The following is a 57,671-nucleotide window of genomic DNA, read 5'->3' as shown; positions in this document are numbered from 1 at the left end:
TCCTCGATCGCGAACGGCACGCCATCGGCGCTGTGGCGGCACGAGATCGCGATCACCTTGCCGGTTTTCCGTACTCCAAGGCGTTCACGGTCGGTGGCGTTTGCCGCCCGGCGCGAGCTTCGGATCAACTGATAGCCATAGCTGCGGCCGAGCGCGGTAATCTCCGCGCGAATGTCTGGAATCGTCAGGACTGCTGACAGGAATTTGGGACGGCGCACAAACGTACCGGCCCGCCGCCGCCGCTCGATGAGATCGGCTTGCGCCAGTTCTGACAGCGCCTTGCTGACAGTCATTCGCGAGCAGCCATAGCGCGTCATTAGTTGGTGCTCGAACGGGATGCGATGACCCGGCGGCCATTCGCCAGTCAGGATGCGGCGCTCGATGTCGAGCCGGATCTGCTTATACAGCGTCGGCTTGTCGGCGGTGTCGCGATCGATCGAGAGGCTCATGCTATGAGCCTTCGTACGGTCGAGTTGAATGCGTCGCGCGCTTTCTGGCGGAGCCGGTGGTGTCCACCCTCGACGACCTTGTTTCCGCCCGCCCACACACATGCGACGGCACCCGAGCCCGCTGCAAAAATCCAGCCGTCGAGGACGGTATCCCTGCTGCGCCCGCCGAGCGAGGGATGCGTGGTGTCGAGGGTCACGATATCAGCGCGTGCACCCGGCTGGAGTCCGACGATCGGCTGCGCGAGCGCCCGGGCGCCGCCGGCCATCGCAGCGTCGAATAGCGCCCGACCGGTCGAAATGCCGGGACCGCCGGACAACACATTGCGCTCCCGGTGCTTTAGCCGCTGGCCATATTCGAGCTGACGCAATTCGTCGGCCACGCCGACCAGGACATTGGAGTCTGTGCCGACGCCGAACCGGCCGCCGGCGTCGAGGAATTCACGCGTCGGAAAAATGCCGTCGCCGAGGCTTGCTTCGGTAATCGGGCAGAGGCCTGCGACGGCGCCGCTCCTGGCAAGCGCGGCGATCTCGGTCGCGGTGGTGTGGGTCGCATGGATCAGACACCAGCGCCGATCGACGGGCGCATGTTCGAGCAGCCACTCAACCGGCCGCCGGCCCGACCAGGCGATGCATTCCTCGACTTCCCTGATCTGTTCGGCCGCGTGGATATGAACCGGCCTGCCTTCGGCCAGCGGTATGATTGCCGTCAATTCGTCCGGCGTCACGGCGCGCAGGCTGTGTGGAGCGATACCGACATTGGCCCCGGGTAATTCGCGAACGGCCACCTCCGTCGCGGCAATCAGCTTGGCGAACTGGTCGATCGAGCAGATGAAGCGGCGCTGGCCGGCATGCGGTGCGGCGCCACCAAAGGAGCCGTGCGCGTAGAAACTCGGCAGCAGCGTGAGTCCGATGCCGGTGACCTCGGCGGCTCGCGCAATTCGCGTCGCCATTTCGGCAGGATTGGCATAGGGCGTGCCATCGTGGTCGTGATGGAGATAATGGAATTCCCCGACGCGCGTATAGCCCTGCTCGAGCATCTCGACGTAGAGCAGCGTTGCGACAGCTTCCGTGTCTTCGGGGGTCATTTCCAGCGCGAAACGATACATCGTCTCGCGCCACGTCCAGAACGTATCCGCCGTGTTGCCGCGTGTTTCGGCGAGGCCGGCCATGCCGCGCTGGAACGCGTGACTATGCAGGCTCGCTATTCCCGGGATGGCCAATTGATGGCGCTCATCGTCGGCTCCCGGCGCCGTGCCGGCCGTCACCTTCGTGATGGTTCCATCTGCAACAACCACCTGCACATCGTCAGCCCAGCCGGAGGGGAGTAGTGCTGATCCGAAATGCAGAGTGGACATGTTTCCAAACCGGGTGGACAGAACACTAACACGGGAATATGTATAGACATATTGATGCCCCCGTCAAGTTTCTGCCCTTGAGGGAAATGCTGCATGGCCGAGCGCTTTGATCGAATCTGGCATAATGCCCGGCTCGCCACCGTTCGGGGGGACCTGCCCGACCTCGGCGTGATCGAGCGTGGCGTGATTGCCGCGCGGGATGGCCGTATCGCCTTTGCAGGCAGCCATTCCGACTTTCCATCTGACGTCGACGCGGCTGAACGGATCGATTGCGGAGGGCGGTGGATCACGCCCGGACTGATTGATTGTCATACCCATCTGGTTTTCGGTGGAAACCGCGCCCACGAGTTCGAGCTGCGGCTGCAAGGAGCGAGCTACGAAGAGATCGCACGCGCCGGCGGCGGCATTGTCTCGACGGTCGCGGCGACGCGGGGCTCCAGTGAGGCTGAACTCGTCGCCGGCGCGCTGCTGCGGCTCGACGCCCTGATCGGCGAGGGCGTGACGACGGTCGAGATCAAGTCCGGCTATGGGCTCAACACGGAAACCGAGATGCGGCAGTTGTCAGCCGCGCGCGCGGTGGGCCGCAACCGGCCGGTTGGCATCCGGACGACGTTTCTTGGCGCGCATGCGCTGCCGCCAGAAGCCGATGGCGACAAGGATCGATACATCGACCTGGTTTGCCGCGAGATGCTTCCGGCGGTGGCTCAGGCCGGACTTGCAGACGCCGTTGATGCCTTCATGGAAGGCATTGCGTTCTCGGGAGAGCAAACGGCGCGTGTGTTCCGGGCTGCAAGGGCGCTTGGACTGCCGGTCAAATTGCACGCGGATCAGTTGTCGAATCTTGGCGGAGCGGCGCTTGCGTCGGAATTCTCTGCTTTGTCCGCCGATCATCTGGAGCACACGGACGAGGCCGGCGTCGCGGCCATGGCGCGGGCAAGTACGGTGGCCGTGCTTCTGCCGGGCGCGTTCTATTTCATTCGCGAGACGACGAAGCCGCCGGTCGAACTGTTCCGTGCCCACGGCGTGAACATGGCGCTCGCTACCGACTGCAATCCCGGCAGTTCGCCGCTGACGTCGCTTCTGCTGGCCATGAATATGGGCGCGACGCTGTTCCGGATGACCGTTGCCGAATGCCTCGCCGGCGTGACGCGGGAAGGCGCGCGAGCGCTGGGCATTCTCGGTGAGACCGGCACGCTCGAGGCCGGCAAATATTGCGATCTCGCGATCTGGGATATCGACCGGCCGGCCGAGCTGATTTACCGGATGGGCTTCAATCCGCTGCACCGCCGGGTGTGGAGGGGACAATGAGCGACCGGGACGCATCCATTGTCGTTTCGCCCGGGAGGGTCAGTCTCGACGATCTGGCGCAGGTGCTTGCCGGCGCTGCCGCCGTGCTCGACTCATCGTTCTGGCCGCGCGTCGAGGCAGCATCGGCCATTGTTGCGAAGGCCGCGGATGCGCAAGCGCCGGTCTACGGCATCAATACAGGGTTCGGAAAACTGGCGTCGAAACGCATTCCGCCGGATCAGACGACGCTGCTGCAGCGCAACCTCATTGTGTCGCATTGCTGCGGGGTGGGGCCGCCCACGCCCGAACCGATCGTTCGCCTGATGATGGCGCTCAAGATCGTCTCATTGGGGCGGGGCGCGTCGGGCGTGCGCCGCGAAATCATCGAACAACTCCAGGCCATGCTGGCGCGCGGCGTTTGTCCGCTGGTGCCGCAGCAGGGATCGGTGGGCGCGTCCGGTGATCTGGCGCCGCTTGCGCATATGACCGCCGTCATGATCGGCGAGGGGCAGGCGCTCGTCGACGGCAAAGCTGTGCCGGGTCGCGATGCGCTGGCCGCGGCCAATCTCGTGCCGATTGCCCTCGGGCCGAAGGAAGGCCTCGCCTTGATCAACGGTACGCAGTTCTCGACGGCCTATGCTATTTCCGGACTGCTGCGCGCCCATGGCCTGGCGTGCACGGCCCTAGTGACGGGCGCCTTGTCGGTCGACGCGGCAATGGCATCGACGGCGCCGTTCCGTCCGGAGATCCAGCAGTTGCGGGGGCATGACGGACAAATCGCGGCCGGGGTCGCCTTGATGGCGCTGCTCGAAGGCAGCGACATCCGCATGTCGCATCTCGAAGGCGACGAGCGCGTGCAGGATCCATATTGCCTGCGCTGTCAGCCGCAGGTGGCCGGCGCCGCGCTTGACCTGTTGACGCAAGCCGCCCGCACACTGACGATCGAGGCCAACGCCGTCACGGACAACCCGCTGGTGCTGGTTGAGAGCGGCGAGATCGTCTCGGGTGGAAATTTTCACGCCGAGCCGGTCGCATTTGCTGCCGACCAGATCGCATTGGCATTGTCCGAGATCGGCGCGATCAGCGAGCGGCGCATCGCCACACTGGTCGATCCCGCGCTGAACTTCGGCCTGCCGCCGTTCCTGACGCCTGATCCCGGCCTCAACTCCGGCTTCATGATTGCGGAGGTGACGGCGGCAGCCCTCTATGCCGAGAACAAGCAGCGCGCCGCGGCCTGCTCGATCGATTCGACCCCGACCAGCGCCAACCAGGAAGATCATGTGTCGATGGCGGCGCACGCGGCGCGCCGTTTGTCCGACATGGCGGACAACCTTGCCGCCATTCTCGGCATCGAGCTGCTTGTTGCGGCGCAAGGCATCGGATTGCGCGCGCCACATACGACCAGCCCTGCGCTTGCGGCGGTCATTGCGGTGTTGCGCGAGCAGGTGCCGGCGCTGGGTGGCGATCGCTACATGGCCGATGATCTTGCAAAGGCAACGGCGCTGGTCGCAGCCGGCACATTGCCGGCCGCCGCAATGTCGGTGCTCAAAAAGAGTCCGTTTCCAATATTTGCCGAGAGAGGTCATCTGTCATGAACCGCCGACTGGACAACGACCGTACGATCCGCGCGCCCCGCGGATCCGAGATCAGCGCGAAGAGCTGGTTGACGGAAGCGCCGCTCCGGATGCTGATGAACAATCTCGATCCTGATGTCGCCGAACGGCCGAGCGAACTTGTCGTCTATGGCGGCATCGGCCGCGCAGCTCGCGACTGGGACAGTTTTGACCGGATCGTTACCTCATTGCGCAAACTCGAGGCCGATCAGACGCTGGTGGTGCAGTCGGGCAAGCCGGTCGGAATTTTCCGCACCCATCCCGATGCGCCGCGCGTGCTGATCGCCAACTCGAACCTGGTGCCGCACTGGGCGACGCTAGATCATTTCAATGAACTCGACAGACTCGGGTTGATGATGTTCGGTCAGATGACGGCCGGATCGTGGATCTACATCGGCAGCCAGGGCATCGTGCAGGGCACCTACGAAACCTTTGTCGAGGTGGGCCGACGTCATTACGGCGGCAGCCTCGCGGGCAAATGGATCTTGACGGCAGGGCTCGGCGGCATGGGCGGCGCCCAGCCCCTTGCAGCGACGATGGCTGGAGCGTCGATGCTTGCGATCGAATGCCAACCGAGCCGTATCGAGATGCGGCTGCGCACCGGTTACCTCGATCGGCAGGGAGGCACGCTTGATGAGGCGCTCGCAATCATGGCGCAGGCGGCAGAGAGCAAGAAACCGGTCTCAGTCGGGCTGCTCGGCAATGCCGCCGATATTTTTCCCGAACTGGTGCGCCGTGGCGTAAAGCCGGACATCGTTACCGACCAGACCAGCGCGCACGATCCGATCAACGGTTACCTGCCGAAGGGATGGACGCTCGCGGAGTGGGAGTTACGACGCAACGCCGATCCGAAAGCGGTTGAAGCGGCGGCCAAGAGCTCCATGGTCGGCCACGTCCAGGCCATGCTGGATTTCCACGCGCAAGGCATTCCCACGCTCGACTATGGCAACAACATCCGCCAGATGGCGAAGGACATGGGATTGAAGAACGCGTTCGATTTCCCCGGCTTCGTTCCGGCCTACATCCGTCCGCTGTTCTGCCGCGGCGTCGGGCCATTCCGTTGGGCGGCGCTCTCAGGGGATCCCGAAGACATTTTCCGCACCGACGCCAAGGTCAAGGAGCTGATGCCCAACGACAAGCATCTTCACAACTGGCTCGACATGGCGAAGGCACGGATCAAGTTTCAGGGCCTGCCGGCGCGGATCTGCTGGGTGGGCCTTGGCGATCGCCACCGGCTGGGCCTGGCGTTCAATGAAATGGTGGCGCGCGGCGAACTGAAGGCGCCGGTCGTCATTGGCCGCGATCATCTCGACAGCGGCTCGGTGGCGAGCCCGAACCGCGAAACCGAAGCGATGCGCGACGGTTCGGACGCGGTGTCCGACTGGCCGCTCATCAATGCGTTGCTCAACTGCGCTAGTGGGGCCACGTGGGTCTCGCTGCATCACGGCGGCGGCGTCGGGATCGGCTATTCGCAGCACGCCGGCATGGTGATTGTCGCTGATGGAACCCCGGAGGCCGCGCGCCGCATCGAGCGGGTGCTCTGGAACGACCCGGCGACGGGGGTCATGCGTCACGCCGACGCGGGCTACGAATCTGCGATAGAATGCGCCCGTGCCAACGGGCTCGATCTGCCCGGTCTGGCGTCGTAGCGCACCGGAGACTTTGCGCCGCCGATGGTGCGTGCCGGGCTCGATGTTCCCTCAAGACAGCGAGAGCGATCATGGTGAAACCGTTTCCGTCAAAGACCCACATCGGCAACCACGTGCTGCATCCCGAAACGCTGATGCTGAACTACGGCTACGATCCGCAACTGTCGGAAGGAGCCGTCAAACCACCGGTCTTCCTGACCTCGACCTTCGTCTTCAGGACTGCCGAAGACGGGCAGGACTTCTTCGATTACGTTGCGGGCCGGCGCGAGCCGCCCGAGGGGATGGGCGCGGGCCTCGTCTATTCGCGTTTCAATCATCCCAACAGCGAGATCGTTGAGGATAGGCTCGCCGTCTACGAGCGCACAGAGTCCTGTGCGCTGTTCTCATCCGGCATGTCGGCGATTGCGACCACGATTCTCGCATTCGCACGGCCGGGCGACGTGATCCTGCATTCGCAGCCGCTCTATGGCGGCACCGAAACGCTGCTTGCGAAAACGCTTGCCGGCTTCTCGATCAGCGCGGTGGGCTTTGCCGACGGCATCGACGAAGCCGCTGTCGAGCTGGCGGGGCACGACGCCATGCGAAAGGGCCGGGTTGCGATGATTCTCATCGAAACCCCGGCAAATCCCACCAACGGCCTCGTCGATATCGCGATGGTCCGCCGCATCGCCGGCAACATCGGCAAGGCGCAGGGCCACGTGCCGATCGTCGCGTGTGACAATACGTTGCTCGGGCCGGTATTCCAGCGACCGATCGAACATGGCGCGGATCTCTCGCTGTACTCGCTGACCAAATATGTCGGCGGCCATTCCGACCTGATCGCCGGCGCTGCGCTCGGCTCAAAGACCCTCATGAAAGACATCAAGGCGTTGCGAGGCGCGATCGGCACCCAGCTGGATCCGCATTCCTGCTGGATGCTCGGCCGCTCGCTCGAAACGCTGAGCTTGCGCATGGAAAAGGCCAACCAGAATGCGCGGCTCGTGGCGGATTATTTGCGCGACCACGACAAGGTGGAGAGGGTTCACTACCTCGCTCATCACGAGGAAGTCTCCCAGGCCGGCCGTCTGTTCGCGAGACAATGCCTTGGTGCTGGCTCCACGTTTTCGTTCGATATTGTCGGCGGGCAGGCCGCCGCATTCAAATTCTTGAACTCGCTGCAAATCTTCAAGCTGGCGGTGAGCCTGGGCGGCACGGAGTCGCTTGCCAGCCTGCCGGCAAGCATGACACACTCCGGCGTTCCGGTTGAAATCCGTCAAAAGATAGGCGTTCTCGACTCCACGATCCGATTGTCGATCGGCATCGAGCATCCATCTGACCTAATCGCAGACATTGGGCAGGCTTTGAACGAGGCGTAGCTGCAGCCCGCTTGGGGCCACCGCTGCGTGATATTTCTTTCGATGACCAAATGTGGTTGCAGTTGCTGGACCAGGCAGCGCGAGTTCGTCGACGGTGTGCTGCATAGGTGCCCGGCAAAATAGCTGGGCATGTCTCCGCGGGCGCAATCAATGGCATGGAAATTGCTGAACATTTGGCTACAGTTCGTCGGCCAGCACGCGGAGGTTTTGGAATGCTTGAGGGAGCCGAAGTGCGGCTTGCCGTCGATATCGGAGGCACGTTCACGGATATCGTCCTGGATGTGGGTCAGGATCGCAGAACACGCAAGGTGCTGACGACGCCCACGCGACCGGAGCAAGCGGTGCTGGACGGGATGCGTCTCATTCTGGCCGATGCGCGCGCCCACATATGCGATATCGACGTCTTCATTCACGGCACGACGCTCGCGACCAACGCCATCATTGAGCGCCGCGGCGCGAAGACGGCGCTTGTCGCAACGCAAGGTTTCCGCGACGTGCTCGATATCGGTACCGAGAGCCGCTACGATCAATACGACCTTGCGATCGACAAGCCGAAACCGCTGGCGCCGCGCGCCCTGCGTTTCACGGTCCCCGAGCGCATCGACGCCCAGGGCGCCGTGAGGTTGCAGCTCGACGAAGCCGCCGTGCGTGCACTGGTGCCCGAACTGCGCGCGCAGAATGTGGAAAGCGTCGCTTTCGCCTTCCTCCATTCCTATGCCAATCCCGAGCATGAACGGCGCGCCGCCGCGATCCTGAAAGAGGAAATGCCGGGCATCTGGGTAACGCTGTCGTCGGCGGTGTGCCCTGAAATTCGCGAATACGAGCGGACCTCGACTGCGGTGGCCAATGCCTATGTGCAGCCGTTGATCGACGGTTATCTCGCGCGCATGGCCGAGGGGCTGCAGGCCGAGCAGTTTCGCGGCGCCATCTATCTCGTGACCTCGGGCGGCGGCGTCACTTCGATCGAGACGGCGCGGCGCTTTCCGGTGCGCCTGGTCGAGTCGGGGCCGGCGGGCGGCGCGATTTTTGCGGCGCAGATCGCGGCGCGCCTCGGCGAGAGCAGGGTGCTGTCCTTCGATATGGGGGGCACCACCGCGAAGATCTGTCTGATCGAAAAGTACCAGCCCGAAACCTCGCGTGTGTTCGAGGTCGATCGCGCCGCCCGCTTCCTGAAAGGGTCGGGCCTGCCGGTGCGTATTCCCGTGATCGAGATGGTCGAGATCGGCGCCGGCGGCGGCTCGATCGCACGGGTCGACGCCTTGAAGCGCGTCACGGTCGGCCCCGAGAGTGCATCATCCGAGCCGGGACCGGCCTGCTACGGCCGCGGCGGTCAACGCCCCGCCGTGACTGATGCGGACGTCGCGCTCGGCAAGATCGATCCGGACGCATTTGCAGGTGGGACGATCAAGCTTGACCCCGAACTGTCCAGACAGGCTTTATTGCGCGACATTGGCGAACCGCTGGGACTGTCGGCGGAAACGTCGGCCTACGCCGTGCATGAGGTCGTGTGCGAGAACATGGCGAGCGCCGCGCGCGTGCATGCGGTCGAGCGTGGCGCCGTCGTCGGCCAGCACACCCTGATCGCCTTCGGCGGCGCCGCGCCGCTGCATGCGGCCCGCGTCGCCGAGAAGATCGGCGTCTCGCGCGTGATCGTACCGTCCAATGCCGGCGTCGGCTCGGCTGTCGGATTTCTTGCCGCGCCCATCGCCTATGAGTTGGTGCGCAGCCGTCATGCCAGGCTCGATGCGTTCGATGTCACGGCTGTGTCCGAACTGCTGGATGAGATGGCGACCGAGGCGCGCGCCCTGGTCGAGCCCGGCGCCGCCGGTGCGCCCGTGCGCGAACGCCGCGCCGCCTTCATGCGGTACGTCGGGCAGGGACACGAGATCACGGTCGAGCTGCCGAACCGGCGGTTGACGGCAGCGGATCTCGAAGGCCTGCGCCAGGCCTTCGAGATGGATTATGCGGCGTTATTCGAGCGGTCGATTCCGGGGGCTGCGATCGAGGTGCTGAGCTGGTCGGTGCTCGCGACCACCGAGCCGCGCAATCCGTCGCGCGTTGCCGAGGTGACGCGCAAGCCGGCCGGAAAAGCCGCGGGCAGCCGCAAGTTTTTCGATGGCCGCGCGGGGGTGGTCGTCGAGATTCCGCTGTACCACCGCGACCAGATGGCGCCGGGAGCGACCATCGCAGGACCCGCTGTGATCGCGGAAGATGAGACCTCGACATTCGTCTCGACGAACTTCGACGCCCATATCGACGGTGCCGGCAGCATCGTCATGGAACGGAAGGCGGCATGACCATGAATGAGTCAAGCGGCGCGAGCCTGATCGATCTGCAGATCATGTGGCACCGGCTGATCGCCGTGGTCGAAGAGCAGGCACAGGTGCTGCTGCGCACGGCCTTCAGCCCGATCGTGCGCGAATGTGGCGACCTCTCAGCCGGTGTGTTCGACCTCAAGGGGCGCATGCTGGCGCAGGCGGTGACGGGTACGCCGGGCCACGTCAATTCCATGGCCGAGTCGGTCAAGCATTTCATCGCGCATTTCCCGATCGCGACGATGAAGCCGGGCGACGCCTACATCACCAACGATCCCTGGATGGGGACCGGCCACCTCAACGACTTCGTCGTCACCACGCCTTGCTTCAAGGACGGCAAGGCGGTCGCGCTGTTTTCCTGCACCAGCCATTTGATGGATATCGGCGGTATCGGCTTCGGGCCTGATGCCACCGACGTCTTCATGGAGGGGCTCTATATCCCGATGCTGAAGTTGATCGATCAGGGCGTCGTCAATGAAACGCTGATGGCGATGATCCGCAGCAACACGCGTCTGCCGATCGACACCGAGGGCGACACTTATTCGCTGGCCGGCTGCAACGATGTCGGCTGCCAGCGCCTTGTCGAGATGATGCGCGAATTCGAAATCTCTTCGCTCGATACGCTTGGCGATTTCATCTGTGACCGCTCGCGGGAGGCTGTGCTCGCCGAGATCGCCAAGCTGCCGAAGGGCGTCTGGCGCAACAGCATGGTCGTCGACGGCTATGATGCGCCGGTCACGCTCGCGGCGACGCTGACGATATCGGAGCGGGGCATTCACGTCGACTTCGACGGTACCACGGGCGCCTCGAAGTTCGGCATCAATGTGCCGCTTTCCTATACCACCGCCTACACCGTGTTCGGCCTCGGCTGCGTGGTCGCCTCGCAGATTCCGAACAATGCAGGGTCGCTCTCGTTGCTGACCGTCGCGGCACCCGAGGGCTCGATCCTCAATGCGCCGAAGCCGGCGCCGGTGGCGTCGCGCCATGTCATCGGCCAGATGCTGCCCGACGTGGTGTTCGGCTGCCTGCGTCAGATCATTCCCGAGCGGGTGCCGGCCGAAGGGACATCCTGCCTGTGGAATCTCAATGTGCGCGGACAGACGCGCAGCGGCGCCGGCGGCAATTACGGATTCTCGATGGCGGTGACGAGCAACGGCGGCACCGGCGCGCGTTTTGTCAAGGATGGTTTGTCGGCCACGGCCTATCCCAGCGGCGTACGCGGCACGCCGGTCGAGATCGCGGAGACGCAGACGCCGTTGATCTTCTGGCGCAAGGAGCTGCGTCCGGATTCGGGCGGCGCCGGCCGCACGCGTGGTGGTCTCGGCCAGATCATCGAAGTCGGCAGCGGCGTGGATGCTCCGTTCGACATTCTGGCAGCCTTCGACCGCATCGATCATCCGCCCCGCGGCCGTGATGGCGGCCGTGACGGCGAAGCCGGCTATGTCGGACTGAAGTCGGGACAGAAGCTGCGCGGCAAGGGTTTTCAGACCGTGCCGCCGGACGATCGGCTGGTGGTGATGACGCCCGGCGGCGCCGGGATCGGCGACCCCGGGGAGCGTGCGCCGGAAAGCGTGCGCGATGACATCGAAAGCGGCCTCGTGTCCAGCGAGAATGCGGTTGTGGTTTACGGTTTCGCGGGCTGACGCGTCCGGCGGCGGCGCAGCACTTCAATTTCAATATGACGGAGAGAACGGATGATTACGCGACGGACTTTCACAGCGGGAGCAGCGACGATGCTCGCCGCCGGCCATCTCTCGACGCGTGCCACGGCGGCAACGGCAAGCTGGGACCTGTCGACGGTGTGGCCCGACGGCAATTTCCACACCCATAACGCCAAGGCTTTCGCCGATGCGGTCAAGAAGCAGACCGACGGCGGCGTCAACATCACGGTGAAGGCCGGCGGCCAGCTCGGCTTCAAGGGGCCTGAACATCTGCGCGCCGTGCGCGATGGTCTGGTTCCGCTCGCCGACGTGCTCAATATCCAGCAGGTTGGCGACGAGCCCTTCATGGGCGTCGAAAGCATTCCGTTTCTCGCCGTCTCCATGGACGAGCTGAAGATCCTGCACAAATATGTGCGACCCGAATACGACAAAGTCGCCGAGCGCAACAATCAGAAGATCCTCTATATCGTGCCCTGGCCGACGCAGTATCTTCACCTCAAGGTGAAGGTGGCGGGCGTCGAGGGGCTGAAGAACATCAAGATTCGCGTGCCCGACAAAAACGCTGTCGACATGCTGAACGCGGTCGGCATGGCGCCGGTTATGATTCCCTGGGGCGAGACCATTCCGGCGCTGGCGTCGGGCGCGGTCGCCGGGGTTTCGACCTCGGCGGTATCCGGCGTCGACGGCAAGTTCTGGGAGTTCATGAAGTACATCTATCCGACCAACCATGTGTGGTCGTCGCAGATGGTGACCGTCAATCTCGATTCCTGGAAGGCTTTGAGCGCGGATCAGCAGAAGCTGGTCGCCGGCATCGCCGCGAAGATGGAGCCGGATTTCTGGGCCAATTCGCTCAAGGCCGACGTCGACAGCCTCAACCGCCTCAAAGAGGGCGGCATGGAGGTGGTGCCGGTGACGGATGCGATGATGACGGATATCCGCGCCCGGACCGCGCCGCTGCTGGAGGCGTTCCTCAAGCGCGTACCGGCGGCGGACAAGCCGGTGCGGGCCTATCTCGCCGAAATCAAGCGCTAGGAGCGTGGCCGTGGTGAGCGTGCTGCCTGCTCCGCCGGAAAGCCTCAACGCAGCGGCGCCGGCGCCGCTGCGCATCCTGCTCGACGCGATCGATCGCCTCGGCCGGCTCGACGGCTGGATCGGCGGCGGCTGCCTGCTGGCGCTGACGCTGCTGATGCTTGCCGAGGTCGCGACGCGCTTGCTGTCGAATTTCCTGCCGTTCTTTCCTCCGAGCATGTCGATCGCCTGGGAGTATTCCTCCTATCTGATGGCGGCCTCCTTCACCTTCGGCGCGGCCATGACGCTGCGTGTCGGCGGCCATATCCGTGTCGTGCTGCTCTTGAAGAACGTACCGGCGCCGGTCCGGCGTGCGCTGGAGATTCTCTCGGCGTTCGCCGGCTTTGTCTTCATGGCGTTCCTGACCTCGGCGATGGTCAAGTTCGCCTGGGGGTCCTTCACGCGCGGGCAGCTGTCGACGGCAAGCGACACGCCGCTGTGGTTTCCGCAAGCCGTTGTCACCTTCGGGATGCTGCTGCTGACGCTGCAATTTCTGGCGCGCGCCATCCAGGCGGCGCTCGGGCTGCCGCTCGAAGATCATCGCATGAAGGCTTCGCCCGTCGAATGACCACGCGCGCAACGAAGGCCAGCGCCGCCGCTCCCGCCGCCGGAAAGCGAGTTTCATGAGTATCGAAGTCGTCAGCCTGTTCGCCATTCTGTTCGCGCTGCTGGCGGGGGGCCTCTGGATCGGGTTGACCCTTGCACTCACCGCGACCTTGCTGCTTGCGATGTTCCGGTCGATCCCGCTCGACAAGCTGCTACCGCAATACGCTTGGAACATCCTGACCACGCAGGAGCTGCTGGCTCTGCCGCTGTTCATCCTGATGGGCGAGCTGTTGTTCCGTACCAAGTTGTCGCGATCGCTGTTTCAGGGGCTGGCGCCGTGGGCCGGACTGCTGCCGGGACGTCTTTTGCATGTGAACGTGATCGGCTGCACGATCTTCGCGGCGATCTCGGGTTCGTCGGCGGCGACGACGCAAGTGATTGGCCGCATGTCGCTCAACGAACTGCTGCGCCGGGGTTATTCCAGGGATATCGCGATTGGCTCGCTCGCAGGCGCCGGCACGCTGGGCTTTCTGATTCCACCCTCGAACATCATGATCATCTATGGCGTTCTCGGCGACGTCTCGATCCTGAAGCTGTTCACCGCCGGAGTCCTGCCGGGACTGCTGCTGGCAGGAACCTTCATGGGCTGGGTGATGCTGCACACCACCCTGAACCGGACGCTGGTGCCGGAGGCCGAGGCGAAGCTCGCGCTGGTCCCCTGGCGCGAACGCTTCGCCGCGCTGAAGGACCTTGCGCCGGCCTTGTTTCTGATCGCATGCGTGCTCGGCTCGATGTATGGCGGCCTTGCGACGCCGTCGGAGGCGGCAGCGGTCGGCGTGCTCGGCGCCGCGCTGGTTGCCTGGGGCCAGGGATCGTTGTCGCAGCAGGTGATGCGCGATGTGGTCATCGGGTCGGTGGTCACCTGCTCGATGATCGCGCTGATCGTGCTCGGCGCGTCGATCCTGGGGAACGCCGCGGCGTTCCTCGGCATTCCGCAATCCGTGGCCGCGTTTGTGAAAAGCCTTGGCCTGTCGCCCTTCATGCTGATCGTCGTGCTGATCGGCTTCTACCTTGTCCTCGGTTGTTTCCTCGACGGCTTTTCGATGATCGTGATGACGTTGCCGATCGTGCTGCCGATCGTGAAGGCCTCGGGCTTCGATGAGATCTGGTTCGGAATCTTCCTCGTGCTTGCCGTCGAGATGGCGCAGATCACGCCGCCCGTCGGCTTCAACCTGTTCGTTATCCAGGGCCTGACGGATGACGGGCTCGGCTATATCGCGCGGGTGACGTTACCCTACCTAACCATCATGGTCGGCTTCGTGCTGCTGCTGACGCTTTTTCCGGGCATCGTCACGATCCTGCCCAAACTTCTCTACGGATAACCGCCCCACGCCGCGGAAGACTGCCGCGACGGACCCCGATTGGCACACCGGCTTTCCAGGGTGAGCACGGCAGAAAGGTGTTCCGCGATTTTAGCCTTGCTTTGCATGGTGGTCTACTTTGGAAAACGCCCGTCTTGCGCTAGAGTTTGGCGATCAAGACAATCGCAGGTCCAGAATGCAGATCCGACCAGGCAACGATGATTTGTTGCTGATTATCGACGTGCAGAACGATTTCTGCCCTGGTGGTGCGCTTGCCGTCGCCGATGGCGATGCCGTGGTGCCAGTCATCAATCGCCTCGCCGAACGCTTCGATCATGTGGTGCTGACCCAGGACTGGCATCCGCCAGGCCACAGCTCTTTCGTCACATCGCATCCGGGAGCGAGCCCCTTCGAAAGTGTCGCTATGCCATATGGTCAGCAAACGCTTTGGCCTGATCATTGCGTCCAGGGCACCGCCGGGGCGGCGTTTCATCCGGAACTCGCGGTCGACCTGGCAGAGCTGATAATTCGGAAAGGCTTCCGTCCCGAAATCGATTCTTACTCTGCCTTTTTTGAAAACGATCGGCGCACGCCTACCGGTCTGGCGGGCTATTTGCGCGACCGCGGCTTGCGGCGAATCTTCCTCGCCGGGCTCGCCACCGATTTTTGCGTCCACTATTCCGCCGTGGATGCGCGCCGGCTCGGCTTCGACGCCGTGCTTGTTGAGGCCGGATGCAGGGCCATCGATCTTGCGGGCTCGCTCGACGCCGCCTGGGCAGGGATGGCTGCCATCGGCGTGCAGCGTGTCAATGATCTTTAGTGCGAGCCGTCGCTTAGGCGACCTCCCGGCTGGCTTCGATCCGGTTGAGCGCGCCGGCAACCCGGACGCGGACGCGCAGTGAATTGCCCGGCAGGTAAGCGATCGGCATATCCTCGATCTCGATCGTCTTCAGGCTGCCGGGATCGGCGCCCGCGTTGATAGCCTTGCGTTCGGCGATTTCCAACGCCGCCGCAATGGCCTCGTCGCGTGCGAGATCGCGGAAGACCTGATCGGCCTCGCCGCTGACGCGGGCAATCGCTGCACCGACCGCATTGGCGCAATCGCCGAAGGGGACCCGGATGATCTGCGACACGCCGGCCAGCTTTTCGGGCACCAGGAAGGCGCCGCCGCCTACCGCAATCAGGGGCGCGTCGCCGGCTTCGGTTTTCATGCGGTCGATATTTTCTTCGAGCTGCCGCGTGGCGTCGGTGAGCGCCGCGGCGATCATATCTTTCGAGATCGACGCGACGCGGGAGCGATCGCCTATATCGAGCAGCCCGGCTGCGACCGCGATATCGGTGGCGGTCAACTGTTCGCCACCGAAGACAAGCGCATCCTGCGTCAGACGGTAGCCGACGCTGAGCGGGCCCACCTTCGCCGACGCTGGATCGATATGGCTGCCGCCACCGAGACCGATCGACAGCAGGTCCGGCATGCGGAACAGCGTGCGCACGCCGCCGATCTCGACGACCGCATTGGCCTCGCGCGGAAATCCATGGCGCAATTGGCCGATATCGCTTGTTGTGCCGCCGACGTCCACGACCAGGGCGTCTTCCAGCCCGGACAGATGCGCCGCGCCGCGCATCGAGTTGGTCGCCCCGGAGGCAAAGCTCATCACGGGAAAGGCGATGGCGGTTTCAGCCTGCATCACCGTGCCGTCGTTCTGGGTGAGGAACAGGGGGGCGTCGATGCCACTTTCGGCGGTCGCCTTGCGGAAGGCGGCCACCGTTTCGACGGCGAGGTCGTGCAGCACCGCATTGAGAAGCGCCGCATTCTCGCGCTCAAGCAGGCCGATCCGTCCAAGATCATGCGACAAAGTCACGGCGACGTCCGGGCAGATCTCCTGCAGGATATCGCGTGCCGCAATTTCGCAGCTCGGATCAAGCGGCGAGAAGATCGACGAGACTGCCACCGAGCGAAGCCCGAGATCGCCGATGCGCCGTGCGGCCGCGCGCATGCCGGCGGTGTCGAAAGGTACGATCGGCCGGCCGTCATAGTCGTGGCCGCCTTCGAGCATGAAAATCTCGCCGCGCACACCTTCGGCGAGGTCCTGTGGCCAATCGCAGAATGGCGGCAGCGAAGCGCTGGCTGGCATGCCGATCCGGATGGCCGCGACTTTCATCAAATTCCGGCGTTGGACCACGGCATTGATGAAGTGCGTAGTTCCGATCACGACCGCGTCGACCGGCCCCCGCGCGGCGGGATCGGCGCGCAACGCCTTCAGGGCGTCGAGGATGCCGGATGTCACATCCTTCGTGGTGGGACGTTTGACAGCGAAAACCACCTTGTCGCCGTCCAGCAGCACGGCGTCGGTATTGGTGCCGCCGACGTCAATTCCAATGCGTCGCATCAATCTACACTCCAGCGCCAGGGCGCTCTTCGAAAACGGAACGGAAATCCAGGTCGTAGCCAAAGGCGCGGGGGCCGACGAATTCGAGGCCGCGCGGGCTCGTCAGGACGGCGGGAGCGGGCAGGGCCACCACGGTGACACGCTGGCCGTAGCGGACCGTCTCGGTGCCGACCGCATGGCCCGAGACGCTCTCGAGCACGCAGATCAGGTCTGGCGACATCGCAACAGCCTTACCTTCGCGCCAGGCGACGATCCACTCGTTCTGGAATGAAAGTTCCAGCCGCGAGCCGCGGTCGTCATCAATGCCCTCGATCGCGACAGAGCCGCGCAGAAAGCCTTCCGTCGTCCGGCGGGCGACATCGACCACCTTGCCAGTGAAGAGCCGCTTGCCGCCTTCGCTTTCGAGCAGGGCTGCGATCGGATCGGTGTGCAGGCGGTTGGCTTCGCGCACCAGCCGGCCGATCCGGATCGCGGCGGTGGTCGTGAAGTGAATGCCCCAATCCTTCACTTCCCGGCCGGTGCGGGGTGCCTTGCTGGTCGAAGCGATCGAGCCCATCTCGACGCAGATCTTGCGACTGGCCCGCTCCATCCATTTCCAGCTTGGCACTTTCGTGACAATCGCTTCGATGCCGCGGGGATCGTACAGCGTGCAGGGGTAGGGTCGCAGCCCGCCGATCGCCACCGAGGTCATCTGCGCCTCCGGGAAGGCGCGCCCCATGCAATCGGCGTCGACGACGGGTATATTGAGATGGGCGGCGGCCATCAGCGCCTGCGTGCCGTTGCCGCCACCGATCTCGACCGACATCACGGCGCGGAATTTGAACCTGCCGAATTCCTCCTGCATCTCAACTGCGCGGGCGATGTTGCGGCTGTCGGCGAGGCGCTCCTGGCCGATCAGCGGCGCCCCCATGTTGGAGACAACCGCGACACGATCGTCATCATCGAGATCCAGCGGCGACATCAATTGCACGCGATAGCCTTCCGCGTAGAGCCGGCGCAGGTTGAGCAGGCCCAGATAGGGGCTGCCGCCGCCGCCGGTGCCGAGAATCCAGGCGCCGACGGCGAGGGATTCGATATCCTCAAGCGTGATCTCGGTGAGAACCGGCTCATTCATGCGACCAGCTCCTCGACGGCACGTGCGGCGGCGGCGATGGCGAGGATGACCGGCCCGCCATAGCTCTGGCGTACACGCGCCTTGTCGGCCCGCGTGTAGCTCATGCAATCCATCACGACGAGATCCGGCGACAGGGCCGCCATTTTCCGAGCGGCCTCATCGACGGCCCCGGCATCGGAACCAGGCCGCAACGTCACGCCGACAACTTCGACGTCCGGTCGCTGCCATTTTCCGGCGATCAGCGCCGTCTGTTCCGGCAGCGGCGAGAAGATTCCGAGACGTCCCTTCGGAAAGACCGCCTCGACCATATGGTGCAGCACGGCCGAGGGCAGGATCACCAGACCATCCGGCGCAAGACTTGGAAATTTGCCGGTGCAGGCGAGCATGGCGACCTTGACGCCCTCGCGCGCGAAATTCTCGATCTGGATCGCCGCTCGCGCCTCGACCGCCTTCTTGCTGATGGTGACGCTGTCGCCATCCGGCAGCAGGGTGAACAAGGCGTCGTGGCCGTCGCTCGGCGGAATCGCGTCTATCTCGGCGCGCGTCATGCCGTCGAGCGCGCCGCGCAGATCGATCTCCAGCCCGGGTGATAGCACCGCTGCGATTTCGTCCACGACGGAAGGCCGCGGGCTCTGGCCGATGACGACCACGCCCATGCGTTGTTGTTGCATGATATCAATCCCTCAAGATCACGATGTCGGACGGTTTCCAGCGCAGGGCCACGGCAGCGCCGGCTTGAAACAGCTCAAGTGAGCCATTGTTGGGTTGTTGCGCGAGTACGCGCCTGCCGCCGGCCGTCTCGATGCGGTAAAGCACCGAGCCACCCTGGAAATTAGCGCTCTCGACGACACCATCGAGGCCATGTCCGGTTCGCGCGGACGGGGTGGCCAGACTGATCTTTTCCGGCCGAAGCGCGATTGAAACCGCACCGGTCGCCTCTGGCGGGGCGGCAAGCTCGATCGACAGACCCTTGTCGACCTGCAAGACGGAACCGCCCCCTCCATCGCGGATCACTTCGCCGCGGAACAAGTTGGTGTCACCGATGAAATCAGCGACGAAGCGCGTGCTTGGCCGGTCGTAGATATCGGACGGTGCGCCGATCTGCTCGACCTTGCCGGCATTCATCACGGCGATCCGGTCAGACATCGCGAGCGCTTCTTCCTGGTCGTGGGTGACGAAGACCATGGTCAGGCCGAGTTTGCGCTGCAACTGCTTCAGCTCGAATTGCATCGCTTGCCGCAGCTTCTTGTCGAGCGCGCCGAGCGGTTCGTCGCAAAGCAATACCCGCGGCTCGATCACGATGGCGCGGGCCAAAGCGACGCGCTGCTGCTGGCCCCCGGAGAGCTGGCCGGGGCGGCGGTCCTCGTATCCGACGAGCTCTACCTGTGCCAACGCATCCGCGACCTTGCGGGCAATCGTGGTGCGCTCCATGCCGCGCATGCGCAAGCCGAAGGCAACGTTTTCGCCGACCGTGCGATGCGGAAACAGCGCATAGTTCTGGAATACCATCCCCATGTCGCGCTTGTGTGCAGGCACATGCGTGACATCGACCCCACCGACCTCGATGACACCTTCGGTCGGCGTCTCGAAGCCGGCGATCATTCGGAGAGTCGTCGTCTTGCCGCAGCCGGAGGGCCCGAGCAGCGAGAAGAATTCTCCCTCTCGAATGCTCATATCGACGGCATCGACGGCGCGCGTGTTGCCGTCATAGGTCTTGGTGACGCCTACAATGTCGATACGGGTGCTCATGCGCGGAAGATGCGGTTGACGCGGGAATCGATCTCGTCCTTGCGCGCGTTGTACCATTTCCAGTCGGGCTGGATCAGCTTGGCTACCTTCTCCGGCGTGGTCAGAAGTTTTTCGTTGTACTTGTCGTCGAGCTTCACCTTGCTGTTGGCAGGCGAATACCAGACCGACTCCGCCAGCGTTTTCTGCACGTTCGGGCGCAGCATGTAGTTCACATAGGCGTTGGCGAGTTCGCGAACCTTGGTGCCCGGCGTGAGCGTGAGGACTTGTTCAAGCGAGAGAACGCCCTCGGACGGCGCGACGAAGGTGGTCGGCTGGTTCTGGCCGTCATAGCGCAGGATGCCGGAATCATGGATCACCGCAAGCCCCACTTCGCCTGAAAGGATCATCTTTTCCATCGTGCCGGTGAAGTCGACCAGCTTGATCGGCTTCAGCTTTTCCATCGCCGCATAGGCGGCGTCGAGATCGGTCATCCCCTTGCCAAAGAGCGCACCGGTCATCATCAGGAAGGCTTGGCCGAGGCTGTTCACCGGAATGACATAGCCGCCGCGCACGCCGTCGTAGGCGCGGTCCCAGAGGTCCTTCCAGGATGAGACCTTGCCGTAGCCCTTGTCGGTGCGCATGCCGAGGCCGATGGCGCTGGTGAAGATGCAGACGCCGACCATCTTGTCGCTGACCGCGTAAGGATAGACGTCGGCGATATTCGGCACCTGCTTGGCGTCGATCTTGGGTTCGACGATCCCCATCTCCAGCGCAGCCCATTGCTCGTTGGAATTGGTGTGCAGCACGTCATAGACCGGCGCTGAACGTGGGCTGGCCTGGAGCTTGGGCAGGTATGGAAAGGCCGAGTCCGTCTCGACCTTGCACTTGAACTCCTTCTCAAAGGCGGGGATCAGCTCGCTCGACATGGTTTGTCCCCATTTGCCACCCCATCCGGTGATGCGCAGCGTCGCCGCATCGGCGCGGGCGATGTGGGGAGCGGCGATCACGCCGATGCCGGCGGCGGCGCTGGTGGCGAGGAACTGACGTCGGTTCAGCGGCAGGCGGGTCATGGTCATGGGACGATCCTTTCTCAGAAGATGAAAGTCATAGCTTTGCGTAGGACCTGAGCCCGACCGTGCGATCGAGCCCGAAGACGACGAGCACGGCGAGCAGAATCGAGACCACCGAGGCGGCGCCGATCGTTCCGTCCAGATCGAACTTCAGATAGTTGAACAACGTGATCGGCAGCGTTTCGCGGCCCGGGGAGACCAGGAAAAGCGATACCGGAAACTGATCGAAGGAGACGATGAAGGCGAACACGGCTCCCGCCATGACGCCGGGCTTGGTCAGCGGCAGCGTCACCTCGAAATAGGTGCGCAAGGGACCGGCGCCGAGGTTGCGCGCAGCTTCTTCTAGGCGGGTATCGAAGTTCTGCAGAACCGCCAGCGTGGTGCGCACCACATAGGGAATCGATACCAGCGTATGGCCGAGCACCAGTCCCCAGAGCGGGCGGCCGACATCCAGCAGGACGTAGGACTGGAACAGCGCAAGGCCGGTCAGGATCGCCGGCAGCATGAGCGGAGACAACATGATCGCGGTGATGACGCGCGAGCCGGGAAGTCCGCCGCGCGCCAAGGCGAGGGCGGCGCTGGCGCCGAACAGGGTCGCGGCGATGGTTGTCATCGCAGCGACCTCAAGGCTCAACCACAAAGCATTCATGAAGTCGCGCGAAGCGAAGAATTTTTCGAACCAGCGCAACGAAACGCCAACCGGCGGAAACTGGATATAGGGGGTCGGATTGAGGGCGAATACGAAGACGATGGCGATCGGTGCCAGCAGGAAAACCACCACCGCGACATTGAGGGCCAGGTAGCAGAAGCGGCCGAGGCGAAGGGTAAGGCGAGGGGTGGACGGTGCGGTGATCATCGGCGGCCTCACTGCAGATCGCGCTGGCCGGAGACCAGCCCGAGGATGCGGTTATAGGCAATGACCAGAACCAGCGAGATGGTCAGTAGCACCATGCCAAGCGCCGCGGCAAAGCCGACATTGAAGCTCGAGGAGATCTGCTGGTAGATCAGCATGGGAAGCGTCATGATCTGGAAGCCGCCCATCAGGATCGGGGTGACATAGGCGCTGATGGCCAGCGCAAAGACCAGGAGCGAGCCGGCCAGGATGCCCGGCAGGCTCAGGGGCAGCGTCACTTCGAGGAAAGCGCGGAGCGGCGAGGCGCCAAGATTTTGCGCCGCATGCTCCAGCCGCTCGTCGATCCGCCCGATGACGCCGACCAGGGTCAGAACCATGTAGGGCACGTAGATATGCGTCAGGCCCAGCACGATGCTGAATTCGTTGTACATCAGCGGCAGCGGTTTCGAGATCAGGCCGAGGCCGATCAAGGCCTGGTTGATCGCGCCTTTGTCCGACAACAGCGCCATCCAGGCAAAGGTGCGGACGACAATGCCCGTCAGCATCGGCGTCAATACCGCCATCATCAGCATGGCATAGGCTGTGCGGCCACGAACACGTGCCATCAAATGGGCCAGCGGGTAGCCGATCAGCAAGGCCGCCAGCGTGGTGAGCAGGCCAATCCGCAGCGTGGTCCAGATCACCTCGAAATAATAAGTGTCGTCGAGAATCCTCCGATAATATTTGGTCGTGAAATCGACATTTGCCTGCACGACCGGATTGCCGGTGAGCAGGCTGATCATGGCCATCAGCCCCATCGGCAGGAAGAAGAACAGGGCGAACAGCAGCGCGCTCGGCGCGATCAGCCAGGCAATTGGCGTGATACCCGCGCGAGCCGCATTCATCTTGCTGCAGCCCTGCGTATGGGTGTGCTGCGATCCAGTGCGAGCCATATCGGATCATCGAAGAGCCGCCCGAGGTCGACCGCCATCGCACGCAGGGCTTGCCAAAGCTTCGCGCGCTCTTCAGCTGAGGTCAGCTGGCTCGGATAGGATACGGCGACCCCGATCGTTTCATTGGTGTCGCGACGGGTGAGTGCGAAACCCAGCGAGCCTACGCCCGGCAAGGATTCGTTGCTGGCTTCGGAATAGCCGGTGCGGCGGATTTCGGCGATACGCGCCATCAGCGCCGTCAGATTCCGCGGCGCAGACGGCGAGATGGCCGGCAACGGTTTCGGCATGCGGGCGCGAATATCTGCGTCGCCGAGGCGCGCAAGCATAGCGCGGCCATTGGACGTCGCGAAGGCCGGCGCGCGTACGCCGGGTGGCGTCACCACCTGAAGCGGATTGGATCCGGGGACGACGCGCAGCACGACCTGTTCGGCGCCGTCGAGCACGGAAATGTAGCCGGTATGGCCGGTCTTGGCGCAGACCGCGCGCAGCCGCTGCTCGGCGAGGGCCACAAAGTCATTTTGCGTCCGATGCAAGCGGCCGAGTTCGAACACCAGCAGGCCCGGCCGGTAGCGGCGGGTCAAGGCGTCCTGCTCCAGCAGTCCACATTCCTTGAGCTGACGCAGCAGCCGTGACGTCGAGCTCTTCGGCTTGCCGGTGAGCCGGATCACGTCGGCATTGCTGATCTCCGGCTGATGCGGCGCGAAGCAGCGCAAGATTTCGATGGCGTTGTCGAGGGCGCTCATGGTCTTGTACGGGCTTTCCGAGCAGTTCCGGAAAATGGAACAGAGTTTTTAATTTTGAGACTTGGAAGGGAGGCCGTCAACGGGTGGATGCGCAGCATTTTTGAACAATCCACGCTCAAAATTCGCGCAACTGACCAAAGATTGCTGTTTGAGTGACGTCGTTGAGTTGGTCCAGTCTCGCCGCGACATTCTTGGTGCGGCGTCGCTATCACCGCGCATGTGATCAAACGCGCATCAGGTAGTCGCTGTGACATGCGCAGCGCAGTTCCTACGGCATGGACATTGCTTGAGAGACCAACTGCTCGCGAGGTGCATTGGCCGTTTCCAAATCCTCCCAGACTCTGCTCACGAACCTGAAAGGCACCCATGTCCAAATTGAAGGCTTTCTTCCCTGCGATGTTTTCGCTCGCGCTTATCGCGGCTCCAGCGGTTACGCCGGCCTATTCCGGCGGCAATCTTGTCGCGGTGCTGGAAGCGGAAATCGCCACGCTCGATCCGCATTTTACGCCGGCTTATATCTCGCGGACGTTCGGATTCATGGTGTTCGACACCCTGTTCGCAAAGGACGCCAAGGGCGAGGTCAAGCCGCAAATGGTGCAGGACTGGAAGGTTTCGCCTGATGGTTTGATCTACACGTTCACGCTGCGCGACGGCCTGAAATGGCATGATGGCCAGCCGGTTACATCCGCGGACTGCGTCGCGTCGCTGCGACGCTGGGGCCAGCGCAACGCACTCGGCCGGCGAATCTTCGCCATTACCGCGTCGCTCGAACCGAGTGATGCCAAAACTTTCGTGCTGACGCTGAAAGAGCCGTCGGGCCTGGTGATAGACGCGCTCGGCAATCCCGTGAGCCCTGTCGCCTTCATGATGCCCGAGCGCGTCGCCAAGACGCCCGCCGATCAACGCATCACCGAAATCGTTGGCTCCGGACCGTTTGTCTACAGCCAGGCTGATCACCGCACCGGCGATCGCATGATCCTGAAAAAATTCGCCGATTATATGTCACGCTCCGAACCCGCCGACTTCCTGGCCGGTGGCAAGCGCGTCAATATCGACACGCTGGAAATTCGCGTCATCCCCGACGGTTCCACCGCCGCATCTGCGCTGCAGACCGGCGAGGTGGATTACATGCAGTACGCGCCGTTCGATCTGCTGCCGGTCCTCGAAAAGAATGCCAAGGTGAAGGTCGTGAACTTCACCGGAGGCAACATGTTTGCCGGCGCCTATCGCCTCAACGCCGCGCAGAAGCCGTTCGACGATCCGGCGATCCGGCGCGTGCTGTGGAAGCTGGTCGATCAGCGCGAGGTGTTGGATGGGCTGGGCCTCGATGCCAAATACGCCACGCCTTGCGCAACATTCTTCACCTGCGGCACCACCTATGACAGCAAGGCCGGAACCGGCGCCGCAGCGAACCCATCCATTGAGGCGGCGCGCGCGGCACTCAAGGCGACGAAATACGCCGGCGAGCCGATTATCGTGATGCAGGCCAGCGACCTCGAAGCGCCGCGCATTTCGGCGCAGGTTCTTGCCGAGAAGCTGAAGCAGGCCGGCTTCAACGTCGATTTGCAGGTGATGGATTGGGCCTCGGTGCTTGCCCGTCGCACCAAGAAAGAAGGCTGGAGCGTTTATGGCGTTCACGCCGGCGGCTTCGATCTGGCCTCGCCGCTTACGAACGTCATGGTGGCGTTCAACTGCGTCGACTTCACGGGCTGGCAATGCGACGCGCGCATCACGCCGCTGCTGGATGCCTTTGCCAAGGCACCCGCCGAGGAGGATCGCAAGAAGATCGCTGCGGAGATTCAGACTGTGATGTACGATCAGGCTCCGGGCATTCCGTGGGGGCAGTTCGCCCAGCCGGCTGCCTATCGCGCCAATCTGCGCGGTTTGATACCGTCGGCGATTCCGATTTTCTGGAACATCGAGAAGTAACGCCATGTATGACGTCATTGTAGTTGGCGGCGGCTCTGCCGGCGCCGCGGTTGCCGCCCGGCTGTCCGAGGACCCCGCCAGGCGCGTGCTGCTGCTGGAAGCCGGCCTCGACTGGCGCGCCGACGAGGCGCCCTGGGAAGTCCGCACGCCGAACCCGATCCCGATCATTCACAAGCGCGAATATCAGGAGAAATGGCAGTGGCCGAATCTTTTGACCCGCCGAGTGGCGGGACAGGAGGCGCGCTTCTATTGGCGCGGCAAGGGCCTCGGCGGCAGTTCGATGATGAACGGCCAGATCGCCATCCGCGGCGTCGCGGACGCGTTCGACGACTGGGCGGCCGGTGGCTGCACCGGCTGGTCGGCAAAAGAGGTGATGCCGCTGTTCTCGGTCATCGAGGATGATTTCGAGTTCGGCGACAGCGCAGGCCATGGCCGTGGTGGACCGTTGCCGGTCTATCGCGCGCCGCCGGAGAAGTGGGGCCCGATCGACCGTGGGCTCCGCGACGCTGCGCTGGCATCGGGCTATCCGTGGTGTGCCGACCTCAACGGAGCGGACGGCGAGGGCGTCGCCTGCTATCCGATCAACAGCCGCGACAGCCGGCGCATCACCACCAATGAAGCCTATCTGGAGCCGGCGCGCGGCCGCGCCAACCTGGAAATCCGGGGGCATGCGCTGGTCGATCGCCTCTTGATCAGGGATGGCCGGGCCACCGGCGTACTGGTCCACATCGAAGGGCAGGGCAGTTTGGAAATCAGCGCGCGCGAGATCGTGCTGTGCGCCGGCGCCATCCACAGCCCGGCGATATTGCTGCGTTCGGGCATCGGCCCCGCCGACGAGCTGAAGGCGATGGGCATCGCGGTCGAGCGCGACTTGCCGGTCGGCAAGCACTTCTTCGACCATCCGCTGTTTCGCGCCACCATACAGCTGCGCGAGGAATTTCGACCGACAGACCCGGATACACGTCATACCAACTGCTGCGTGACGTATTCGTCCGGGCTTGCGAATGGCGGCAAGCGCGACATGATCCTGATCGCCTTCAACCACCGCGGCATCGGCACCCCCGGCGCCATCGGCGCAGGTCTGTTCAACGCCTACTCGCGCGGTCATTTGAAGCTGGCTTCGACCGACGCTTCGATCGACCCGATCGTCGAAGAAAACATGCTTGCCGATGACCGCGACCTGCTGCGCATGGTCGACGCGGTGAAGCGACTGGCCGTGCTCACCACCCGGCCGGCGCTGGCTGAAATCAGCGACTGGATTCGCCTGATCGATACCGACCTGACGCTGCCGCAGGCCGCTTCACTGCCGAATGGGGAGCTCGAAGCGCTGCTTCGCCGCGAAACCGGCGACATTCAGCATGCCGCCGGTTCCTGTCGCATGGCGGGCTTCAACGACGCCAATGGCGTGGTGAACCCGGATGGCACCGTGAAAGGAATCGCCGCGCTGCGCGTGGCGGATGCTTCGATCATGCCGTCCGATTGCCGCGCCAACACCCATTTCACCACGGTGGTGATTGGCGAGGCGATTGCGCGGATGATGATGCGGAAGACGGACGTGTCGAACGACGCTGCCGCCATGGCGCTGTAAGCAACGAGCCCGAGCAGCCTCGGGCCGCGCAACGCTCAAGAGGCACCTTGGTCCAGGGACCGGCTCGCCTGCCGGACTTCATTCAGGAACGCCTTGGCCAGGCGCGATAGCGGCTCCGCCTCGGACCACAGCATATAGGCCACGGCCACGGTCTTGGGCGTGAAAGGCCGAACGATGAGGTCCTGGCTACCGCCCTGGCGCGGCGAAAACGGATCGACGACCGCCGCGCCCACGCCGGCGGCCGCGAGCACGCAGGCCGTATTGCAGTAGCGCACCTCGACGGTCGGCTGGAACGGCGCGCCGGCCTGCGCAAAGCTCTCGCGCACGGCTTCGCCCAACCGCGTGCCGCGCTCCAGCCCGATGAAGGGCAAGCCGACAAGGTCGGAAGCTGAAATGACCGGCCGTTCGGCCAGCGGATGGTTCGGCGGCAGGACGCAAACCATTTCGCCGGTATGAACCACCTCATGCGCAATGCCGGGGTGATGCGACAGCCCGAGCGCGAAGCCGAGTTCGGCGACCCTGCTCGACACGCCGTCGATGATTCCTTCGTAACGCCGCACATCGAAGAAGACGCGCGTCTGCTGACGGCGGCGCAGGAAGTTCGATAAAGCGCGCGGAATGATGCTGTAGGCCAGCGGTGGCGTCGCCACGATCGAAAGAAGCCCCGAGCGGCATTCCCTCAAGTCGCGCACGCGATTTTCGAGTTTGGCGTGGAGCGCAAAGATCGCTTCGCTTTCCTTGTAGAGCGCCATCGCCTCTGATGTCGGGAACAGCCGGTTGTTGACACGCTCGAACAAGGCGAAGCCCGCCTGCGCCTCCATCGCCTTCAGCGCGTTGCTGATCGCCGGTTGCGACAGCGCCAGTTCGTCGGCCGCCGCGACCGTGGTCCGATGACGGATAACCGCACGGAGGATCTCCAATTGGCGCAGATTCATATAACTACCGGTTATTGTCTCACCGAAAATATCATAGCACGAGTAATTGCGTTTAGGGCTGCGCTTCCGCGTAATCACCTCTGCATCGGAGCGCTATCGGAGCGGGATCATCCGCCTCTTGAGTAAGCAGTCCGCTCAGATTGGAGGCAATGTTGGTTCGAGTTCTCCGCGCCGCCGCCGCTCAGATGGGGCCGACGCAAAAAGCGGACTCGCGAGAGCATACGCTTGGCCGGATGTTGGCGTTGCTGGAGGAGGCGGCTGCGCGCGGCGCAACACTGGTCGTTTTTCCGGAACTGGCGTTCACGACCTTCTTCCCGCGATGGCTTATCGAGGGCGACGCACTCGATCATTACTTCGAGCGTGGCATGCCAAATCCGGCCGTGCAGCCCTTGTTCGACCGCGCCCGGGCGCTCGGCATCGGCTTCTACGTCGGGTATGCCGAACTGACATCGGGCGGTCAGCGCTTCAACTGTTCGATCCTGGTCGATCGTGACGGAGAAGTTCTCGGGCGCTATCGCAAGGTGCATTTGCCGGGCTCGGTCGAGCCGCGTGCCGGCGCAGCCTATCAGCAGCTTGAAAAGCGTTATTTCGAGTATGGCGATCTGGGATTTCCTGCCTTTCGGGCGGGACCGGACTGGAGCCACGCAATCATGGGGATGATGATCTGCAACGATCGCCGCTGGCCGGAAGCCTGGCGCGTGCTGGGCCTGCAGGGCGTCGAACTGGTTTGCGTCGGCTACAACTCCGCCGCTTACGATCCAAACGGCGGTGTCTCCGAAGACGCGGCGCTGCGCACCTTCCATTCCAAGCTCGTAACGCAAGCCAACGCCTACATGAACGCCACCTGGGCGATCGCGGTCGCCAAGGCGGGGAGCGAGGATGGCTCCGGGCTGATCGGTGGCTCCTGCATCGTGGATCCCAACGGCCGGATCGTCGCCGAAGCGCAAACGCTCGTGGACGAAATTGTGGTCGCAGACCTCGACCTCGATCTTTGCCGCCAGGGCAAGGACAAGATGTTCAATTTCGCCGCGCACCGGCGGCCGGAGCAATACACTGTCATCACAGAGCGTGCCGGTGTCATAGAGCCGGCCACGCTCGATGCGGTTAAACATCAAGCGGCCAGTCGCGGTGCGGGCCGAAGGAGCTGACATGACACGCCTCTCGTTCTCCGTTGGGGTCGCCGCGCTCTTCGTCATTGCAACGGCACAAGCCGCCGAATTGCCGGAATCGATCAAGCAGGCGGGCACTTTACGGCTGACGGTCAACTCGACCTACGCCCCCATGGAATATCGCGATCCCACCACAAACCAGCTCGTCGGGCTCGATATCGATCTCGCCAACGAACTCGCCAAGCGGCTGGGCGTGAAGATCGTCTGGAGCGAAACGCCGTTCGCCGAACTCATTCCCTCATTGCAGACCAAGCGCGCGGATTTCATCATCAGCGGCATTTCGGACCGCGGTTCGCGACGCGAGACCGCCGATTTCATCGACTATCTGGCGACAGGTCCGCAGTTCTTCGTCCTGACGGAAAATGCGGCGAAGTCTCCCATCGATCTCTGCGGCAAGAAGGTCGGGACGACGCGCAGCACCAGTTTCCCGGTCGAGATCGAGAAATGGAGCAAGCAGAATTGCGAGGCGAACGGCAAGCCCGCCGTGCAATATGTTCCGGGCGAAAACAGCATCGATGTCCGCAACCAGCTCAAGCAGGGCCGTATCGACGCCGCGGTGCAGGGCAGCGAAACGTTGCCTTACGCCCAAGGGCAGGAGGCCGGCAAATACCGCATTTTGGGTGAACCGTTCTCCACCGGCTATCAGGGCATCATGTTCCGGAAGGACGATGCAGCGCTGCGCGAAGTGGTGACGGAACATCTCGCAGCGATGATGGCTGACGGTTCCTACAAGGCCATTCTCGATAAATATGGATTGGGCGCGAACGCCGTGGCCCAACCGATGATGAATGCGTCCACGCAATGAGAGCAGCACCCACGCTCGCGGAAGGTTTCCCCGATATTTCGGAGATAACGGTCGCGCGTCAGGCTCACTGGGGGCGCTGGCTCGCTGCGGCGGCGATTCTCGTTGTGCTGGCGGCGATCGGTCGCGCTTTCGTCAACGGTCAGATTGAATGGACTTATGTCAGCCGCTTCCTGACAGCGAAGGTGATCCTCGAAGGTATCACCAACACCATGGTGATGGCGGTGCTCGCGATGGCCCTCGGCATCGTGTTGGGCGTCGTCGTCGCAATCATGAGGCTCTCGTCCAATCCGGTGCTGACGTCGGTTGCCGCTGGCTATACGTGGCTGTTCCGCGGCACGCCGTTGATCCTGCAGTTACTGCTGTGGTTCAACCTCGCGCTGGTATTTCCGACGATCGGCATTCCGGGCCTATGGTCGGCCCGGGCGGTCGACGTCATGACGCCGTTTCTGTCCGCACTTCTCGGCCTCGGCATCAATCAGGGCGCTTACACTTCCGAGGTGATGCGGGCGGGCATGCTGTCGGTCGACGTCGGACAATATGAGGCCGCGCAGGCGATCGGCATGGGGCGGCTGCGCGCGCTGCGCCGGATCATCCTGCCGCAGGCGATGCGGGTAGTGATCCCGCCGCTCGGCAACGAATTCATCGGCATGGTGAAGGCCACGTCGCTCGCCAGCGTCATTCAGTATCCGGAGGTGCTGCACAACGCCGAGAATATCTACTACGCGAATTCACGCGTGATCGAACTCCTGATCGTCGCCGGCTCCTGGTATCTGCTCGTCGTGTCGATCCTGACTCCTTTGCAGATGCTCCTCGAACGGCGCTTCGCGCGTGGAGCATTGCAGATCACCCGATGACCCAGCCGCTCGTCGCCATCCGTTCGGTCAGCAAGAACTTTGGGGAGTTTCAGGCCCTGAATCGTGTCTCGCTCGACGTCAGCGCAGGTGAAGTGCTGTGCCTGATCGGCGCGTCGGGATCGGGCAAGACGACGCTGCTGCGTTGCATCAATCAGCTTACGTCGACCGATAGCGGCGGCATCTGGCTCGATGGCGAGTTGCTGGGCGTCCGAGAAGAGGGTGGGCGATTGCATCGTCTCACCGAGCGGCAGATTGCACGGCAGCGCCTGAAGACCGGCATGGTGTTTCAGCGCTTCAACCTGTTCCCGCACAAGACCGCGCTTGAAAATATCACCGAAGGTCCAGTGCAGGTGCAGGGCCGCAGTCGCGAAGACGCGCGGGCGGAGGCGATGGAGCTTCTCGGGCGCGTTGGGTTGGCGGCGAAAGCCGATGCCTATCCATCACAGCTTTCCGGCGGACAGCAGCAGCGGGTGGCGATTGCCCGCGCGCTCGCCATGAAGCCGATGCTGATGCTGTTCGACGAGCCGACCAGTGCCCTCGATCCTGAACTGGTCGGAGAGGTGCTTGCCGTCATGAAGGAGCTTGCCCGCAGTGGCATGACAATGATGGTGGTGACGCACGAGCTCGGCTTCGCGCGGGAGGTGGCGGATACGGTCGTCTATATGGATCATGGCGCCATCGTCGAGTCCGGGCCTGCGGCGGAGGTTCTGGGCAAGCCCCGTGAAGTGCGTACTCAATCCTTTCTTTCCGCGGTGATCTGATGGAGCGATTGTCATGATGAAATGGTTTCTCGCTGCCGCGCTCACTTGCGCCGCTATGATTTCGGCCATGGCGATCGAACTGCCTCCGGAAATCGCCAAGCAGGGCAGTATCAAGGTCGCCATCGTACCGAATTATCCGCCGATGGAATTCCGCGACCCCGCGACCAACACGCTGACCGGTTTCGACGTCGAGCTTGGCGAGGCGCTCGGCAAGAAGCTCGGCATCAAGATCGACTGGCAGCAAACCAGTTTCGACCAGATGATGCCTGCGATTTCGACGGGGAGGGTGGATGCGATCCTGTCCGGCATGACGGATATGGCGAGCCGGCAGGACACGGCGACCTTTGTCGACTACCTCCGCAACGGACCCCGGTTCTTCGTGCAGCAATCGCGCGCCGCCGAGTTCAACGACACGACGGCATTTTGCGGGAAAAAGGTCGGTGCCAGCCGGCGCACATCGTTTCCAAAGCTGATTGCTGCCTGGAGCGACGCCCATTGCGGCGGCAATCCTATTCAATTCGTCGGCACTGAAGGATCGGCCGATGCCCGGACCCAGCTCAGGCAGGGACGGATCGACGCGGCCGTGCAGGGCGGCGAGACGCTTCCCTACATGATGGACCTCGAGCCGGGCGTCTATCTCCCGGTCGGCGACGTCTTCGCGACCCAGTTCACCGGGCTTGCGTTGGGCGTGAAGGAGAAGGTGCTGCAGCAGGCGGTCGTGGAGGCGCTGGACTCGTTGATCGCGGACGGCACCTACCGTGCCTTGCTGGCGAAGTGGAAATTGACCGACTACGGTGTAGAGAAGGCGACCATCAATGCTGGACAGTAAAGCACTCGCGAGCATTCCGCTCATTCCCGCAAACACCGCGCCGCCGGCTCCGGACTACCCCTGGCCCAAGCCTTACACCTCGGCGATGTTCCTCTCCTTCGACGTGGACGCGGAGAGCGCCTGGACCAGCAAGGATGCGTTACACGCCCAGCGCCTCATCACCATGAGCTACGGCGGCTACGAGGCGCGCGTCGGCACGCCGAAACTTTTGGAGCTGCTCGATCAGCTTGACCTGAAGGCGACGTTCTTCGTCACCGGCTGGTCGGTGGATGCGCATCCCGCGATGGCAGAGGCTATTCTGAAGGCGGGCCACGAGATCGGCCATCATGGCTACCACCATCTGCTGCCGGATCCGGGCGACCCCTGGATCGAGGAGGAGCTGGAGCGGGGGTTTGAGGCGCTGAAGCGAAGGCTTGGCGTCAAGCCGACCGGCTATCGGGCGCCCTACGGCGAATTCACCGAGGAATTGCGTGTGGCGCTGGTGCGCCACGGCATCGTCTACACCTCGTCATTTCGCGACGACGTGCGGCCTTACCGCCATCGCCTTGCGGATGGCAAGCCGGGCACGATCGAGCTTCCGGTGACCGCAAGCTACGACGACTGGATGCACGGACTGTCCGCCCGATTTAGCCCGCGGCCGATCTTTCCCAAGGAGCATGTGCTCTCGATCTGGAAGGATGAGCTCGACGAGGTCAGGGATTGGGGCGCGATGGTTACGACCGTGCTGCATCCGCAATGCAGCGGCCGCCCGATGCGGCTTCGGCTGCTGCGGGAATTTCTCACCTATGCCAAATCCTGCCCCGATCTGTGGATCACGACCGGAGAGGCGATCGCGGCGAATTTCAGCAGTCACGAAGCGGCCACCCTCTGAGAACCGCGCTGATCAAATATTGGAATCCTCGATGCTCGTTTCCCGTCGTTCACTGCTAAAGGCCGCCGCCACGGCGCCGGCGTTGTCGCTGCCAGGGATCCTGCGGGCGCAGTCGCAGACCACGCTGCGCTTTATTCCGGTGATCGACCTGACTTTCATCGATCCGATCTACTCCACGGCGCAGGTTTCCCGAAACCACGGATTCATGGTCTACGATACGCTCTATGGCATGAATTCGGCGCTCGAGGTTTCGCCTCAGATGGTGTCCGGGCATGTCGTTTCCAACGACGAGCGGCAGTGGGACCTGACGCTGCGCGACGGCCTGCTATGGCATGACGGCGAGCGCGTGCTGGCGCGCGATTGCGTCGCGAGCATTCGCCGATGGGCGGCCCGCGACGGCTTCGGCGCCGAGCTGATGGCCGCAACCGACGAACTGTCGGCGCCTGATGACCGCACCATCCGCTTTCGGCTGAGCAGGCCTTTCCCTCTGTTGCCTGCGGCGCTCGGCAAGGCCGCGATCCAGGCGCCGTTCATGATGCCGGAGCGGCTGGCGAGCCAGGATCCGTTCAAACCGCTGGGCGAGGTCGTGGGCAGCGGTCCCTTCCGCTTTGTGGCGGATGAGCGCGTGCAGGGCGCGCGCAACGTATACGCCCGTTTCGATCGCTATCAGCCCCGTCAGGACGGCAAGCCCGATTGGACTGCCGGTCCCAAGATCGTTCATTACGACCGCGTGGTCTGGACGACGATGCCGGATGCCGCGACGGGGGTGGCAGCGCTGCAAACGCGCGAGCAGGATTGGCAGGAGACAACGCCGCATGACCTGTTGCCGGTGCTGAAACGGACCGGTGGCATCACCACCCGGATTCTCGATCCGCGGGGGTACACCTGCATGCTGCGCGTGAACCATCTGCAGCCGCCGTTCGACAATCCCGCCATCCGCAGGGCGCTGCTGGGCGCGATCGACCAGTCCGCCTTCATGACGGCGGTTGCAGGCGACGATCCTGCTTACCAATCCTCACCGATCGGCTTCTTTGCGCCGGGTACGCCGATGGCGAGCGATGTCGGCCTCGATGTGTTCCGCGGGCCGCGCGACATGGCGAAGGTCAAGGCCGACCTGAAAGCGGCTGGTTACAATGGCGAGAAGGTGGTGCTCCTCGTCCCCACCAACTCGCTTGCGCAAAAACCGCTCGGCGACATCGCAGCCGACATGCTGCAGCAGGCCGGCATGAATGTCGAATATGCCGGGCTGGATTTCGGCGTGGTATTGCAGCGGCAGCTGAAAAAGGATCCCATCGCGCAGGGCGGCTGGAGCGCCGGCGTTGGCAACTGGCAAGGCATCGATTGGCTGACCCCGGCCGGCAATTCGAATCTGCGCGGCGACAGCAAGACGGCCGGCTGGTACAAGAGCGAGAAGATGGGGGCACTGCGAAGCCAGTGGCTCGCCGCCGCCAGCCTTGCCGAGCAGCAGCGGATCTGCCGCGATATCCAGGCACTATCGTTCGAGGAGGTTCCCTACTTCCCGAGCGGTCAGTACAAACAACCGACCGCCTACCGCTCGAACATCACCGGCATCCTCGACGGTACGGCCGTATTCTGGAATGTGAAACCGGCATGAGTACGATCGCGATCTTCGGCAGCTATGTGTTGTCGCGCAGGGATGGCGTGCAGGAGGTGCTGCGCGATCACTGGGTGTTACTGGAAGGAAAAAGGATCGCCGCCGTCACGCGCGAGCGGCCGTCCGCCACCGAGGTGTTCGACAAACCGGGCCGCTTCGTGCTGCCCGGCCTCATGAACCTGCACAACCACTGCTTCAGCGAAGCCGTCGCCCGGACACACACTGAGGACGGCAATGGTCGGCGGAACAACCAGAGCATCGTCTATACGGTGTTGCTGCCGCTGACCAAGCGCGGTGCGGACCTGTTGTCGCCGTCGGAGCGGCTCGCGATCGCGCGGCTCGGCATTCTGCAATTGTTGAAGGGCGGCGCCACCACTGTGATGGAGCCGTTCCGCAATACCATTCCGGAGATGTTCGACGCCGCCGAGGAAATGGGAATCCGCTTCTACGGCGCGCCGTATTTGTTTTCGACCTCGGATGCCAAGGCAGGTCCGGACGGCGTGGTGCATTACGCGGGCGATGACGGCCAGGCCGATATGGACACCTGGAACGCGCTGTACGATCGCTGGAATGGACGCGGCGACGGCCGTATTAGCCTTGCGATGAGCCCGCACGCGACCGACACCTGTGGTCCGGATCTGCTGCGGGCGTGTGCCGCCCGCGCGCGCGAACTCGACATTCCCATCACCACCCATCTCGCGCAAAGCCAGGCTGAAGTCGCGACAATCGGAAGCCGTCACGGCGGTCGCACGCCGGCTGAATATCTCGACTGGCTTGGCCTTCTGGCGCCGGATCTTATGGCGGCGCACTGCATCGCGAGCACCGATGGCGATTTGAAGCTGATGGCGGCGAAGGGCGCCACGGTGCTGAACTGCCCGCGCGTGTTTGCGCGCTCGGGCGTTACCGCGGCGTTCAGCCGGTTCGCGGAGCATGGCGTCCGGACGGTGGTCGGAACCGACGGCTACAACATGGACTTGCTCGGCGAACTCAACGCCGCGTCGATGATCTCGAAGATTGCGTCCGCTCGTGCAGATGTCGCCAACGCACCTGACCTGATCGAGTCGGTCACCGCAACCGCGGCGGCGGTCATCAAGCGGCCGGATCTCGGGACGATCACGCCGGGCGCAACCGCCGACCTCACCGTGGTCGACCTGACCCATCCCCATTTACAGCCGCTGTTCGACCCACGGCGCGGGCTCGTCGCGCTCGGGAACCGCGCCAACATCGATCAGGTCATCGTTGACGGGCGTGTACTGATCGATGCGGGCCGGTACATTCACGGCGACGAAGCCGCGATGATTTCGGCCGCGTCAGCGGCGATCGGCAAGATCTGGGATCTGCCGGAAGCCCAGGCGGCCTTCAATGGCTGAACGGCTGGTCGGCACACGCACCGTCAGGAGATTGCAATGCCCATCGATTTGATCCTGCGCGGTGGCCGCGTGATCGACCCCTCCCAGAAGCTCGACGCGGTGACGGATGTCGCCTTCGCGGGTGGCAAAGTGGCCATGGTCGGAAGCGAGCTCAAGGCCGGTCCCGGAACCGATGTGCGGGACGTATCTGACTACATCGTCACCCCCGGTTTGATCGATCTGCACACCCACGTCTATTGGGGCGGCACCTCGCTCGGCATCGACGCCGAGGAGTTCTGCCGTACCTCCGGCGTTACTACGGCAGTCGACACCGGCAGCGCCGGCCCCGGTAATTTCGCCGGCTTCCGCAAGCACGTCATCGAGCCGAGCCAGGTCCGCATTCTGGCCTATCTGCACGTCTCCCACGCCGGCATCTACGGCTTCTCGCACCGGGTCATGGTCGGCGAGAGCGAGGAGATGCGGCTGATGAACCCGATCGACGCCGTCAAGGTGGCAGAGGCCAACCGCGACCTCATCGTCGGCATCAAGGTGCGGGTAGGGCTCCATGCTTCGGGCACCTCGGGGATCGTGCCGCTCGAAATTGCGCTTGAGGTCGCTGAAGAGGTCGGCATGCCGCTGATGGCGCATATCGATCACCCGCCGCCGAGCTATGAGGAGGTGCTTGCCCGGCTGCGTCCAGGCGACGTTCTCACGCACGCGTTCCGGCCGTTTCCCAATACGCCCGCCACAGCCCAGGGCACGGTGAAGAGGGTGGTGCTGGAGGCGCGCGAACGCGGCGTGCTGTTCGACATCGGCCACGGTAAAGGCTCATTCGCCTTCAAGACTGCACGCGCGATGCTTGCCAACGGCTTCTATCCAGACACGATTTCCTCTGACGTCCATGCCCTGTGCATCGACGGGCCGGCCTTTGATCAGGTGACAACCATGTCCAAGTTCCTCTGCATGGGTATGCCGCTCCCTGATGTGGTCGCGGCTTCGACGGTCAACGCGGCGATGGCGCTGCGGCGTCCCGAACTCGGCAGCCTCAAGCCGGGAAGCGCGGGAGACGCCACCCTCATCTCGGTCGAGCAAGGCCGGTTCGACTATGTCGACGCCGTCGGCGAGCAACTGATCGGCGACCGCAAGATTGTGTCCGAAGGCGTCGTCATTGCCGGCCGTTGGTGGCACCCGAAGCAATCGCCGAAGTTCAAGCAACTCGCAGGTTAGAACCGCAAATGGATATCACCGCGCGAAAATGTGATCGCTTGCAAGGGCTTCTCGTGTGGTCGGCCGGAAGTCGGCGGGCGCGTGAGCTGGCCGTGCTGGCATACCGCTTGCAAGCAAAAGGAGACTGATTGGCATCGGTTTGACTGGCCCGTTTCACCTCGTGCGGCGTCGAACCTTCGGCCACTGAATTGGCCGGAACTGCCATGACAACCCGAGACTGGGAGAGCCCTATGGATCGCAGAACTGTGTTGAAGGGATTGGCCGGGGTAGGAAGCTTGGCGGCGACGGGCGGCCTTTCGATGCCGGCGCATTCCCAAGGCGCTGCGGCGCGCACCTTGCGCTTTGTGCCGCAGGCCAATCTCGCGAATTTCGATCCGATCTGGGGGACCCAGTATGTCGTGCGCAACGCCGCCGCGCTGGTGTGGGACACCCTCTACGGCCTCGACGCCACGCTGCAGCCGCAGCGCCAGATGGTCGAGTCCGAGGAGGTGTCCGATGACGGGCTGGTCTGGACTTTTCGGCTCCGGCCGGGGTTGAAATTTCACGACGGCGAACCGGTGCTGAGCAAGGATGTGGTGGCGAGTCTCGCGCGCTGGTCGGCGCGCGATCCGATGGGCCTGATGCTCAAGGCGATCCAGAACGAGCTGACCGCCGTTGATGACCGAACCTTCAAATGGGCGCTGAAGGCGCCGTATCCGAAGATGCTGCTGGCATTGGGCAAGAACAGCACGCCCTGCGCGTTCATCATGCCGGAGCGTATCGCCCAGACCGACCCGTTCAAGCAGATCCCCGAATATATCGGCTCAGGCCCCATGAAATTCGCAAAGGGCGAATGGGTGCCTGGCGCCAAGGCGGTGTTCGAGAAGTTTGCCGATTACACGCCGCGGCAGGAGAAGACGTCCTGGCTCGCCGGCGGCAAGCAGATGCTGGTTGACCGCATCGAATGGGTGGTGATCCCGGATGCCGCCACGGCGGCGGCAGCACTTCAGAACGGCGAGGTCGATTGGTGGGAGAGCCCCATCACCGATCTCGTGCCGTCGCTCAAGAAGAACCGCAACATCAACGTCGACATCGCCGATCCCCTCGGCAACATCGGCTCATTCCGGATGAACCACCTGCATCCGCCCTTCAACGATGTGAAGGTGCGACGTGCCGTGCTCGCGGCGCTGAGCCAGGAAGACTACATGCGCGCGCTGGTCGGCGACGATACCGCGCTTTGGAAGCCGTTGCCGGGCTTCTTCACGCCGGATACGCCGCTCTACACGGAAGAGGGCGGCGAGATCCTGAAAGGCAAGCGCGATCTCGCAATGGCAAAGAAGCTGCTGGCCGAGAGCGGCTATTCAGGCCAGCCGGTCACCTGCGTGGTGGCGCAGGATCAACCGATCACCAAGGCGCAAGGCGATGTCACCGCCGATCTGCTCAAGCAGATGGGCATGAATGTCGATTTCGTCGCGACCGATTGGGGTACGGTCGGTTCCCGCCGCGCCCAGAAAACGCCGCCGGGCCAAGGCGGCTGGGGGATGTTTCATACCTGGCACGCCGGCGCGGACTGCGTCAATCCGGCCGTCTACAACGCTGTACGTGGCACTGGCGACAAGGCGTGGTTTGGCTGGCCCACTAGCGCGGCCGTGGAAAAGGAAGTCACGGCATGGTTCGATGCCAAAAATCTCGATGAGGAGAAGGCTGCGGTCAAGCGCCTCAACAAGGCGGCGATGGAGGACGTGGTCTATGCGCCGACCGGCTTCTTCCTGAGCTACACGGCGTGGCGCAAGGACGTCTCCGGTATCGCCAAGGGGCCGCTGCCCTTCTTCTGGGGCGTGTCGAAGACCGCATGACGGCGCAGTAAACCCACATGGTCTCGTATATCCTTCGGCGCGTTCTCTCGACCTTGCCCGTGATGGGGATCGTCGCGCTGTTCGTCTTCAGTCTGCTCTACATCGCGCCGGGCGATCCGGCCGCGGTGATTGCAGGCGACCAGGCGAGCCCGGCCGACGTTGAGCGCATACGCCAGGGCCTTGGCCTCGACCGGCCGTTTCTGATCCAGTTCGGGACCTGGCTCTGGCATATCCTGCATGGCGATCTCGGCACCTCGATCTTTACCAACCTGCCGGTCTCCGCGATGATCGCGCAGCGCATCGAGCCGACATTCTCGCTGATGGCGATTACGCTCGTCCTGACCATCCTTGTCGCGGTGCCGCTCGGCGTGGCGGCGGCGTGGAAGGCGGGAAGCTGGATCGACCGCACTATCATGGCATTCGCCGTGTTCGCCTTCTCGCTTCCGGTCTTTGTTGTCGGATACGTCCTTGCCTATGTGTTCGCGCTGCAGTTCGAATGGCTTCCCGTGCAAGGCTACACGCCGCTTGCAAGAGGCTTCTGGCCATGGCTGCAGAACCTCATTCTTCCCGCCCTGGCCCTCGGCACCGTCTACATCGCGCTGATCGCGCGCATTACCCGCGCCTCCATGCTCGAAGTGCTGCAGCAAGATTATGTTCGCACCGCCCGCGCCAAAGGCCTCGGGCAGCGCAACATCCTGTTCGTTCACGCGCTGAAAAACGCAGCCGTTCCGATCGTGACGGTGATCGGTATCGGCATCGCTCTCTTGATCGGCGGCGCGGTGGTGACCGAAAGCGTGTTCGCCATTCCGGGACTTGGCCGGCTCACGATCGACGCGATCCTGCGCCGCGATTATCCGGTCATCCAGGGCATCGTGCTGCTGTTCAGCTTCCTCTATGTGCTCGTCAACCTGATGGTCGACGTCACCTACACCCTGGTCGATCCGAGGATCCGCTATTGAGCATCTCCACGTCAAGCACGGCGCCGGTGCCGCCGGGCCTCGTCATCGCGCCGCAACTGCCGGACCTGCTGCTGCCGGTGGCCATCCGGCGCGGTGTGTTCGGCTTCCTGCGCGGTCATCCAACGGTTGCGATCGGCGGCGCCTTGCTGCTCTGCCTCGTCCTGGTTGGGATCTTCGCGCCCTGGCTTGGGACCGTCGACCCGACCGCGCTCGCGCCCGCCAAGCGCACGCGCCTGCCTTCCGCGGATTTCTGGTTCGGCACCGACCTGCTCGGCCGTGACATCTATTCACGCGTGCTCTACGGGGCACGGGTGTCGCTCACCGTGGGCTTGTCGGTAGCCATACTGTCCTCACTCGCCGGTCTCGCTATTGGCCTGGTTTCGGGGTTCGTGCGATGGGCGGACAGCATCCTGATGCGGTTCATGGACGGGCTGATGTCGATCCCGCCGATTTTGCTGGCCGTCGCACTGATGGCGCTGACACGCGCGAGTGTCGGCAACGTCATCCTGGCCATCACGATTGCCGAAGTCCCGCGCGTCTCGCGGCTGGTGCGCAGTGTCGTGCTGTCGCTGCGCGAGCAGCCCTATGTGGATGCCGCCACGGCCTCGGGCACGCGAACGCCGATGGTCATCCTGCGTCACATCCTGCCCAACACGCTGGCGCCGATGCTGGTCCAGGCAACCTATATCTGCGCCAGCGCCATGATCGTGGAGTCGATCCTCTCCTTCATCGGCGCCGGCACGCCACCCACCATTCCGTCCTGGGGCAACATCATGGCCGAGGGCAGGGCGCTCTGGCAGGTCAAGCCTTACATCGTGTTCTTTCCCGCCGCGTTTCTGTCCGTCACTGTGCTCGCCGTCAACCTGCTCGGCGACGGCCTACGTGATGCGCTCGATCCGCGAATGGCCAAGAGTCTCTGATCCGATGGCATTGCTCGAAGTCGAAAATCTGCAGACTCATTTCCGTACCCCCGAGGGTATCAACCGGGCCGTCGACGGCGTCTCCTTTCATGTCAACGAAGGTGAAACGCTGGCCATCGTCGGCGAATCCGGCTGCGGCAAGTCGGTTACCTCGATGTCGCTGATGCGGCTCATCGCCGAGCCCCCGGGCAAGATCGCAGGTTCTATCCGCTTCCAGGGCAAGGATCTGCTGCAACTCTCCGAACGGGAGATGCGCGCCATTCGCGGCAACGACATTTCGATGATTTTCCAGGAACCGATGACGAGCCTCAATCCGGTGCTGACAGTCGGCCGTCAGATCGGCGAGACGCTGCGGATGCATCAGGGGCTCGACAAGCAGGCGGCAGAGGCCCGCGCCATCGAGATGCTGACATTGGTCGGTATCCCGGAGCCTGTGCGGCGCGTGCGCGAATATCCGCATCAGCTTTCCGGCGGCATGCGGCAGCGCGTGATGATCGCCATGGCGCTCGCCTGCAATCCAAAACTCCTGATCGCCGACGAGCCGACCACGGCGCTTGACGTCACCATCCAGGCGCAGATCCTGCAGCTGATGCTCGACCTCAAGCGCCGCGTTGGCGCGGCGATCGTTCTGATTACACACGATCTCGGTGTGGTCGCTGAAATCGCCGAGCGCGTCATGGTGATGTATGCCGGCCGCAAGGTCGAGGAGGCGCCGGTCGCCGAACTGTTCCGCTCGCCCCGTCATCCCTATACGCAGGGCCTGCTTGGCGCGGTGCCCAAGCTCGGCTCTTCGCTAACAGGCGCGGCGCGGCGGCTCGCCGAAATCCCCGGCCAGGTACCCAGCCTCAAGGGGCGGATCGAGGGCTGCGTCTTTGCCGGGCGATGTTCGCTCGCGACCGATCTTTGCCGGCAGGTCGCCCCGGGTCTCGAAGAGAAAGGGCCCCGCCACATCGCCGCCTGTCATTACGCGCGCAAGGAGGCGGCCGCGGCATGAGCGCCCCATTGCTCCAGGTCAACGACCTCAAGAAGCATTTTCCGGTCCGTGGCGGCCTGTTCAGCCGCAAGTCCAACTGGGTCTATGCCGTGGACGGTGTTTCCTTCGAGGTCGAGCGCGGCGAGACGCTGTCTCTCGTCGGCGAATCCGGTTGCGGCAAGTCGACGGTCGGCCGGGCCATCCTGCGGCTGTTCGACATCACCGGCGGGCAGGTGGTGCTGGATGGCCAGCGGATCGATGATCTTTCCCCCGGCGGCTTGCGCAGCATGCGCCGCCGCGTGCAGGTGGTGTTCCAGGATCCGTTCTCCAGCCTCAACCCGCGCATGCGCGTCCGCGACATCCTGGCCGAGCCGATCCGCAATTTCGGCCTCGCGAAATCTTCCGCCGAACTCGAGGCGAAGGTTGCGGCGCTGATGGACACTGTGCGGCTGCCGCGCGACGCGCTGGGCCGCCGACCTCATGAATTCTCGGGCGGTCAGCGCCAGCGCATCGGCATCGCCCGGGCGCTTGCCGCGGAACCCGAACTGATCGTCTGCGATGAGGCGGTCTCGGCGCTAGACGTCTCCGTCAAGGCGCAAATCGTCAACCTGCTGCAGGATCTGCAACGGGAGTTCGGTCTCGCGCTGCTCTTCATCAGCCACGATCTCGCGATCGTCGAGCACATGACACACCGCGTTGCTGTCATGTATCTCGGCAAGATCGTCGAGATGGCGCCCAGGCAGCAAATCTTCACCGCGTCGAGGCATCCCTATACCAGGGCGCTGCTGTCAGCCGTGCCGGTGCCGGAGCCCGGGGCCATTCGCAACCCGATTATCCTGAAGGGCGACGTGCCGAGCCCGATCAATCCGCCCAGCGGGTGCCGCTTCCACACCAGGTGTCCATTCGTGTTCGATCGCTGCCGGACGGAAGAGCCGGAGCTTCGTTCAGTCGAAGGCGGACAATCGGTGGCGTGTCATCTCAAGGCGTTGCCGGAAGCGCCGGGCTCCGCTCACTGATCCCGTGTTGTGACACCGCCAACCTACTTTGTGCCATAGGCGCGGTCGCCGGCGTCGCCGAGACCCGGCACGATATAGGCGTTGCCGTCCAGCCCCTGGTCGATCGCCGCAAGCCAGATCGGAACGTCCGGATGAATGCCGCGTATGCGCTCGACGCCTTCCGGCGCGCCGATCAGGCAGACCAGTCGAATGTCGTTCGCACCACGCTCTTTCAGCCGATCGACCGCGGCGACGGCGGAGTTCGCCGTTGCCAGCACCGGCGAGATCACGATCACCAGCCGCTCATGCAGATCGCTCGGCGCCTTGAAGAAATACTCTACCGCCGTGAAGGTTTCCGGCTCACGGTAAAGGCCGATATGCGCAATCCGCGCGGTCGGCACCAGATCGAGCATGCCTTCCGCGAAGGTCACGCCGGCACGCAGCACCGGCGCGAACACCAGCTTCTTGCCCGCGATCTGCGGCGACTTCATCTGCGCAAGCGGCGTTTCGATTTCGATATCGGCCAGCGGCAGGTCACGGGTGACTTCGTAACATAGCAGCATCCCGATCTCCTTGAGGAGTTCGCGAAACGACTTGGTTGATCTGTCTTTCTGCCGCAGCAGCGTCAGCTTGTGCTGCACCAGTGGATGCCTAACGATTGTAACGCCGTCCATTTTCTCTGACCTCGGATCTAGAATACCGTACCGTCGCTGATGACTTTTACCGGAGGCGACGCGTCGGGGCGGCGTTCGCGCGCCAGCCGTCGGCCCGCAGCCCACGTGCCGCCCTCCAGAATTTTCGCCAGCGGCATCGACGTGGCATCGCGTCCTAGCCGATGCCGCAGACCATCGGCCACGCGGTCGAGCAGCGCCACCGTCAGCGCCCGCCATTCCACGACCAACTGTGACGATACCTCGTGTTCTTGCTGCGCTGCTGCTGCATCGCGAAATGCGAGCACGCCGGTATCGACGAACAGCCCGCCATTGCGATATTCGGCAAGGCCGGTCAGGCCGTCGATATCGGTCACGCTGATGCCGGATGTCTGCAGCGGTTCGATGAGAGAGTATGCCAGCCACTGCGAGAGCTTGTGCAGCGGCACCAGGCCATTGGTCGCATCCGCGGTCGTCAACGCCGGATGCCGCCAGCAATCGCCGAGCGCGATCCCGCCCAGCGTCAGCCGCGACGGCCAGATCGGCCCGAGTTGTTGCAGCAGTTCAGTTAAAATCGTCGGGGCGGGCAGGTTTCCACCCTCCGCCAGCATCGCAAGCCGGTCGAACAGGCCGCCGGGCCGCGGCATGTCGCGGCTGCCGAATATTTCCGGTTTCGAGGCCACCAGCCGGCCCAGGCGACGCAACAGGTCAGCGCGGCCGTCCATCCCGACCAGCGGATTGGCATCCGAGACTTGCATGCCGCGTTCGAGGTCGGCAACGCCAAGATTCGCGAGCACGCCGGCATCGACGCGCAAGGGCTCAAGCGGGGCTGCCGAGAATGCGCCACCCGTGAACATGGCAAGGCTGGCCAGCCCCAAGCCTTCCGAACGGCCGATCGCCGATCCGGTTTTGGGATCACGATAGCGCCACGATGGACCGGCGCCGGCATCCAGGAAGACGCTGACAATGGCCAGATCGAATTCGGCCCGGGCGCGGGCCGCGCGATCGTGCCAGCCGGTCCGGTCGGCGACAGCAGCCCAACGATTATCCCCATCGGTGACGAAGTGCCGCCAGCGCGAATGAAACGGCACGTCGAACGAAGGGTAGGCGTTGCGCGTCGTTTCCAGCACCAGATCGACCGCGCCGTCCATGCGATCGAGGTCGATGCGGAAGTTTGGAAGCCTGTCTTCAAGGCCGATGGCGAGCATGCGGTGCGCGCGCTCGCGGACTGCCGTCGCACTTAGTAGCGTCAAAGCGGCTGACGCCTCCGGATTTGCAAGGGACAAGGCCGCCGCCTCTCTCAATATTTTTCGAGCGAACGGCCGACCGGGTTGTCCGGGTCTTGCTGCGGCTCGGGCGTGTAGTAACCCGCGGCCTTCTTGGCCGCGATTTCCACATGGGCGTCGGCCGGGATCATGTCGTCGGGGATAGGCACACGCTCGACGATTTCGATGCCCTGGCCGGTGAGCGCGTCGTGCTTCATGTCGCTCATGGAAACGAAGCGGTCGATCCGCTTGAGGCCGAGCCAGTGCACCACGTCCGGCATCAGTTGCTGGAAGCGGGCGTCCTGCACGCCGGCGACGCATTCGGTACGCTCGAAATACTGGGCGGCGGCGTCGCCGCCTTCCTGCCGCTTGCGGGCGTTGTAGACGAGAAATTTGGTCACTTCGCCGAGCGCGCGGCCTTCCTTGCGATTGTAGATGATGATGCCGAGCCCGCCGCTTTGGCCTGCGCGCGCGCATTCCTCGATGCCGTGAATGAGGTAGGGACGGCAGGTGCAGATGTCAGAACCAAACACGTCGGAGCCGTTGCATTCATCATGCACGCGGCAGGTTATCTTGGTTGAGTGGTCCGGCAGTTTGCTGACGTCGCCGAACAGATAGGCTGTGGTGCCGCCGATCGGCGGCAGAAAGACATGCAGATCGGGCCGCGTCACCAGTTCCGGAAACATGCCGGCGGTCTGTTCGAACAGTTGCCGGCGCAGATTGTTCTCGGTGGTTGCGAAGCGCGCCGCCAGGCCGGGCAGATACCAGACCGGGTCGATCGCGATCTTGACCACGGAGACGCTGCCATTCTTGTGCACGACCGTGCCATCCTGCCTGAGCCGTCCAGCCTCGATCGCTGCCTGCAGTTCGGGCAGATCAAGACGGGCACGCGTGATGGCAATACTCGGACGGATGTCGATGCCCTCAGTGATCTCGCTCGCGAAGGTCTCCGCGGCGAGATGTCCCCATGGATCGAGCGAGACGATCCGCTGCGGCTCGGTCCATTGCGGAAACGGCCCGATCGTTTCAGCAGGGTGGGTATTGGTGAGGTCCGGACGTCGGATCGGGTCGAGGGCGCCGGACGAGACGGCGAGCGCGCGATAGACCGAATAGGAGCCGCCGTGGGTGCCGATCACGTTGCGGTCCTGCGGGCGCGACACCGTGCCGATCACCGGTCCGCGTTCGCGCGCGCTGGTTGCGCCCCAGGCGATCGGGAATTTAAGCTTGGCACCCGGTGCCGGGTGCGACGTAATGCGAATATGATCAATCCGATTGGAACGAGTCATCGCCACGAACCCTGAAACGGCGACGGCCCGCCTAAATAGACGGGCCTGGTCACCAACATCAAAATCTCAGCAGCGGCTGCGGCTGAGACAGTAGTATAGTCAGATTTCGACCGAACACAACGGCGATTTGAGTTCGGGTACGTCAGGACATACCAGCCGTTAACCCTTTCGGTGCGGAGGGCTGGGGTGCCGGTTCTTGCGCCCGCGGGTCATCGCGGAAAACGAGATCGAGAAGCGGGACTATTCGTCGTGCGCTTGACGCGCGCGATCAGGTACGGTGCGCGTGGCCCCCACGACAACCTGTGGCTTGATTGAGTTGGCGACCGTCGGCGCTTCAGAACTGGTGCTCGCGGTGACAAGCAGAAACGCAGAACTGACGTGCGTCTCGCGAACTGTCTCCAGAATTGACTTCGTGTGAGCCAAAACTTTAACTGCCGACGTCGATCGAGCCGGATAGGATTCCGAGCTCCGCAGACTGCTTCATTTTCATGCAAGCATCGCCTCAAATGGAAGCATCCAGAAAGTTGTCCATGCGCGTCATCAACGTTGCCGCCGCCCAGTTGGGCCGAATCCAGAAAGCCGACAGCCGCGAAGCCGTCGTCAAGCGCATGATCGCGCTGATGGATGAAGCCAAGGCGAAGGGCGCTGATCTGATCGTCTATCCGGAGCTCGCGCTCACCACGTTCTTTCCGCGCTGGTACATGGAGGATCAGGCCGAGGTCGATACCTGGTTCGAACGCGAGATGCCGAATGCGGCGACAAGGCCCTTGTTTGAGCGGGCCGCCCACCACGGGATGGCAATGAATTTTGGCTATGCCGAACTGACGCCGGACGGGCATTATTTCAACACCTGCATCCTCACCGACCAATCCGCGAAAATTGTCGGCAAGTACCGCAAGGTTCATCTGCCCGGTCATTCGGAATTCGACACGAAACGCGCGTTCCAGCATCTGGAGAAGCGCTACTTCGAGCCGGGCGATCTCGGCTTCAACGTCTGGCGCGCGCTCGGCGGCATCTTCGGCATGGCGGTCTGCAACGACCGGCGCTGGCCGGAGACCTATCGCGTGATGGGCCTGCAAGGCGTCGAGATGGTGCTGATCGGCTACAACACGCCCTCGGTCAATGCCGAGAAGATCGAGGAGGGGCCAGAAAAGCGGCTGTTCCACAACCGGCTTTCCGCGCAGGCCGGCGCCTACCAGAATTCCACCTGGGTCGTATGCGTCGCCAAGGCCGGGGTGGAGGATGGCCACCCCTTGATTGGCGGCAGCCTGATTGTCGATCCGGACGGCGAGATCGTTGTCGAGGCCAAGACCGAAGAGGATGAGCTGCTGGTTCACCCCTGCGATCTCGACGCCACCATCTTCGGCAAGAACACGATCTTCAATTTCGCGCTGCACCGCCGCATTGAGCATTACGGCCTGATCACCAGCCGCACCGGCGCGGTGCCGCCTCCGGAAAACTAGATGTCCGGTATCTCCTTCCGCGAACTTGCCCCCCACGACCGGTACAAGCTGCTGTGCGGGATCGTCGTGCCGCGGCCGATCGCGCTGGTCACGACGCTCGACGAGAACGGCAGCGTCAACGCGGCTCCGTTCAGCTTCTTCAACGTCTTCTCCGAAGATCCGCCCCTTCTGGTACTCGGCCTGCAGCACAAGGCGGATTTCAGCCCAAAGGACACCACGCGCAACATCCACCGCAGCGGGCAGTTCGTTGTGCACTTGGTGGACGAGGCGCTGGCCGCAACCATGAACGACTGCGCGATCGATTTTCCCTCCGGTGACAGCGAAGTGGAGGCGACGGGGCTAAAGACACTGCCGTCGATCGATATCGCGGTGCCGCGATTGGCTGCGGCACCTTTTGCGCTCGAATGCCGGCAGCATGTCGCACTCGCCTTCGGGCCCGGCCGTGAGCTTCTCGTCGGTGAGGTGCTGCGCCTGCACGCGCGCGAGGGCCTGATCGACCAGGAAAAGATGTATGTCGATTTCGAGGCCTACCAGCCGATCGGCCGCTTGTTCGGCAATCTCTACGCCGCCCAACGCGATACCTTTACGCTGGCGCGCGAAAGCCACGCGCAATGGCTCCTGCGCAACGGAGCGGCCGAAACGTCCGACCAAAATCAGTGATGCGAGAACTGCACGGTGCCCAGCGCCATGGTCACGGCCGCCTGGGTCGGGTCGATCACGGGAATCCCGAGCGCCTGCTCCAGCGGCCGGCGATGACGCGCCATGCCGGCACAGCCCATCACGATGGCGCCGGATCCGTCTTCGTCCTTGAGCGCGCGCCCGACCTCGATCATCTTCGCGAGCGTTCCTTCGCCCGACGCTGTCTCCGCCACACTCATGTTGAGCGGCCGTTCCCTGGTCAGGCGATCCATCAAACCCATCTGCCTGAGGTAGCGGACATGGCGGCGGATCGAGCGCTGTGCGATTGCAATGACGCCGAAGGTTTCAGCGCGCGCGAGCGCTGTCAGCACACCGCATTCGGCGATGCCGAACACGGGCCGGTCGGTGGCTTCGCGGCAGACGTGCAGGCCCGGATCGCTGTAGCAGGCGATGACAAAGGCGGCCGAATGGTTGTCGCCTTCGACGAGGCGGCGCAGCGGCATCGCCACGCCATCGACGTCGGCCTGGCTTTCGATCCCGTAGGGGCCTTCAGTCAGCGTCTCGCAGACAATCTCCGGTCCGCCTTCAAAGCCAAGCGGCTTCAAGGCTTGCTCCAGCCCTTGTGTGACGAGTTGGTTGGAGTTGGGATTGATGACGAGAATGCGTGGCCGGGACATGGTATTTTCCTGCGGGATGATGCGTCGGTTGATACCGCGAGACCGGCGCGCAACAAGACGACAATGGAGGCAATGACCGTGCCATCCAGTGATGCATGGTCCACTGTCTGCCGCGAAAGCGCAAGGGAGGGTAACGGCACGATCTGTGCTTTTATCCGGTGAATGCAAGACTTAGGATTCAGGACTCAATAGTTGGAGACTTTGCCATGACCGAGCCCGCCTACGACCTTCTCATTCGCGGCGGACGCGTCGCGACCGTGAGTGATGTATTCGAGGCCGACGTCGCCATTTCCGGTGAAACGATCGTCGCCGTCGGCCGCGGGCTGCCGGGCGCGCGGCGGGAGATCGACGCGCGGGGCAAGCTGGTGCTGCCCGGCGGTGTCGACAGCCACGCCCATATCGAGCAGCTCTCCGCTGCAGGCATCGTGAACGCCGATACGTTCGAGAGCGCGACCGTCTCGGCAGCCTTCGGCGGCACCACCACCGTGATTCCGTTTGCGGCCCAACATGTCGGCATGAAACTGCCCCAGGTGCTGGAGGAGTATCACGCGCTCGCGAGAAAGGGCGCCGTGATCGACTATGCCTTTCACATGATCATCGCCGATCCGACCAGGGAAACGTTGGAAAATGATTTGCCGGCGCTGATCAAGCAGGGCCATGGCTCGATCAAGATCTTCATGACCTATGATCGCCTGAAGATCGACGACGAGCCGCTGCTCGACATTCTGCTTGCGGCGCGCGACGGCGGCGCGATGCTCTGTGCGCATGCCGAGAACCACGGGATCATTTCCTGGATGGTGAAGCGGCTGCTGGCGCGCGGCTATACCGATCCAAAATATCACGCCATCAGCCACGCCCGCGTCTCGGAAGCGGAGGCCTTCAACCGGCTGATCGGAATGGCCGCGCTGATCGATCAGCCGATCATGATCTTTCACGTCTCGACCGCCGAAGGCGCCAAGGTGATCCGCGATGCGCGCGGACAGGGGCTGAAGGTGTTCGCGGAGACCTGCCCGCAATATCTCTTTCTTACCGCCGACGATCTCGACAAGCCCGGCGTCGAAGGCGCCAAATGGATGTGCAGCCCGCCGCCGCGCCGCGCCGCCGACCAGGAAGCGCTGTGGCAGGCGCTTGCGCTTGGCGATCTCCAGACCGTTTCATCCGATCATGCGCCGTACCGGTTCGATGAGACCGGAAAACTGCGCGCCGGCCCCAATCCCAATTTCAAGCAAGTAGCGAACGGCCTGCCGGGGCTAGAGGTACGGTTGCCGCTGCTGTTCGATGCCATGGTGTCCGAGGGCCGCCTGGGGCTCGAAAAATTCGTCGAACTGACCGCGACTGCGCCGGCGAAGATCTACAATCTTCATCCGCGCAAGGGATCGATCGCGGTTGGCGCCGATGCTGACATCGCGATCTGGGACCCGGCGCGAGAGGTCACGCTGAGCGACGCCATGATGCATGATCTGGCGGGCTATACGCCCTTCGCCGGCCGCAAGCTGCGGGGCTGGCCGGTTACGGTGCTGTCGCGCGGGCGTGTCATCGTGGCGGACGGCAAACGGTCGGTCGAAGCAGGCTCGGGCCGCTTCCTCCCGCGCGCAGGAGGCGAGGCGGCGAAGCCGACTGGGCGCCTGATGCCGGACATGGATCCCGAGCAGAATTTCGGCGCGACCCTGCTGTGATCCATCCGCCGCGACGTGTTCGGATTGAGCGATGAGAATCCTTGTCTTCGGCGGCACCGGTTTCGTCGGGCTCAATATCGCTTCGGCACTGCTGTCACGCGGTCACGCGGTGACAGTGTTCGACCGCGCCGGCTTGCCGCCTGACGCAAGAAAGGATCTTGCCTCTCACGGCGATCGGCTGACCGTAATCCAGGGCGATGTCACCAATAGTCAAGCCGTGGAGGGCGTGATCGCCGCAGGTTATGACGCCATCATTCTGGGGGCCGCGATCACCGCCGGACCGGCGCGCGAGGCGAGCGATCCCGAGACCATTTTGCGGGTAAACCTGCTGGCTCAGACGCCGATCCTGATCGCGGCGCGAAGCAGCGGTGTTAAACGCATCATCAATCTGTCGTCCGCGGCAGCTTACGGCGCGAGCGCATTCCGGAACGTGCTGCTCGATGAAGAAACACCCTGCGATCCGGCATCGCTCTACGCCATCACCAAATTCGCGTCCGAGAAGGTCGCGGCGCGCCTGGCCGGTCTCTGGCAACAGGAGATCATCAGCGTGCGGCTGAGCGCGGTGTTCGGGCCCTGGGAGCGAAGCAACGACGTGCGCGACACGCCGAGCCCGCAAGCGCAGATTCTCGCCGCGATGCAGCAGGGGTATGAGGCCGTTCTATCGCGTCCGGGCGTCAGGGATTGGATCTATGCCGTGGATGTCGCGGAAGCCGTGACATTGCTGATCGAGGCTGTGAGGCCAAAGCATCAGCTCTACAACATTTCAACCGGCATGGAATGGTCGGCGTTGCAATGGGGCCGGGAGCTTGCCGCGTTGCACCCGGGCTTCATTTGTCGGCTGACGGATGCCGGTGAGGTGGCAACGGTCGACCTGCATAGTCCGGCTGACCGGGCGCCGCTGTCGGTCGCGCGCATGGAAGAGGAGTTCGGCTGGCGCGCGCGGTTCGACTGCGCTGACTCGGCTGCCGATCTGAGCCGTTGGTGGAACGGGCATCGAGGGGAAACTTGACATGAGACTGGCAGGGCGGGCAGCGATTGTGACCGGCGCCGGCTCCGGCATCGGCAGGGCCAGCGCAGCACTTTTCGCGAAGGAAGGCGCCTTCGTTGCGCTGGTCGATCGCGATCGCGCGGGCTTGCAGGAGACGCTGGCGACGATCGAGGGCGCGAAAGGCGAAGCATCGCTGCATGTCGGCGATGTCGGCGAGGCCGATTTCGCGAAGGATACCGTGGCCGATGTTATGGCGCGGCGTGGCCGGTTGGATGTGCTGATGGCCGCCGCAGGGTTTTCCTGCGGGGGCACGGTGCTGACCACCGACCCCGTCGATTGGGACGCGGTGTTCCGTACCAACGTCGGCGGCTCCTGGCTTTGGTCGCGCGCGGCGGTGCCCGAGATGCAGCGGCAGGGCAGCGGCTCGATCATCACGCTCGCATCGCAGCTCGCGATCGCCGGCGGCAAGGGCAACAGCGCCTATATCGCTGCGAAGGGGGCGATCATCAGCCTGACCCGGACGATGGCGCTCGATTTCGCCACGGATGGCATCCGCGTCAATGCGATTGCGCCGGGCGCCATCGACACACCGATGCTGCGGCGCAGTTTTGCCCGTCACGCCGATCCCGAGCCGGTGCGCGAAGCGTCGCGCAACCGCCACGCCATGAAACGGTTTGGAAAGGCCGAGGAGGTGGCCGAGGCCGCACTCCATCTGGCCAGCGATGCGTCTTCCTTTACGACCGGCACTGTGATGGTGGTCGATGGCGGTTGGCTCGCGGCATGAACAGCGCCCTTGTCGCTCTCGAAGCCCAGGTTCGCGCCGATCTTGCCAAGACCGCGCATCCGAATGCCGCGTGGCTTACGCCAAAACTCGGGCCGGACGACAGGCCGGCGCTGGACGTGCTCGTGGTGGGTGCCGGGCAATCGGGGCTCGCGACGGCGTTTGGGCTGATGCGCTCGCAAGTGAGCAACATCCTCGTGCTCGACAAATCCGAGGAGGGAAAAGAAGGACCATGGCTGACCTATGCCCGGATGCACACGCTGCGCAGTCCGAAGCATTTCACCGGGCCTGATCTTGATGTCCCGAGCCTGACCTACCAGTCCTGGCACGAGGCGCGCTTCGGCGAGCAGGATTGGCGGAATCTCGACCTGATTTCGCGCGAGCTTTGGGCGGAATATTTGCTCTGGTTCAGGCGCGTCGTGGACCTGCCGGTGCGCAATGGTTGCGAGGTCATCGATATCGCGCCGGCGGCCGGTGGATTGCTCGCGGCGAAGGTACAGACCGCTGTTGGCATCGACATTGTCTTTGCGCGGAAGATCGTGCTGGCGACGGGGCAGGAAGGCATGGGCGACTGGACCTTTCCGGAGCCGCTGCGCCATCTGCCGTCGCAGCTTTGCGCGCACGCGGCGCAGCCGATCGACTTCGCGTCATTGCGCGGCAAGCGGGTTGCGGTGATCGGCGCTGGCGCCTCGGCCTTCGACAATGCCGCCACAGCGCTGGAAGCAGGCGCGGCCGAGGTGGATCTGTTCTGCCGCAGGGCGGAGATCCAGGTGATCCAGCCCTACCGTTGGCTCACCTTCCGTGGCTTCCTTCGGCATTTCTGCGATCTGGATGATGCCTGGCGCTGGCGCTTCATGCGTGCCGTTCTGGAGATGCGCGAGGGTTTCCCGCAGGCGACCTACGATCGCTGTGCCCGCCATCCCAATTTTCGCCTGCAGGAGCGCGCGCCGATCGGCGCCGCCAGGGAAACCGCTCATGGCGTCGAATTGCAGACGCCAAGGGGCGAGTTCGCAGCTGACTTCGTGATCTGCGGCACCGGGATCGACATGAATTTTGCAGGCCGGCCCGAACTGCGAAACTGCGCCGCCAACATCGCGACCTGGGCCGACCGCTACCAGCCGCCGCCAGACGAGTGCAGTCCGCGCCTCGGACGCTTTCCCTATCTCGCCGACGACTACGCGCTGATGGAGCGCGCCGCCGGCGAAACACCCTGGATTGCGGACATCCATGTCTTCGCGATTGCCTCCACCATGAGCTTCGGCGCTTCGGGCTCATCGATCAATGCGATGACCACGGCGGTGCCGAAACTCGTGCATGGGTTGACACGCGGCCTGTTTCGCGCGGACATCGAGCGGCACTGGGCTTCGTTCCAGGCGTATGACGTGCCGCAGGCCGTCGTCGCGCGGCAAGCGCCGGCTATGGGCGAGGAACGGTGAACGGTTTCGCTCATACCTACCATGCTTGTATCTCCGGCGGTGTTCGGTTGGCATATCCCTTGCTTTAAGTTGATGTTCTCATTCAGAAAATAAACTCGGCCAAACAGGGAATAAGTTCGATGAGCGTTACAGGATCCAGGCGTCTGCTTACGGTGGTTGCCTCCATCGCGTTCTCACTGGCGGCTGGATCGGTGCAGGCGCAAACACGTTCTGAAACGTTGCGCTACGTGACCGGAGCATCCGTCAATACGCTCGACCCGAATATTCCGGGGTCGACCCGCGAAGCTTTTGCGGTGAGCCTGAGCACCTACGACCGGCTGGTTTCCTTCGGCCGCAAACAACTCAACGGCAAATGGGTGTTTGATCTCGGCAAGATCACAGGCGAGCTTGCCGAATCCTACGAAGTCAGCCCGGATGGGTTGAAGATGACATTTCGCCTGCGCAAGGACGCCAAGTTCCAGGACGGCACGCCGGTGACGGCGGAAGACGTCAAATGGTCGCTTGACCGGGTCGTCACGGCGCCGGTCCTCGGCAAGGCGCAATTGCTCACGGGATCGATGACATCGGCCGACCAGTTCAAGGTGATCGATCCCCTGACCATCGAGGTGACGCTGCCGAAGCCGGACAAGCTTGCGCTTCCCAATCTCGCCACCGTCTATCCGATCATCATCAACTCCAAGGTTGCGAAGGCGCATGCGACGGCAGACGATCCCTGGGCACTGGCATGGTTGAAGGAGAACACGGCCGGTAGCGGCGCCTACAAGATCGAGACCTTCAAGCCGGGTGAACAGGTGATCATGGCGCGCAACGCGGAATGGAATCGCGGTACACCCGATAAGTCGGCGTTCTTCAAGCGCGTCATCGTGCAGTCGGTGCCGGAGCCGGCGACACGCGCCAATCTGGTCGAACGCGGTGACGCCGATATCGTCGTCGACCTGCAGGCAAGTGACGTCCAGTCGCTCGAGGCAAAGGGCAAGCTGAAGGTGATCTCGACGCCACAGTACAATTCCGTCACCTTCGTTTCGATGAACAACCAGATCCCGCCCTTCGACAACGTCAATGTGCGTCGCGCCATCGCCTTTGCGTTGCCCTACGACGACATGTTCAAGGCGGCGCTGTTCGGCCGCGGCTCGCCGCTGTTCGGCGCGACCTGGGCGGACGGCAAGCCTACGAGCGGCGCCTATCCGATCCCACAGCCGGTGAAGCTCGACCTCGAGAAGGCCAAGGAATATCTGAAGGCGGCAGGCATGCCTGACGGCTTCTCGACCACGTTCAGCTTCAATGTCGGCCAGGCCTCGACCGCCGAGCCGATGGCTGCCCTGGTGAAGGAATCGCTCGCCAAGATCGGCATCAAGATTGATATCCAGAAGCTGCCGGACGCGCAGATGTCGACGCAGATCAATGAGAAGAAGCTTCCCTTCTTCACCGAGGGAATCGTCGCCTGGCTGCCGTCGACCGACTATTTCTACCGCAACTTCTACACCGGTAATCAGCGCTGGAATTACTCATCAATCAACAATCCGGAACTGGCGGAGATCGCGCAGAAGGCCCGCTTCGAACCCGATGCCGCCAAGTACGAGGAAGACGGCGTCAAGCTGAACGCCATCCATTTCAGCGAGATACCGCAGATACCACTCTGGCAGCCCAGCCAAGACGCCGTGATGGCGTCCTCGGTCGAAGGCTACACTTACCAGTTCCACCGCCAGGTCGATTACCGCGATCTCAATCGCAAGTAACGGGTAGGTCAGATGGCGGCGTTTGGAGCAACGGTGATACGGGCGGGCAGGCGCTTCCTGTCCTCGCTGCCGGCGCTCTTTGGCGTGCTCGTCTTCACCTTCCTCTTGATGCGGGTGCTGCCGGGCGATCCGGCGGTGTTCTTTGCTTCCGGGCCGAATGCCGGCAATGAGGAGATCGAGGTCATCCGCAAGCAGATGGGGCTCAACAAGCCGGTGCCGGAACAACTGATGCTGTATCTCTATGATGTTGGCAGCGGCAATCTCGGCAGATCGATGATGACCGGGCAATTGGTCACCAAAGATCTCCGCGAGCGGCTGCCGGCCTCGCTGGAACTCACCTTCACGGCGTTGCTGATCGCGCTGCTGTCGGCGGTGCCGCTCGGTGTGCTGGCCGCCCTGAGACCAGGCTCCATCATCGACCACGGCGTGCGGTTTTTCTGCGCGCTCGGCGTCTGCGTGCCGACGTTCGTTTCGGGCCTGTTGCTGATCTATGTCTTCTATTACTTGCTCGGGCTCGCGCCTGACCCGACCGGCCGGGTCGATATCTTTGCGTCACTGCCGCCAAGGCGGACCGGTTTCCTGCTGATCGACTTCCTGCTCGCAGGCGATTTCGATGGATGGTGGGCCGCCTTCAGGCAACTGATCCTGCCGGCGCTGAGCATGGCGCTGTTTGTGGTGGCGCCACTGGCGCGCATCACGCGGGCCTCGATGCTGGTCTCGCTGGGCAGCGATTTCGTGCGCACCGCGCGTTCGGTGGGTCTTCCGTGGTGGCGGGTCGTCGTTACCTATGCGTTGCGCAACGCCATCCTGCCGGTCATCACTATCGCAGGCATCGTGTTCTCGACCATGCTCGGCGCCAATGTCCTGGTGGAGAAGGTGTTCTCCTGGCCGGGCGTCGCTTCCTACGCGCTCGACGCGCTGCTTTCTTCCGATTATGCGCCGGTACAGGGGTTTGTGCTGCTGATGGCGACCGTATTCGTGATCGTCAATCTGCTGGTGGATATTCTTTATGGCATCGCCGATCCGCGGGTGACAATCGGATGACCAGTGCGACGCTTCGCCATGCCGGCTGGATTCTGCGCGACAACCCGCTTACCGCTGTTGCCGCTACCGGCGTCTTCCTGCTTGCCCTCATCGCCATTTTCGGGCCGTGGATCGTGCCGTACGATCCGATCGTCTCGAACGTGTCGCAGGCCCTGATGCCGCCGAGCGCGGCGCACATCGCCGGCACCGATCAACTCGGCCGCGACGTGTTCAGCCGCCTTATCGTCGCGGCACGGCTCGATCTCGCCATTGCCCTCTCGGCGGTCGGAATCTCCTTTGCCATCGGCGCCGTCATCGGCGCGATCTGCGGCTATACCGGTGGCCGTCTCGATCGCGGCGTCGGTCGCTTCGTCGACGTCGTGATGGCCTTTCCGCTGTTCGTGCTGGCCATGGCGATGGTCGCCGCACTCGGTAATCGGGTCGAGAATATCGTCATCGCGACCGCCATTATCAATCTGCCGTTCTACATCCGCTTTGCGCGGGCGGAGGTGAATGTCCGTCGCAATGTCGGCTGGGTCGAAGCGGCGCGCGCCTGCGGCGACAGCCACCTTTCGGTCGTGCTGCGCTTCCTGCTGCCGAACGTGCTGCCGGCCATGGCGGTACAAATCTCGCTTAACCTGGGCTGGGCGATTCTCAATGCGGCCGGACTTTCCTTTATCGGCCTCGGCGTCAAACCGCCGACGCCGGAATGGGGCATCATGGTTGCGGAAGGCGCGCGCTTCATTTCCACCGGCAAATGGTGGCTGGTCGCCTTTCCAGGCCTGGCGCTGATGCTGACGGTGCTGTGTTTCAATCTCCTCGGCGACGGGGTGCGCGATATTCTCGACCCCCGCATGCGAACATGACCCCATCACTGCTGGCATTGAGCGACCTGCACGTCACCTTCTCGACACGGCGTGGCCTTGTCGAGGCGGTACGTGGCGTCAC

Annotated in this window: 51 protein-coding genes (2 of these 51 running past the window's edge); 36 read left to right on the top strand and 15 right to left on the bottom strand. The window is 63.5% G+C overall.

All coding sequences use genetic code 11. The features are described 5' to 3' along the window. Both hutC and V1286_RS19630 read right to left on the bottom strand, forming a co-directional pair. Positions 1-449, bottom strand: partial view of a histidine utilization repressor gene (hutC, locus tag V1286_RS19635; protein ID WP_334481855.1) — the 5' portion only. 286 nt of this gene lie to the left of the window's left edge; the window shows 449 of its 735 coding nt (coding positions 1-449); its start codon is at positions 447-449; the stop codon falls past the left edge of the window. After that, entirely contained in the window at positions 446-1,804 is a 1,359-nt protein-coding gene (locus V1286_RS19630; protein ID WP_334481853.1) for a formimidoylglutamate deiminase, read from the bottom strand. The genes hutC and V1286_RS19630 overlap by 4 nt, the downstream gene beginning before the upstream one ends. Positions 1,805-1,897: 93 nt before the next feature. Between V1286_RS19630 and hutI the strand changes: the two genes are divergently transcribed. The 10 genes from hutI (at position 1,898) to pncA (ending at position 15,479) form a co-directional block, all read left to right on the top strand. Next, positions 1,898-3,112, top strand: a complete 1,215-nt coding sequence (gene hutI, locus V1286_RS19625; protein WP_334481852.1) for an imidazolonepropionase — start codon at positions 1,898-1,900, stop codon at positions 3,110-3,112. Next, a complete protein-coding gene (gene hutH, locus V1286_RS19620; protein ID WP_334481851.1) occupies positions 3,109-4,686 on the top strand; it encodes a histidine ammonia-lyase in 1,578 nt (525 codons plus the stop codon). The genes hutI and hutH overlap by 4 nt, the downstream gene beginning before the upstream one ends. Further along, positions 4,683-6,353, top strand: coding sequence for a urocanate hydratase (hutU, locus tag V1286_RS19615; RefSeq protein ID WP_334481850.1), 1,671 nt, complete (start codon positions 4,683-4,685; stop codon positions 6,351-6,353). The genes hutH and hutU overlap by 4 nt, the downstream gene beginning before the upstream one ends. Before the next feature lie 71 nt (positions 6,354-6,424). Then, on the top strand, positions 6,425-7,708 hold the full coding sequence (locus V1286_RS19610; protein ID WP_334481849.1) for a cystathionine gamma-synthase family protein: 1,284 nt from the start codon (positions 6,425-6,427) through the stop codon (positions 7,706-7,708). Positions 7,709-7,920: 212 nt separating this feature from the next. Beyond that, positions 7,921-10,005: a hydantoinase/oxoprolinase family protein gene (locus tag V1286_RS19605; RefSeq protein ID WP_334481847.1), complete on the top strand. Its 2,085-nt coding sequence runs from the start codon at positions 7,921-7,923 to the stop codon at positions 10,003-10,005. Between the two features lie 2 nt (positions 10,006-10,007). Next, complete coding sequence (locus V1286_RS19600) at positions 10,008-11,666, top strand: hydantoinase B/oxoprolinase family protein (protein ID WP_334489757.1); 1,659 nt, start codon at positions 10,008-10,010, stop codon at positions 11,664-11,666. A gap of 51 nt (positions 11,667-11,717) precedes the next feature. Then, positions 11,718-12,716: a TRAP transporter substrate-binding protein gene (locus tag V1286_RS19595; RefSeq protein ID WP_334481846.1), complete on the top strand. Its 999-nt coding sequence runs from the start codon at positions 11,718-11,720 to the stop codon at positions 12,714-12,716. A 10-nt stretch (positions 12,717-12,726) separates the two neighbouring features. After that, positions 12,727-13,320, top strand: coding sequence for a TRAP transporter small permease subunit (locus tag V1286_RS19590; RefSeq protein ID WP_334481844.1), 594 nt, complete (start codon positions 12,727-12,729; stop codon positions 13,318-13,320). Positions 13,321-13,375: 55 nt separating this feature from the next. Further along, positions 13,376-14,680, top strand: coding sequence for a TRAP transporter large permease (locus V1286_RS19585; protein WP_334481843.1), 1,305 nt, complete (start codon positions 13,376-13,378; stop codon positions 14,678-14,680). Positions 14,681-14,855: 175 nt separating this feature from the next. Next, on the top strand, positions 14,856-15,479 hold the full coding sequence (pncA, locus tag V1286_RS19580; RefSeq protein WP_334481841.1) for a bifunctional nicotinamidase/pyrazinamidase: 624 nt from the start codon (positions 14,856-14,858) through the stop codon (positions 15,477-15,479). Between the two features lie 13 nt (positions 15,480-15,492). On the opposite strand, the gene V1286_RS19575 is transcribed toward pncA, so the two are convergent. The 8 genes from V1286_RS19575 to V1286_RS19540 are packed head-to-tail and all read right to left on the bottom strand — an operon-like array spanning position 15,493 to position 23,489. After that, on the bottom strand, positions 15,493-17,049 hold the full coding sequence (locus V1286_RS19575; RefSeq protein ID WP_334481840.1) for a hydantoinase/oxoprolinase family protein: 1,557 nt from the start codon (positions 17,047-17,049) through the stop codon (positions 15,493-15,495). A gap of 4 nt (positions 17,050-17,053) precedes the next feature. After that, the gene (locus V1286_RS19570; RefSeq protein WP_334481839.1) at positions 17,054-18,163 is read right to left on the bottom strand and encodes a DUF917 domain-containing protein; all 1,110 of its coding nucleotides are present in this window, start codon (positions 18,161-18,163) and stop codon (positions 17,054-17,056) included. Further along, positions 18,160-18,834, bottom strand: a complete 675-nt coding sequence (locus tag V1286_RS19565; protein ID WP_334481838.1) for an AroM family protein — start codon at positions 18,832-18,834, stop codon at positions 18,160-18,162. The genes V1286_RS19570 and V1286_RS19565 overlap by 4 nt, the downstream gene beginning before the upstream one ends. A 4-nt stretch (positions 18,835-18,838) precedes the next feature. Beyond that, a complete protein-coding gene (locus V1286_RS19560; protein WP_334481836.1) occupies positions 18,839-19,912 on the bottom strand; it encodes an ABC transporter ATP-binding protein in 1,074 nt (357 codons plus the stop codon). After that, positions 19,909-20,967, bottom strand: coding sequence for an extracellular solute-binding protein (locus V1286_RS19555; protein WP_334481834.1), 1,059 nt, complete (start codon positions 20,965-20,967; stop codon positions 19,909-19,911). Before V1286_RS19555 ends, V1286_RS19560 begins: the two co-directional genes overlap by 4 nt. 28 nt (positions 20,968-20,995) lie before the next feature. Further along, complete coding sequence (locus tag V1286_RS19550; protein WP_334481832.1) at positions 20,996-21,817, bottom strand: ABC transporter permease; 822 nt, start codon at positions 21,815-21,817, stop codon at positions 20,996-20,998. An 8-nt stretch (positions 21,818-21,825) separates the two neighbouring features. Then, entirely contained in the window at positions 21,826-22,698 is an 873-nt protein-coding gene (locus V1286_RS19545) for an ABC transporter permease (RefSeq protein WP_108514045.1), read from the bottom strand. Continuing rightward, positions 22,695-23,489 carry an IclR family transcriptional regulator gene (locus tag V1286_RS19540; protein WP_334481831.1) on the bottom strand — a complete coding sequence of 265 codons (795 nt, stop codon included), beginning with the start codon at positions 23,487-23,489 and terminating at the stop codon, positions 22,695-22,697. Before V1286_RS19540 ends, V1286_RS19545 begins: the two co-directional genes overlap by 4 nt. A 366-nt stretch (positions 23,490-23,855) precedes the next feature. Here V1286_RS19540 and V1286_RS19535 point away from each other — a divergent pair, with 366 nt between their 5' ends. Next, the gene (locus V1286_RS19535) at positions 23,856-25,418 is read left to right on the top strand and encodes an ABC transporter substrate-binding protein (RefSeq protein WP_334481830.1); all 1,563 of its coding nucleotides are present in this window, start codon (positions 23,856-23,858) and stop codon (positions 25,416-25,418) included. 4 nt (positions 25,419-25,422) lie between these two features. Next, a complete protein-coding gene (locus V1286_RS19530; RefSeq protein WP_334481829.1) occupies positions 25,423-27,006 on the top strand; it encodes a GMC family oxidoreductase in 1,584 nt (527 codons plus the stop codon). A 35-nt stretch (positions 27,007-27,041) separates the two neighbouring features. Here V1286_RS19530 and V1286_RS19525 read toward each other — a convergent pair whose 3' ends face one another. Then, positions 27,042-27,941 (bottom strand): LysR family transcriptional regulator, encoded by a 900-nt coding sequence (locus V1286_RS19525; protein ID WP_334481828.1) that lies wholly within the window; start codon positions 27,939-27,941, stop codon positions 27,042-27,044. A gap of 149 nt (positions 27,942-28,090) precedes the next feature. On the opposite strand from V1286_RS19525, the gene V1286_RS19520 reads away from it, so the two are divergent. The 14 genes from V1286_RS19520 (at position 28,091) to V1286_RS19455 (ending at position 43,124) form a co-directional block, all read left to right on the top strand. Then, positions 28,091-29,089, top strand: coding sequence for an N-carbamoyl-D-amino-acid hydrolase (locus V1286_RS19520; protein ID WP_334481827.1), 999 nt, complete (start codon positions 28,091-28,093; stop codon positions 29,087-29,089). Between the two features lies 1 nt (position 29,090). Next, the gene (locus V1286_RS19515; RefSeq protein ID WP_334481826.1) at positions 29,091-29,915 is read left to right on the top strand and encodes an ABC transporter substrate-binding protein; all 825 of its coding nucleotides are present in this window, start codon (positions 29,091-29,093) and stop codon (positions 29,913-29,915) included. Further along, positions 29,912-30,769 (top strand): amino acid ABC transporter permease, encoded by an 858-nt coding sequence (locus V1286_RS19510; RefSeq protein WP_334481825.1) that lies wholly within the window; start codon positions 29,912-29,914, stop codon positions 30,767-30,769. The genes V1286_RS19515 and V1286_RS19510 overlap by 4 nt, the downstream gene beginning before the upstream one ends. Continuing rightward, positions 30,766-31,530: an amino acid ABC transporter ATP-binding protein gene (locus V1286_RS19505; protein WP_334481824.1), complete on the top strand. Its 765-nt coding sequence runs from the start codon at positions 30,766-30,768 to the stop codon at positions 31,528-31,530. The genes V1286_RS19510 and V1286_RS19505 overlap by 4 nt, the downstream gene beginning before the upstream one ends. A gap of 13 nt (positions 31,531-31,543) precedes the next feature. Further along, positions 31,544-32,359 carry an ABC transporter substrate-binding protein gene (locus V1286_RS19500; RefSeq protein ID WP_334481823.1) on the top strand — a complete coding sequence of 272 codons (816 nt, stop codon included), beginning with the start codon at positions 31,544-31,546 and terminating at the stop codon, positions 32,357-32,359. Continuing rightward, entirely contained in the window at positions 32,346-33,230 is an 885-nt protein-coding gene (locus tag V1286_RS19495) for a polysaccharide deacetylase family protein (RefSeq protein ID WP_334481821.1), read from the top strand. Before V1286_RS19500 ends, V1286_RS19495 begins: the two co-directional genes overlap by 14 nt. A gap of 31 nt (positions 33,231-33,261) precedes the next feature. Next, complete coding sequence (locus V1286_RS19490) at positions 33,262-34,845, top strand: ABC transporter substrate-binding protein (protein WP_334481819.1); 1,584 nt, start codon at positions 33,262-33,264, stop codon at positions 34,843-34,845. Further along, the gene (locus V1286_RS19485; protein ID WP_334481817.1) at positions 34,842-36,215 is read left to right on the top strand and encodes an amidohydrolase family protein; all 1,374 of its coding nucleotides are present in this window, start codon (positions 34,842-34,844) and stop codon (positions 36,213-36,215) included. The genes V1286_RS19490 and V1286_RS19485 overlap by 4 nt, the downstream gene beginning before the upstream one ends. 36 nt (positions 36,216-36,251) lie before the next feature. Continuing rightward, a complete protein-coding gene (locus V1286_RS19480; RefSeq protein WP_334481816.1) occupies positions 36,252-37,421 on the top strand; it encodes an amidohydrolase/deacetylase family metallohydrolase in 1,170 nt (389 codons plus the stop codon). Between the two features lie 230 nt (positions 37,422-37,651). Continuing rightward, complete coding sequence (locus V1286_RS19475; RefSeq protein WP_334481815.1) at positions 37,652-39,256, top strand: ABC transporter substrate-binding protein; 1,605 nt, start codon at positions 37,652-37,654, stop codon at positions 39,254-39,256. Between the two features lie 17 nt (positions 39,257-39,273). After that, a complete protein-coding gene (locus V1286_RS19470; RefSeq protein ID WP_334481813.1) occupies positions 39,274-40,215 on the top strand; it encodes an ABC transporter permease in 942 nt (313 codons plus the stop codon). Further along, positions 40,212-41,135, top strand: coding sequence for an ABC transporter permease (locus V1286_RS19465; RefSeq protein WP_334481811.1), 924 nt, complete (start codon positions 40,212-40,214; stop codon positions 41,133-41,135). The genes V1286_RS19470 and V1286_RS19465 overlap by 4 nt, the downstream gene beginning before the upstream one ends. Positions 41,136-41,139: 4 nt before the next feature. Next, complete coding sequence (locus V1286_RS19460) at positions 41,140-42,129, top strand: ABC transporter ATP-binding protein (protein ID WP_190241758.1); 990 nt, start codon at positions 41,140-41,142, stop codon at positions 42,127-42,129. After that, on the top strand, positions 42,126-43,124 hold the full coding sequence (locus V1286_RS19455; protein ID WP_334481808.1) for an ABC transporter ATP-binding protein: 999 nt from the start codon (positions 42,126-42,128) through the stop codon (positions 43,122-43,124). Before V1286_RS19460 ends, V1286_RS19455 begins: the two co-directional genes overlap by 4 nt. 23 nt (positions 43,125-43,147) lie before the next feature. Here the strand turns inward: V1286_RS19455 and upp are convergent, their stop codons facing one another. Genes upp through V1286_RS19440 form a run of 3 tightly spaced genes read right to left on the bottom strand, consistent with a single transcriptional unit; the run spans position 43,148 to position 46,304 of the window. Further along, entirely contained in the window at positions 43,148-43,777 is a 630-nt protein-coding gene (upp, locus tag V1286_RS19450; RefSeq protein ID WP_334481806.1) for a uracil phosphoribosyltransferase, read from the bottom strand. Between the two features lie 17 nt (positions 43,778-43,794). Continuing rightward, the gene (locus tag V1286_RS19445; protein WP_334481804.1) at positions 43,795-45,039 is read right to left on the bottom strand and encodes a URC4/urg3 family protein; all 1,245 of its coding nucleotides are present in this window, start codon (positions 45,037-45,039) and stop codon (positions 43,795-43,797) included. A 14-nt stretch (positions 45,040-45,053) separates the two neighbouring features. Continuing rightward, positions 45,054-46,304, bottom strand: a complete 1,251-nt coding sequence (locus V1286_RS19440; protein ID WP_334481803.1) for a GTP cyclohydrolase II — start codon at positions 46,302-46,304, stop codon at positions 45,054-45,056. Positions 46,305-46,834: 530 nt separating this feature from the next. On the opposite strand from V1286_RS19440, the gene V1286_RS19435 reads away from it, so the two are divergent. Both V1286_RS19435 and V1286_RS19430 read left to right on the top strand, forming a co-directional pair. After that, entirely contained in the window at positions 46,835-47,767 is a 933-nt protein-coding gene (locus V1286_RS19435) for an N-carbamoyl-D-amino-acid hydrolase (protein WP_334481802.1), read from the top strand. After that, positions 47,768-48,427, top strand: coding sequence for a flavin reductase family protein (locus tag V1286_RS19430; protein WP_334481801.1), 660 nt, complete (start codon positions 47,768-47,770; stop codon positions 48,425-48,427). Here V1286_RS19430 and V1286_RS19425 read toward each other — a convergent pair. Further along, positions 48,421-49,083: an aspartate/glutamate racemase family protein gene (locus tag V1286_RS19425; protein ID WP_028349681.1), complete on the bottom strand. Its 663-nt coding sequence runs from the start codon at positions 49,081-49,083 to the stop codon at positions 48,421-48,423. The genes V1286_RS19430 and V1286_RS19425 overlap by 7 nt on opposite strands. A gap of 206 nt (positions 49,084-49,289) precedes the next feature. Here V1286_RS19425 and hydA point away from each other — a divergent pair, with 206 nt between their 5' ends. From hydA to nikE, 8 genes are all read left to right on the top strand, one after another. Continuing rightward, the gene (gene hydA / locus V1286_RS19420; protein ID WP_334481799.1) at positions 49,290-50,759 is read left to right on the top strand and encodes a dihydropyrimidinase; all 1,470 of its coding nucleotides are present in this window, start codon (positions 49,290-49,292) and stop codon (positions 50,757-50,759) included. A 31-nt stretch (positions 50,760-50,790) separates the two neighbouring features. After that, a complete protein-coding gene (locus V1286_RS19415) occupies positions 50,791-51,768 on the top strand; it encodes an NAD-dependent epimerase/dehydratase family protein (protein WP_334481798.1) in 978 nt (325 codons plus the stop codon). Position 51,769: 1 nt separating this feature from the next. Then, the gene (locus tag V1286_RS19410) at positions 51,770-52,531 is read left to right on the top strand and encodes an SDR family oxidoreductase (protein ID WP_334481796.1); all 762 of its coding nucleotides are present in this window, start codon (positions 51,770-51,772) and stop codon (positions 52,529-52,531) included. Next, the gene (locus V1286_RS19405; RefSeq protein ID WP_334481794.1) at positions 52,528-53,964 is read left to right on the top strand and encodes an NAD(P)/FAD-dependent oxidoreductase; all 1,437 of its coding nucleotides are present in this window, start codon (positions 52,528-52,530) and stop codon (positions 53,962-53,964) included. Before V1286_RS19410 ends, V1286_RS19405 begins: the two co-directional genes overlap by 4 nt. 119 nt (positions 53,965-54,083) lie before the next feature. Further along, entirely contained in the window at positions 54,084-55,700 is a 1,617-nt protein-coding gene (locus V1286_RS19400) for an ABC transporter substrate-binding protein (protein WP_334481792.1), read from the top strand. A gap of 12 nt (positions 55,701-55,712) precedes the next feature. After that, positions 55,713-56,744, top strand: a complete 1,032-nt coding sequence (locus tag V1286_RS19395) for an ABC transporter permease (protein WP_334481790.1) — start codon at positions 55,713-55,715, stop codon at positions 56,742-56,744. Next, the gene (locus V1286_RS19390) at positions 56,741-57,589 is read left to right on the top strand and encodes an ABC transporter permease (RefSeq protein ID WP_334481789.1); all 849 of its coding nucleotides are present in this window, start codon (positions 56,741-56,743) and stop codon (positions 57,587-57,589) included. The genes V1286_RS19395 and V1286_RS19390 overlap by 4 nt, the downstream gene beginning before the upstream one ends. Next, on the top strand, positions 57,586-57,671 hold the 5' portion of the coding sequence (nikE, locus tag V1286_RS19385) for an ABC transporter ATP-binding protein (RefSeq protein WP_334481788.1). Its footprint extends 1,582 nt past the window's final position; 86 of the gene's 1,668 nt are visible here — the first part of the coding sequence; its start codon is at positions 57,586-57,588; its stop codon lies off the right edge, out of view. Before V1286_RS19390 ends, nikE begins: the two co-directional genes overlap by 4 nt.

The organism is Bradyrhizobium algeriense, assembly GCF_036924595.1.
Taxonomy (GTDB): Bacteria; Pseudomonadota; Alphaproteobacteria; order Rhizobiales; family Xanthobacteraceae; genus Bradyrhizobium; species Bradyrhizobium algeriense.
This window is presented reverse-complemented; position numbering and strand designations above follow the sequence as displayed.

Bases quoted from the DNA above. Each gene is read 5' to 3' on its own strand.
- V1286_RS19630 (WP_334481853.1), bottom strand. From the start codon at position 1,804: ATGTCCACTCTGCATTTCGGATCAGCACTACTCCCCTCCGGCTGGGCT.
- hutI (WP_334481852.1), top strand. From the start codon at position 1,898: ATGGCCGAGCGCTTTGATCGAATCTGGCATAATGCCCGGCTCGCCACC.
- hutH (WP_334481851.1), top strand. From the start codon at position 3,109: ATGAGCGACCGGGACGCATCCATTGTCGTTTCGCCCGGGAGGGTCAGT.
- hutU (WP_334481850.1), top strand. From the start codon at position 4,683: ATGAACCGCCGACTGGACAACGACCGTACGATCCGCGCGCCCCGCGGA.
- V1286_RS19610 (WP_334481849.1), top strand. From the start codon at position 6,425: ATGGTGAAACCGTTTCCGTCAAAGACCCACATCGGCAACCACGTGCTG.
- V1286_RS19605 (WP_334481847.1), top strand. From the start codon at position 7,921: ATGCTTGAGGGAGCCGAAGTGCGGCTTGCCGTCGATATCGGAGGCACG.
- V1286_RS19600 (WP_334489757.1), top strand. From the start codon at position 10,008: ATGAATGAGTCAAGCGGCGCGAGCCTGATCGATCTGCAGATCATGTGG.
- V1286_RS19595 (WP_334481846.1), top strand. From the start codon at position 11,718: ATGATTACGCGACGGACTTTCACAGCGGGAGCAGCGACGATGCTCGCC.
- V1286_RS19585 (WP_334481843.1), top strand. From the start codon at position 13,376: ATGAGTATCGAAGTCGTCAGCCTGTTCGCCATTCTGTTCGCGCTGCTG.
- pncA (WP_334481841.1), top strand. From the start codon at position 14,856: ATGCAGATCCGACCAGGCAACGATGATTTGTTGCTGATTATCGACGTG.
- V1286_RS19575 (WP_334481840.1), bottom strand. From the start codon at position 17,049: ATGCGACGCATTGGAATTGACGTCGGCGGCACCAATACCGACGCCGTG.
- V1286_RS19570 (WP_334481839.1), bottom strand. From the start codon at position 18,163: ATGAATGAGCCGGTTCTCACCGAGATCACGCTTGAGGATATCGAATCC.
- V1286_RS19565 (WP_334481838.1), bottom strand. From the start codon at position 18,834: ATGCAACAACAACGCATGGGCGTGGTCGTCATCGGCCAGAGCCCGCGG.
- V1286_RS19560 (WP_334481836.1), bottom strand. From the start codon at position 19,912: ATGAGCACCCGTATCGACATTGTAGGCGTCACCAAGACCTATGACGGC.
- V1286_RS19555 (WP_334481834.1), bottom strand. From the start codon at position 20,967: ATGACCATGACCCGCCTGCCGCTGAACCGACGTCAGTTCCTCGCCACC.
- V1286_RS19550 (WP_334481832.1), bottom strand. From the start codon at position 21,817: ATGATCACCGCACCGTCCACCCCTCGCCTTACCCTTCGCCTCGGCCGC.
- V1286_RS19545 (WP_108514045.1), bottom strand. From the start codon at position 22,698: ATGAATGCGGCTCGCGCGGGTATCACGCCAATTGCCTGGCTGATCGCG.
- V1286_RS19540 (WP_334481831.1), bottom strand. From the start codon at position 23,489: ATGAGCGCCCTCGACAACGCCATCGAAATCTTGCGCTGCTTCGCGCCG.
- V1286_RS19535 (WP_334481830.1), top strand. From the start codon at position 23,856: ATGTCCAAATTGAAGGCTTTCTTCCCTGCGATGTTTTCGCTCGCGCTT.
- V1286_RS19530 (WP_334481829.1), top strand. From the start codon at position 25,423: ATGTATGACGTCATTGTAGTTGGCGGCGGCTCTGCCGGCGCCGCGGTT.
- V1286_RS19525 (WP_334481828.1), bottom strand. From the start codon at position 27,941: ATGAATCTGCGCCAATTGGAGATCCTCCGTGCGGTTATCCGTCATCGG.
- V1286_RS19520 (WP_334481827.1), top strand. From the start codon at position 28,091: ATGTTGGTTCGAGTTCTCCGCGCCGCCGCCGCTCAGATGGGGCCGACG.
- V1286_RS19515 (WP_334481826.1), top strand. From the start codon at position 29,091: ATGACACGCCTCTCGTTCTCCGTTGGGGTCGCCGCGCTCTTCGTCATT.
- V1286_RS19510 (WP_334481825.1), top strand. From the start codon at position 29,912: ATGAGAGCAGCACCCACGCTCGCGGAAGGTTTCCCCGATATTTCGGAG.
- V1286_RS19505 (WP_334481824.1), top strand. From the start codon at position 30,766: ATGACCCAGCCGCTCGTCGCCATCCGTTCGGTCAGCAAGAACTTTGGG.
- V1286_RS19500 (WP_334481823.1), top strand. From the start codon at position 31,544: ATGATGAAATGGTTTCTCGCTGCCGCGCTCACTTGCGCCGCTATGATT.
- V1286_RS19495 (WP_334481821.1), top strand. From the start codon at position 32,346: ATGCTGGACAGTAAAGCACTCGCGAGCATTCCGCTCATTCCCGCAAAC.
- V1286_RS19490 (WP_334481819.1), top strand. From the start codon at position 33,262: ATGCTCGTTTCCCGTCGTTCACTGCTAAAGGCCGCCGCCACGGCGCCG.
- V1286_RS19485 (WP_334481817.1), top strand. From the start codon at position 34,842: ATGAGTACGATCGCGATCTTCGGCAGCTATGTGTTGTCGCGCAGGGAT.
- V1286_RS19480 (WP_334481816.1), top strand. From the start codon at position 36,252: ATGCCCATCGATTTGATCCTGCGCGGTGGCCGCGTGATCGACCCCTCC.
- V1286_RS19475 (WP_334481815.1), top strand. From the start codon at position 37,652: ATGGATCGCAGAACTGTGTTGAAGGGATTGGCCGGGGTAGGAAGCTTG.
- V1286_RS19470 (WP_334481813.1), top strand. From the start codon at position 39,274: ATGGTCTCGTATATCCTTCGGCGCGTTCTCTCGACCTTGCCCGTGATG.
- V1286_RS19460 (WP_190241758.1), top strand. From the start codon at position 41,140: ATGGCATTGCTCGAAGTCGAAAATCTGCAGACTCATTTCCGTACCCCC.
- V1286_RS19455 (WP_334481808.1), top strand. From the start codon at position 42,126: ATGAGCGCCCCATTGCTCCAGGTCAACGACCTCAAGAAGCATTTTCCG.
- upp (WP_334481806.1), bottom strand. From the start codon at position 43,777: ATGGACGGCGTTACAATCGTTAGGCATCCACTGGTGCAGCACAAGCTG.
- V1286_RS19440 (WP_334481803.1), bottom strand. From the start codon at position 46,304: ATGACTCGTTCCAATCGGATTGATCATATTCGCATTACGTCGCACCCG.
- V1286_RS19435 (WP_334481802.1), top strand. From the start codon at position 46,835: ATGCGCGTCATCAACGTTGCCGCCGCCCAGTTGGGCCGAATCCAGAAA.
- V1286_RS19430 (WP_334481801.1), top strand. From the start codon at position 47,768: ATGTCCGGTATCTCCTTCCGCGAACTTGCCCCCCACGACCGGTACAAG.
- V1286_RS19425 (WP_028349681.1), bottom strand. From the start codon at position 49,083: ATGTCCCGGCCACGCATTCTCGTCATCAATCCCAACTCCAACCAACTC.
- hydA (WP_334481799.1), top strand. From the start codon at position 49,290: ATGACCGAGCCCGCCTACGACCTTCTCATTCGCGGCGGACGCGTCGCG.
- V1286_RS19415 (WP_334481798.1), top strand. From the start codon at position 50,791: ATGAGAATCCTTGTCTTCGGCGGCACCGGTTTCGTCGGGCTCAATATC.
- V1286_RS19410 (WP_334481796.1), top strand. From the start codon at position 51,770: ATGAGACTGGCAGGGCGGGCAGCGATTGTGACCGGCGCCGGCTCCGGC.
- V1286_RS19405 (WP_334481794.1), top strand. From the start codon at position 52,528: ATGAACAGCGCCCTTGTCGCTCTCGAAGCCCAGGTTCGCGCCGATCTT.
- V1286_RS19400 (WP_334481792.1), top strand. From the start codon at position 54,084: ATGAGCGTTACAGGATCCAGGCGTCTGCTTACGGTGGTTGCCTCCATC.
- V1286_RS19395 (WP_334481790.1), top strand. From the start codon at position 55,713: ATGGCGGCGTTTGGAGCAACGGTGATACGGGCGGGCAGGCGCTTCCTG.
- V1286_RS19390 (WP_334481789.1), top strand. From the start codon at position 56,741: ATGACCAGTGCGACGCTTCGCCATGCCGGCTGGATTCTGCGCGACAAC.